Origin of the sequence: Streptomyces sp. NPDC048383 (genome assembly GCF_040651775.1) — a bacterium.
Lineage (GTDB): Bacteria > Actinomycetota > Actinomycetes > Streptomycetales > Streptomycetaceae > Streptomyces.
Genome location: NZ_JBEZKS010000011.1, coordinates 114,899 through 162,093 on the forward strand (window position 1 = coordinate 114,899; position 47,195 = coordinate 162,093).

A 47,195-nucleotide genomic window follows, 5' to 3' on the forward strand; every position below is an offset into this window, starting at 1 on the left:
GCGGCGATCCGCTTGACCTCGGGGGCGTTGTAAGCGGTGGTCAGCAGCCGGTCGGCCGTACGCCCGTAACCGTCGAACCCGGCGGCGCGGACGTGCAGCAGTGGTGGGAGCGCCAGTCGGCCCTTGGGCGCGGGGAGCAACAACGCGCGCTCCCGCAGTCGGGTGAGTGTGTGTTCCGCCCGCTGCCGCTTCTCCCCCGGCTCGAACCAGGACAGTACGTCCCCCTCGGGCACCAATCGGTCCGCGGGTTCCACCGGGGGAACGGGCTTCCGCTGTTGCCAGGGGTATCGGGGCCCATCCTCGTCCTCCCCACCGGCTGCGGGGCCGTGCCGCTCCAGAGCAAGGGCGGCGATGGAAGCGAGCAATTCCAGTTCTCCGGCGGTGCCCGCCAGCAGGCCCTGGCCCACCGACTCGTCGGTGAGCAAGTGTTCGGCGAGCTCGCGGACGGTGGTGATCCGTCGGTACCCGGCGGCGAGCGGCAGATCCCGCTCCTCCAGCAATGCGGTCAGCCGCTCGGGATCCAGGGTGCCCAGCCATTTCGCGAGGGCGGTACGCGCATTCACCCGGCCAGGCTAGCGCCGTCCGGTCACCCCGCGGGGGTGAACCGGCCGCGTCACCACCCTCGCGGTTTCCCTGACTACTGCCAGGCGCGAACAAGGTCCTCCGGACCCCAATGCGCCGCAAGGGGCAGATCGTCCTCAACACCACAGCGGGACACTGCCACCAGCGCCGTGTCCCGCTCGGCGCCGGGCACAGCGAGCACGTCTCGTACCAGGGCGTCGTACTCACGTCGGCCGAACGGCTGCGACTCCAGCCACTTCACCGAGCCGATGAAATGGACCTGACCTGCCACGGGTTCGCGGTCGGCTCCGATCAGGTCGATCTCCGGGTTGTTCTGCCGGTTCCACCAGCCCCCGACCGCCTCCGTCTGCGGCCACATCTCGTCGGGCAGCAGCCGCAGCAGCGACTCGCGGACGACCGGCTCCACGGCCCGGCCCCGCCATGTCGTCCACGACCGCTCGATGCGCTCCAGCGCCAGATCACCACGACCGCGCTCGATGAACGGGATCCCGCGTTGCAGGAAAGCAAGCCAGAACCGCAGGTACGGATCAGCGATGCGATAGCGCTTGTTCTTGCTGTCCGCCTTGATCGAGAGCGGCAGGTCAGCGGCCAGGACTCGCTTGGCAAGCAGCGTGTTCAGCAGCGGAGACAACGTGCCCGAGGGCAGTGCGCCGGCACCACCGGCTTGCGCGGCAATGGTGGAGAAGGTCCGCTCGCCACTGCCGACCGCTTCCAGGATCGCGCGCGAGTGGGACGCCTCGGGAAACTCCCCCAGCAGCGACAGCTCGCCCGCCACCAACAGCGGGGCAAGCGGGTTGGACACGGTCTCGCGCAGAAAGTCTCGGCGGCCCATCCCCGGCCGCCAGGACTGAACGATTTCCGGGAACCCTCCGGTGATCAGCAGCGCGTCCACCGCTTCCGCCGCGTCCAGACCGGTCATCGCCTGCACATCGGCCAGATGCAGCGGCCGTACGGTCATCTTGGACGCCCGGCCGAAGAACGGGCGGCCATAGGACTGCAGCGCCTCCATCACCGACATGTCACTGCCGACCAGGATCAGCAGGACGGGCTTGGCGGACAGGTGCCGGTCCCAGACCGTCTGCAGCGCCCCCTCGAACTCCCCGTCCTGCTCCACCAGCCACGGCACCTCGTCGAGCACCGCAATGCTCGGGACATCGTCCGGAATCGCGACCGCCAGGGAACGCAGCGCCTGGTTCCAGTCGGAGGCCTGCAGCCCGGCCACCAGCTCGGCCCCGGGAAGAGGGGAATGCGCCAGCGTCGAGGCGAAGTCCGCCCGCTCGGCCACCGCGTTGCGTCCCCGGGTCGCCTGGAAGACCACGTACGGAAGCCCGGAACGGTCGCAGAACTCCTGGACCAGACGAGACTTGCCCACCCGGCGCCGGCCCGTCACGGTCACGGCCTGACCACGCGTGGCGCCCGTACCGCTGACCACCAGGCCCAGCTGCCGAGCCAGCTGATCCAGGTCGGCAGACCTGCCCTTGAACTCCATCAGCGCCCATTCCTGGCATTCAGCAAACGTAGGTTCGATATTACGTAGATTGAATCTTACTTAGACCCTAGCTCGCTTCTGGCGCTCTCACCGGCAACCCCACCGAGGCGGAGGGGAAGGGATCGGCGCGCTCCGCGCCGGTCAGCGCGAAGGCCGGTGGCTCAGCCACAGGTGAGGGCGGTCGGGCGCCCGTGGTGGCCGGCCTGAAATCAGACGGACGAGGCCTCACCCTGGGTCTCCCGGTCAGTCGAATCCCTGCCGCAGCGCGCACGGTGGTAGCGGACGTGCGTTTCGCTGATGCGATGGGCGGGGTGCCGGCGGAGCTCACCGATGGGGCTGTCGTCCGAGGTCGTACGTACGGTTCCGTCGGGGTCGATGTAGATCGCGAATGTGTCGAACTGGACATGGTGGTTGGGGCACAGCACCAGCAAGTTGGAGAGTTCGTCGGGGCCGTCGTGAGGACGACCCAGGCCGCGGATGTGGGCGGCTTCGCTGTAGGTGCCGAAGCGCGTGGGCAGTTGCAGGCCGCAGACCTGACAACTGTCGCCGTGCAGCCCCTTTGCCTTGGCCGTCAGTGCAGTGTCCCGGACGATCCGGGAGTAGGAGCCTGTACGCCGTCCGGCGGGGCCTGTTCGCCCATCCGGGTTCTCTGCGAGATGCGTCGTGCCGCTCGCGGTTTCGTAGCCGCCCATGCCCAGTCGCGCCATCAGGGCATGCTGGTCGACATCGGCCAGGTGCATTTCGCACAGGACCGCAACCGCCTGAGACCGCACGAGGGGATCGCTCAATATCCGCGCGGCCCCATCGGTCAATCCCCCCTTGGGGTTGAGCCTGTCGAACACTGCTGCACGGGGCCCACCGGGCTCCTCGGCCGGGAGACCATGGACATCCCACAGGCGGCTTGTCCGAAGGTGCCAAAATGGATACTCAGGGGTCACGGAGGACTCGGGGAGACCGAACTCGGCGAGCAGTTCACTCGCCTCATCCCGGAACTGGTGCCACGGTGCCAGGTGATGCTGCCCCGTAGCCACCCTGGAAATTCCCCATAGGAGAGCCAAGGGCTTGTGCCTGCTCTGCCGGCCGTTTCTGCGGTGAACCTTGAGGCTGCGGAGCCTCGCCATGAGCATGTTCGCCGTCAGCTCTTCCAGGCGCCCTGATGCCGCCAGAGAGGCTGCGGCAGCCTTGTCCGCCTTACGGGGTGCGGGAAGGAGCGCCGACGGCGCGCGGACGTTCTCCGAAGCCGAACGCTCCGGGACCCCGGCGCCGGTGCACGGTACGGCCTGAAGCCGCATTTCGGGCAACACTGCATGTCCATGTTCCACCCACCTGCGCCAGGCGCGGGGAGCCAGCGCCAGTGCATCGGAGGCTGAGACCCCGGTGCTTCCCCGGGCTTCGATCCAGGACCAGTCGACCCGGTCATTCTCCGCACTCAGATCCAGGACGGAAAGGTCGTAGCGGTAGTTCGGGAAGGCTCTACCGTTTGCCTCTTGCTCGATCTGTTCGGCGTGCTCGATGACGGCCATGCCGCAGAACTTCACGTACCCCTTGCGTGACCCGTTGCGCGAGACGGCCTTGAATACCAACAAGGGCACGGCCAGCGCACGCCGCTCCGGAGTCGCTGCCCGGTGTTCCGCCAGCGCCTCCAGCAGAACGGTATTGCCCTGCGTGCTCCCCACCGGATCCGTGTGGTCGACCCTGTGGTCTCCGAAATAGCGCACTCGACCGTTGTCCAGGTCGAACACGTCGTGCCAGGGAGTATCGTCCGTCCCCGCCTTCCACGGGCTGGAACGGATGAGAACTGCCGGACGCCGCTGCCCGCCCAGCGCTTTGACCTTGGCCATCGGGTTGATGCCCTTGCTCAGCTGAATCTGGGCGAGAACCTGGGAGGCCGTGACGTGATGAATGTTCGGGTAGCCATCGATGAGTGGTGTGGAAGGATCTCGGTTCATACCGGACCGCAACACCTCGCCGAGACGCAACTGGCTCCCCATTGGCTCTCCCCCGATCCAAGTCGCTCTGCGCCTCCGATCTTGCCAGGTTCGAGTTCGAGGAGTCTTGCGTGCTCCCGGAGCGCTCCGGCGCGCCGGCAAGGGCAGTTGAAGACCGGCGCCACGCCGGCCTGCTCATCGCCGGACCGAGTCCGGGGGCAGGACCTCCACCGCCAGCAGGCAGGTGTCGTCCGCCAGTTGGTCTTCCTCGTACCAGGTCATCAGGGAGTCCAGGGTGGCGCGGGCGCCGAGGCCCGCGCAGGTGGACAGGCGGTGGCGGAGTTGCGCGATGCTGTCCGTGATGTCCTCGCCCCGGCGCTCGACGAGGCCGTCCGTGTAGAGGAGGACGAGGTCGCCCGTGGTCAGCGGCAGGTCGGCGGTCTCGTAGCGGCCCCCCGGCAGCATGCCCAGGAGCGGGCCGCGGTGCGAGGTGTCCAGCACGGTGGCTTCGGTGCCGCGGAGCAGGAGGGGCGGGGGGTGGCCGGCGCAGGCCCAGGTGAGGCGGCGCTCGGCGTCGATGTGTCCGATGACGGCGGTCGCCGTCTGCGCCGACGGGTCGGCGCAGAGCAGTTCGTTGAGCCAGGTGGTCAGGTCCGCGGCGTCCGTGCCCGGCGCGTGGGCGAGGCCCGCGAGGGCGTGGCGCTGCTGCGCCATCCGGGCGACGGCTCCCAGGCCGTGGCCGCAGGCGTCGCCGACGGCGAGCAGGATCCGGCCGTCCGGCAGGGCCCGGCACTTGTACCAGTCGCCGCCGATCGCGGCGTGCGGTTCCGCGGGCAGGTAGGCCGCGGCCACCGCGTACCCCAGGCCGGCGAGCTCCGTCGAGTGGGTCGGCAGGAGCGCCTCCCGCAAGGCGGAGGCCACGCGGCGTTCGGCGGCGACCTGCTGGCGGAGCCGTTCGCCTTCGCGGCGGGTCTGCGCGAGCCGGGTGCGGGAGCGGACCTGCGTGGTGAGGTCGCGCGCGATGAGGTGGAACGCCCAGGGCACGGAGTCCTCGTCGATCACCGGCCGGCCGAGGACGTGCAGCGTACGGATGTCGCCGCGCACGTTGAAGCGGATGTCCTGGCCCGGTGGCTCCTCGCCGTCGAACAGGGCCCGCAGCAGTCGTCCGAACGCGGGGACGTCACCGGGCGGCACGGTGTCGCACAGGTCGGTGAGCGTCATCGGGCGGCCGGGTTCGGTACGGAAGATCGCCGCGAGGCCGTCGGACCAGGTCGCGGCGCCGGACAGCAGGTCGAAGTAGGCCCAGCCCATGCCGGCGATGTGCTGCGCCTCCAGGGACAGCACTTCGGTGGGCTGGTGCGCGGGGCGCCACGTGGCGAGGACCTGGCCGCAGCAGGAGGCGGCGTCGTAGAGCAGCTTCGTGCGGTGGAGCCCGTCGGGGCGCCATTCGGTGTAGTCGACGGGGTGGGCCTTGAGGGCGCGACCCGTACGCAGGACCTCGCGCAGGGCGTCGAGCAGGCCCGCGCCCTCGGCGCCTGGTCGTACGTCGCCGAGGCGTTCGCCGACGAGCCGGTCGGGGGCGTCGAGCCAGGCGGAGGAACGGACGTGGTTGCCCGCGCGGACGCGGAAGTCGACGGTGCGGCCGCGGTCGTCGGTGACGGGCGCGAGCAGGGCGGCCGACACCGGGATCGCGGGCAGGGTGGCGCAGACGCAGGCCCAGGGGTCGTGCCCCTGCGCCGCGTCGCCGCAGCCGTGGCCGCGTGCGTCGCTGCCGCCGCACGGGCACTCCCGGTCGGCGGTCGGCGCCCGGGGGTCCGGGGCGGGGGGCTCGCGGCGTACTCCGGCGCGCCGGGCCGCCGCGGTCCGTAGGGATGCCACCTCGCCGGCGATGAGCTGCTTCAGTCCCTCAGGGTCCTGGGGAACGGCCGGGCCCATGGCTCGCCTGCTTTCTCGGTGCGCAGCGGCTCCCCGCCATCGGCCGGCGGTGAGCGTACGCCCATGCTGCGCACGCCTCGCGCGCCCGCGCACCTCGGGGGCGGGGGCCGGCAGGCCCGGCCGTCCGCCCCGCCGGGTCCGTACGCCGGGGGTGGCGGGGCCCCGGGTCAGGCGGCGAGCCAGGCCCTTCGGTGGCGGGCGACCGCGTACACGAGGTCGACCTGTTCAGGGGCGAGCCGTCCGGTGAGGGGACCGAGGGCGGCGACCTCCCTTTCCCGGTACACCCGGACCCGGGACCGGCCGGCCGCCCTCGGGATCTCCCGCGCCCCCACGAAGACGAGGACCGGCTCCACCTCCACGGGGAACGGGCAGTGCCGCTCCAGGACGCCACGGGCGAGCGCCGCCTCGGCCCGGCTCCGGGCCGGGTAGGGGTGCGCCGGCCCGTGGTCGACCTTGACCACGTCGTCGCCCACCCAGATCGACTTTCCGCCGAAGTTCTTGGTGTTGACGGTGAAGACCCCTCCCGGTCCGACGAGCAGGTGGTCGATGTCCCCGCCCCGGGTGAGGGGGATCGAGTGCAGGACCTTCCAGCCCTGGGACCTGAGGCGGTCGAGTTCGGCCCCGGCGATGCGCTCGCCGGCCAGTCCCTTGAACCAGGGGTCCCATTCGGTCTCGCGCCGCAGGAGCCGGTCCAGGGTGCGTCGGAAACGGCTCGGGCCCTTCGAGCGGAGCATCTCCTGTATGCCGGAGCCCGGCCGGTTGAGCGCGAGGTCGTCGGGCGCCCTCAGCGGCGGCAGGCTCCGGGTACCGGTGCGACCGCCGCGGGAGGCGGGCGCGGGTCGGGCGGGGGGCTGCGGGGCGGGGGCCGGCGGGGTGTGGGCCGGCGGGGCCAGGGGCGGCGGGGCGGGCTCGGGGCGGCGGGGATCGGCCGCGGGCTGCGGTGCGGGCGGCTCCGGGAGCTCCGCCAGGTGCCGTCCGAGCAGGGCGAGTGCCTCCTCGCGGTGTTCCTCGGCGAGGACCGTCACCCGGCCCGTCCGGCAGTCGGCCCAGGCGACGGCGGCGCCGTCCGGCAGGTTCACGTACAGCCGGTCATGACCGGACCTGCGCCACCGAGACACCTTCAGTCGCCCCACACCGCCCCCTGACCCGTCGCGCCGCCCCGTCCATGGGAACAGTCGGACCGCGCCCCCACAAGATGCCCTGCTCGCGGGCCGGACAACCCGGGACCGGCGGCGGCCCGTTCCGTAGGAGACGTGCGGGCGTGGCCGCCGTGTTCCCGAAGTGCCCTGCGCGTGTGCGTGTTTCGTCGCCGCCGTTCAAGCGGTACGGGCCGGGGGCGGGGTTCCGGTGGTCCGTACGAGGGGGTGGGGTGGGGTCTGTGGGATTCGGGGGGTGGGGTGCGGGTGGGGGCGTGCGTAGGGTGGTCGGCGAGGCCGCCTTGTGTCGTTGACCTGGCACTTTGCGGGTACGGAGCGCGTAGAGGATGGGGCGACGAGCATGCGTGAGCTGGCGGAGACGGCGCGGCAGTGGGTGTCCGAGGGGCGGGCCGGGTTCCTGGCGCGGCCGGTGACCGAGCAGGGGTTCGGGCCTCGGGATCCGTCCGGGGCGGTGCTCGTGGACGCGCGCGGGGAGTGCGTCGGGGCGCTGTACCGCGGGGTGTTCGACGCCGAACTCGTCGCCGAGGCGGGGGCGATGGCGCCGGGGCGCAGCGCCCGGGTGTGCGAGGTGTCGGTGGGCGCGGGCGAGGCCGTGGAGGCCCGGTTGACGTGCGGCGGGCAGGCCGAGGTGCTGCTCCAGCCGCTGACGGAGATCCCGGCCGAGTGGTGGGAGCTGCTCGGGACGGGCGCCGGCGTGGCCCTCGTGACGCGGCTGGACGAGAGCGCGGAGAACGCGGTGAGCCGGGTCGTACGGGTGGGCGGGACGCCGGCCGACGATGCCGAGCGGCGGGCCGGGGAGCTGCTGGGGACCCGGCGGCCGGGGCGTGACGCGCTGTACGGGGGGTCGGGGCTGGTGCTCGTCGAGGCGTACCCGTCCGCGCCGCACGTGGTGATCGGCGGGGGCGGGGAGCTCGCCGAGGTCATCGGGAAGCAGGCGGCGCTGCTGGGCTGGGAGTCGGTGACCGTGCACGCCGCCGCCGAGGCGGCGAAGGTGCTCGGCGACCACCGGGACGCCGCCTGTCTGGTGCTGCTCAGTCACGAGCCGGACTTCGACGTGCCGACCCTGAAGACGGCCCTGACGCTCGGGATCCCGTACGTGGGCGCCCTCGGCTCGCGGCGGACGACCGCCCGGCGGCGGGAGGGGCTGATCGCGGCGGGGGTCGGTGAGGAGGGGCTGGCGCTGGTGCACGGCCCGATCGGTCTGGACCTCGGCGCCAAGACCCCGGCCGAGACGGCCCTGGCCATCTGTGCCGAGATCCTCGGCGTGCTGGGTGGGCGCGGCGCGCGGGGGCTGCGGGACTCCGACGGCCCGCTGCGCTGACCGGCCGCCGGGGCCTGCCGGCGGGTGGCGGTGGGGGTTGCCGGGCGCCTGCCGCGGGCGTGCGGGGCGGGGGCTGCGGGTGGGCGGGACGGGGCTGCTCCGCTCGGCGGGGTTGGTTGGCCTGGGGGCGGAGCCTGCCCGCCGCGGGGGCCTGGGGTGTGGGCGGCGGGGGACGCGTCACCCGTACGGCCCATGCTGCCCGCGCGGGCGGGGCGGGGGGTCCGGCGGGGCGGTCCGTACGCCGTCGGGGGTGTTGCGGGGCGTCGGGTCGGCGGAGACGTTCGCGGATTGCTCGCACCACCCGCGTGAATTCGTAACAAATGCGGGGAAAATAGGATGTATGAACACGAGCCTGAACACCCTCGCGCTGAACACGGCGCTGAGCGACATCGCATGGTTCCTGCTCGTCGGGATCATCGTGGTCGGCTTCCTGCTCGGCGGTTTCATCCTGGGCAAGCGGGTCCGGAACCAGGAACCGGCACCCCCCAGCGCCGAGAGCCAGCCGCACCTGCCCGAGGGCGGGGCGGTCTACGAGGTCCGTGAGGAACGGGAGTCCGTGGAGATCCCGGAAGGCGGCCTGCGACCGCACGAAATGCAGGGCTACGGCAACTTCGGCTCCACCACCCACAGCCATCAGGACGAGGCCCGCGCCGAGCGGGAGTCCGGGTACGGGCACGTCGAGGGTCCCCACCCGCACGTCCAGCCCGGCGCCCCGCCGGACTCCGGACGCGGCGCACACGCCTGACGTCCGCACGCCCGATCTCGCACGCCTGACGTCACACGCCTGACGTCGCAAGTCCGACGTCCCGCGCCCGACGTCCCGACCCCGCCCCGTCCTCCCCGTCCGTTCCGACCCCCGACGCCCCGCCCTCTGACCCGCGCCTTCCGCGCGGGTCAGAGGTCCGTCCGGAGCCGGAGCACCTCGGGGGGCGGGTGGCGGGCCGAGCTGTGGCGGACCTCGGCGGCCAGCGGTGGGTCGAGCGGGCGGTACGGCACCTCGCCGAGCCCGATGGCGGTGACCGTGCCCCCGGCCGGCGCGGTCCGGGCGCGGGCGGCGATCGCGGCCGCCAGTTCCGTACGCGGCCCGGCCGACAGCGGGCTCGACACCAGCGGCGCCCCGTCCTCCTCCCCCGGCAGGACCAGTACCAGGGCCACCGGGCGGGCCGGGGTGCCGGTGTAGCCGACGGCCGCCGCGTCCCGTACGTCGGTGTGACGGAGCTTGCGCCAGGCGCGTCGGCCGGCCGGGTACGCCTGGTCCAGCCGTTTGACGACCAGGCCCTCGATGCCGCTGGCCGGCAGGGTTTCGTACCAGGTCTGGGCCAGCTCCGGATCGGTGGTCATCGGCACCGGTTGGAGCGGCGGCCCGAGCGGGAGCAGCAGGTCGACGAGGAGGGCTCGACGGCGTTCGTACGGGCGGCCGCGCACGTCGAGCCCGGCCAGTTCCAGTACGTCGAAGGCCGCGTACGAGGCGGGCAGGCTCTGCGCGAGCACCGCGGCCCGGGCGGCCGTGGGGGCCGCCGCGCGGCGCTGGACGAGCGCGAAGTCGGTGCGGCCCGCGTGCCAGACGACGACCTCCCCGTCCAGGACGGTTCCGGCGGGCAGCAGGCGGGCGGCGGCCGCCAGATCGGGGAAGGCCGCGGTCACGTTCCGGCCGGATCGGGCCTGGAGCAGCACGCCCGCGGCCGTGCGCACGACGACCATGCGGTGCCCGTCGAACTTCGGCTCGTACGCGAGGCCCGCCCCGCGCGGCAGGGTCCGTACGGCGGCGGCGAGCGCGACCCGTACGGGTCCGGCGGGCGCCGTCACGGCAGCCTCCCGGCCTGCGCGGGATCGAGCAGTGGGGCGAGGAGGTCTCCGTCGAGGGCGAGCCGGGGCGGGATGTCGTCGGCGAGGAACACCAGGTCGGAGCCGGTCCGGCAGGCGGCGACCTCCTCCCAGGAGACGGGCGCCGAGACGGTCGGCAGCTCCCGGGCGCGCAGCGTGTAGGGGGCCGCCGTGGTCTTGGCGGCGGCGTTCTGGCTGTGGTCGACGAAGACCTTGCCGGGGCGCAGCGCCTTGGCCATCCGGTGCACCACCAGGTCGGGGAGGGCCCGTTCGGCCTCCTGCGCGAGGCCCTTGGCGTACGCGGACACCTGCTCGGAGGGGGTCGGCTCCAGGGCGACGGCCAGGTGGAGGCCCTTGGAGCCCGAGGTCTTGGCATAGGCGTGCAGGCCGTCGGCGGCGAGGCGTTCGCGCAGCCAGAGGGCGGCGGCGCAGCACGCGACGACGTCGGCGGGGGGTCCGGGGTCCAGGTCGAGGACGATCCGGTCGGCGACGGCGGGCCGGTCGGCGCGCCACTGGGGGGTGTGGAGCTCGACGACCAGGTTGGCCGCCCACATGAGTGTGGGCAGGTCGTCGACGATCACCTGTTCGGCGGATTCGTCCTCGGAGCGCGGGACGCGGGCGGTGCGCACCCAGTCGGGTGTGCCGGGCGGCGGGTTCTTCGTGAAGAACCGCTGTCCGTCGGGACCGTCGGGATAGCGCAGGAAGGAGACGGGACGGTCGCGGACGTGCGGAAGGAGGGAGTTCGCGACGGTGGCGTAGTAGTGCAGCACCTCGCCCTTGGTGAACCCGGTCCGCGGGTACAGGACCTTGTCCAGGTTGCTGAGCGCGATGCGACGCCCCTCCACCATGGTGATCGGCGTCATACGATGAGATTGCCACGAATCTGGAGGAACCGTGCGATCCATTTGGAACGGGGCCATCTCCTTCGGCCTGGTCAGCATCCCGATCAAGCTCGTGAACGCGACCGAGAGCCATTCGATCTCCTTCCGTCAGATCCACCTCGCCGACGGCGGGCGGATCCGCTACCGCAAGGTGTGCGAGCTGGACGGCGAGGAGGTGTCGGGCGGCGACATCGGCAAGGGGTACGAGGAGGCGGACGGGGCGATCATCCCGATCACCGACGAGGACCTGGCGCAGTTGCCGATCGCGACCGCGCGGACGATCGAGATCATGTCGTTCGTCCCGGCGGAGGAGATCGATCCGTTGCAGATGGACGCCGCGTACTACCTCGCGGCGAACGGGCCGACGGCCGCGAAGCCGTACACGCTGCTGCGGGAGGCGCTGAAGCGGAGCCGGAAGGTGGCGATCGCCAAGTACGCGCTGCGGGGGCGGGAGCGGCTCGGCATGCTGCGGGTCGTCGACGACGTGATCGCGATGCACGGTCTGCTGTGGCCGGACGAGATCCGGGTCCCGGAGGGGGTTGCTCCGGAGGCGGACGTCTCGGTACGGGAGGCCGAACTCGACCTGGCGGACGCGTTGATGGCGACGCTCGGGGAGGTGGAGATGGCCTCGCTGCACGACGACTACCGGGAGGCCGTCGAGGCGATGATCGCGGCGAAGGCGGGCGGGGCGTTCGAGCCGTCGGAGGCGAGGGCGGAGCCGGCCGGAGGCCAGGTGATCGACCTGATGGCGGCGCTGGAGAAGAGCGTACGGGCGGCCAAGGCCTCGCGCGGCGAGGGGGGCTCCGCCGGTACGGGCGCGGGGTCGGAGTCGAGGTCGGAGTCGGACGACGGGGCCGGCGTCGGGCAGGTCCCGGCCGAGGTGACGCCGATCCGGCGGCGGGCGGCCGCGGCGCCGAAGGCGGTCGGCGGGAAGAAGTCGGCGGCGGGGGCGGGTGGGGCCGCCCGGAGCACGAAGACGGCGAGGTCGGTGAAGACGACCTCGGGAGCCGCCAAGACAGCCGGGTCCGCGAAGGCTTCGGGGACGGGCGGGGGGTCCAAGTCGACGGCGAAGAAGGCCACTTCGGCGGCGGGGAAGAAGACGGCGGCGAAGAAGACCACCGCCGCCACGACCGCGAAGGCCTCGTCCCGGACGGCCGCCAAGGCCACCACGAAGAGCGGCGGAACCGCGAAGGCCGGCACGCAGCAGGCTTCCCCCGCCCGCAAGAAGGCCTCGGCCTGACGCGGGTGGGCGGGGGCGGGCGGGGCCGCCCGGCGGGCCTCGGCCGGGTCGGGCGGTCGGCCGGTCCGCGTACGTCACCCGCGGCGGGGGCCGCGAGCCTGAAGGCTGCCGCGCGGGTTTCGGCCGGGTCGGGCGGTCGGCCGGTCCGCGTACGTCACCCGCGGCGGGGGCCGCGACGCTGAAGGCTGCCGCGCGGGTTTCGGCCGGGTCGGGCGGTCGGCCGGTCCGCGTACGTCACCGGCGGCGGGGGCCGCGCCAGGTGCTGAGGTCGCGGCCGAGGGTGAAGAGGGCTTCGACGTCCGGGAGTTTGAGGGTGACGGGGGCCGCCGCGAGGGCGCCGGCGGCGGTCGGGAGTTGGAGGACGCGGATGTCGCGCGGCGTCGGGGCCACCTCCAGGCGGGAGGCGTCCGCCACGACGAGGGCCGGGACGACCGGCACGGACAGGACCCGGGCCGCGCGGCCGGCCGCGTCGCGTAGCCACCGGGGATCCGGGCGGGGTTCGGAGCGGCCCACCGCGAGCAGCAGGTCACCGATGTGCACGCGCTGTCGGCGCCCCGCGACCGACAGGATCGCGAACACCCCCGGCGGGCCGATGAGCAGGTGGTCCAGCAGGCCGAGCCCCGGTATCGGAACGTCGTGCACGGCCCGCCAGTCCGCCGCCTCCAGCGCCTCCAGCTCCGCGCCGGTCCGTTGCCGCAGCTGGAGGTCCTGACGCACCCGGTGCCGGGCTCGGCTGCCCGGCGAGCCGTACGTCAGCTCGCCGATCAGGGTCTCCCCCGGGCGGTTCGGGGCCAGGTCCTCGTCCGGGGCGAGCACCAGGCGGCGCAGCTCGGCGGTGGTGGGTACCGGGGGCGGGCCCAGTGTCCAGTCGCCGGTCAGGTACGGGCCCAACGCCGCCAGTACCGCCTCGCGTTGGTCGTCCGACAGCAGGCTGACCCGGTTGGGTTGGCGGTCGTACCAGGCCACCGCCCGGCCGTCCGGCCCGTTGACGTACAGCCGGCCGCGGCCGGGCCGGCCGCTCGGCAGCACTCGCAGTCCCCGCATCGTCCTCACCCCCGCCTTCCATGGGAGCAGGCGACGGGCCGCGGGGCAATCCCTCGACTGTGTAACGACTCCGTCGGGACGCTGCAGCCTCGCTGTTACAAGAACACCGGCGTACCGCAACGGCCGCCGGCTACTTTGAGGTTCCCCGGACCCGCCGTACCGGCTGGATCCGATCTGCCCCGAAGGAATTCCGTGAACTCCGCCCGCCGCCGCACCCTCGTCCGCGTCGCCGTCGGGACCGCGTGCGCCGTCGGCCTGCCGGCCCTGACCTGCGTCGCCGCGGCCGCGGACCCGTTCGCCGACGCGGCGCCGGCCGCGTCCTCGACGCAGGGGACGCCGGTCAAGAGCGTCGCCCTGGCGGACGGCCGGTCGATCGCCCGGGTGTACCGGCTGGGGCCGGACGCGTACCAGGCGGACATCCTGCGCGCCGGGGTCACCGTCGCCACCTTGACCAGCCGGGACGGATTCACCGGCTTCGGCAGCACCGGCGAACTGCACGCCTCGCTGCGGCCCGACGGCGGGCTCACCACCTGGGTCGGCGATACCCGTCCCGGCGACGACGCCCGCGCGGTGGACGCCGCCGGGCACAAGACCGGGACCCGTAGCGGGCACGTGGTCCCCGCGTCGTCGCAGCGCGCGGGCGGGGCGGACGGGGCCGGTACGGGCGGGGCCGCCGGTACGGCCGAGGCGCTGCGGCTGAACACCCTGGCCGACGGGCCCGGCGAGGGCATGCTGCTGCTGGCCGCGGGCGGCGGGATCGCGGCCGTCGGCGCGGCGGGGCTGGGTTTCGCGATGCTGCGGCGGGGGCGGTCGGGGGGCTGACGGCCCGGGGAGGCTCCCGAGGCGGGTGCCGGGTCGCGTTCCGGCTTCCGTCCCGGTTCCGGGCCGGCTCCCCGGTGGGGCGTCGGTCGGGGGGTCGGGGGTCGATCCGGGGGTCGGGACGATCGACAAATGGGGCGTACCTCTGCATAAGGTGGCGGGGCATCGTCCGCCGTCGCCTTGTGAGAGGAGCCCCTGCCGCCGTGGCCGTTCCCGAGACCCCGGGCCGCTCGCGCACGCCGCGCACGCCGCTTCGCGGGGGCCGTTCGCTGCTCCTGTCGGCGCTCCTGCTGCCGTTGGCGGCGGGGTGCGGTGACACCGGCGGGCTGGTGCAGGCCGGGCCGACCCCGACGGCGAGCGGGCCCGTACACCTGTGGCCGGAGCGCAAGGGGGCCGACGTACCGCCCGCCGATCCGGGGGGCGCGCCGCCGGAGTACGTACCGGGGCTGGCGCCGGTCGCCGACCAGGACGTCCACGCCGTCGATCCGGTGGCCCTCGTCCAGGCCGAGCTGCGGGCGTACCCGAACAAGTCCGTCGGCCCCGACGGCATGTACCCGCAGACCGCCGCCGCGGTGCTGGCCTGCGGGACGGCGGGGGCGGACCCGGCGAAGTGCCCGGTGCTGGCGCCGTACTACCGGGACCTGACGGGGAACGGCAAGGACGAGCTCGTGATCGGCATCGAGTTCCCCGACCGGATGATGTCCGTACGGGTGTACACCGCCGATCCGGACGGCCGGCTCAACCGGATCATGGCGACCACGGAGACCGTCGTGGCCGTGGAACTGGCCGGTCGGGACGTCATCCTGCGGGTGCCCAGCGGGAACCCCGGGTACGAGCTGATCACCGCGTGGTCGTGGGACGAGAGGCAGCGGTCGATGCTGCCGACGCGGGAGCAGATCGTACGGGTGCCGGCGAAGCCGTCGGGGTCGGCCGGGCCGGCCGGCCCTTCGCGGGCGGGGGCGGGGGGTCGGTGAGGGTGCGGCTGCCCGCGTGGACGGCCACGCTGACCTGGAAGTCGGCGTGCTTCATCGTGGTGATGTGCTGCTCGCTGGCGGCGGTGCTGGGCGTGCTGGTGCACGTCGAGGTGACGCGCCAGACGGTGGCGACGGCGCGGGACAAGGCCCTCGGCAAGCTGCACGACGCCTCGCGGGCGTACGAGGCCGGCGAGGTCCTGCCGCCGGAGTCCGGGCTGGATCCGGTGGGGCTGCCGCCGGAGCTGCGGGAGCTCGCGCTGAGCGGCCGTCGGGGGACGCTGGTTGCCGACTACGAGGGGCGGGCCGTGATGTGGGCCGCCGCCCCGGCCGACGGGCGGGCGTTGGCCGCCGCGGTCGACTACAGCCAGAGCGCGCGGACGATCAGCGGGCTGGACAACGCGATCATCGGCTCGTCGGCGCTGGCGCTCGGGGGGACGCTGCTGGTGGGGGCGTTCGCGGTGACGCGGGTGACGCGGCGGCTGCACCAGACGGCGACGGTCGCGCGGCGCATCAGCCACGGTGACCTGGACGCGCGGGTCGACGACCCGCGCACGAAGGATCCCGGGCGGCGGCAGGACGAGGTGTCGACGGTGGCCGGGGCGTTGGACACGATGGCGGGCACGCTGCAGGACAAGTTGCTGCGGGAGCAGCGGTTCACGGCGGACGTCGCGCACGAGTTGCGGACGCCGTTGACGGGGTTGCAGGCGGCGTCCGAGTTGCTGCCGGAGGGGCGGCCGACGGAGTTGGTGCGGGAGCGGGTGCGGACGATGCGGCAGCTGACGGAGGACTTGCTGGAGATCTCGCGGCTGGACTCGCGGAGCGAGGTCGTGGAGACGGACCTGCACCAGTTGGAGCGGTTGGTACGGAGGGTGGTTCGGGGGGCGGTGGGGGTGGGGGTGACGGAGGTGGTGGTGCGGTGTGATGTGCACGTCGAGACGGATCGGCGGCGGTTGGAGCGGGTGCTCGGGAATCTGGTCGTGAACGCGCACAAGCACGGGCGGGGGCCCGTGGTGGTGACGGTGGACGGGCCGGTGGTGACGGTACGGGACCACGGGGACGGGTACCCGCAGTACCTGCTTGACGGGGGGCCGCAGCGGTTCCGGAGCGGGGGGCGGGGGCACGGGCTGGGGCTGACGATCGCGGCGGGGCAGGCGGAGGCGATCGGGGCGCGGTTGGTGTTCCGGCGGGCGGAGGGGGGTGGGGCGGAGGCGGTGCTGACGTTGCCGTTGCCCTGACCGGGCGGGGGGGGTGGGGGGGTGGGGGCTGCGGGTGGGGGCTGCGGGTGGGGTCGGGGCCGGTGCCGGGGTGGGGTGTCGTCCGGGACGGGCATGATTTATGGCGCCCTGTCCGGGGCTGCGTTGGCCGGGGGTACCGCGCGCCAACAAATCACGTTTTAGTCCCGGACGACACCCCACCCCGTCCCCGTCCCCGACCTGCGGGCCTGTTCCGTACCCGGCCTGCGGCCGGACGTCGTTCTGTGGCCCCGTTCCCGTCCTGCCCGGGCCTCGCGGCCCGCACCGGATCCGGGCCCCGCCCACTTCAGCCTCGCCGGCGGTCGTCCGTCCGTGCGGCCTCGCCGGCGGCCCGCCGATCCAGCCTCGCCGGCGTTTGAGGCGCGGGGGTCGGGGCGGAGCCCCCGGGGCGTCGCGAAACCCCGGTGCCGTCCATCGTGCTGCCCGTTCCAGCCTCGCCGGCGTTTGAGGCGCGGGGGTCGGGGCGGAGCCCCGGGGGCGTCGCGAAACCCCGGTGCCGTCCATCGTGCCGCCCCACTTCAGCCTCGCCGGCGTTTGAGGCGCGGGGTTCGGGGCGGAGCCCCGGGGGTTGCATCGGGACCCGGAGTGGGGGGCGCGTAAACGACCGGCCAGGTCAGGGGCGGGGGGGCTTGGTCCAGGGCCAGCGGGGTTTGGGTTTCGTGCCCGTCGGGGTGAAGGCGTACTTCCAGCCCTTCTGGAGGCCCAGGCGCTTCGAGTAGCCCGCCGGGACGCGTTCGTAGAGGAGGACCGTCGGGGGGCCGCCGGCCGCGTCGGGGACGGGGATCTCGTACCACTTCGGCGGGTGGCCGGTCGGGCCGACGAGGATCGGGAGGACCCGGCCGTCCATCGGGCCGCCCTCGAACGGGGTGGGTTCGCTTCTCACCCCTCCAGTGTCACAGCAGGTGGGCGGCCTCGGAGACCACGGGGATCACGCGGCGGGCGAGGAGCCCGACCGGGCCGTCCGCCGATTCGAGGGCGAGCGCGGCCCGCGCGGCGGCGGCGGTCTCCGGGTCGGTGGCGGCGGTGGCGGTGAGCAGGGCGATGAACTGGTCGACGAGCCAGTCGCGGAGGGTGTCGACCTCCGGCTGCTTGCCCTCGTCGATCCAGATGAGGGACGCGGCCTCGACGGCGGTGATCCAGGTGCGGACCATCATGCGCAGGCGCGGCCCGGGGTTCGGGACGGCGAGGTGGAGGAGGATCTGTTCGGCGGCGGCGCGCCGGATGCCGTCGACGGTGGCGGTGGTGCGGGAGGTTTCGACGACGCTGCCGCCCTGGAGGAGGGCGGCGAAGCCGGCGTCGTGTTCGTCGACGAAGGCGAGGTAGCGGTCCAGGGCGCGGGACAGGCGTTGGGTGAGCGGGCCGGCCTGGGGTTCGGCGAAGCAGAGTTGGAGGAGGTCGGCCGCCGAGCGCAGGGCGGCTTCGTAGAGCTGTTGCTTGCCGCCGGGGAAGTAGCGGTAGACGAGCGGGCGGGAGACCCCGGCGGCCTCGGCGACATCGTCGAGGGAGATCTCCTCCGGTGCCCGGTGCGCGAACAACGACAGGGCGGCGTCGAGGAGCTGGGCACGCCGCTCCTCGACGCTCAGTCTGCGGTAGGCGCGTACGGTCATGTCCGCAGCGTAGACGACACCCCTCAGGCCAGGAGGCCGGAGCTCTTCCACAGTTTCCGGCCGACTCCGCGCATCATGCCGATGTCGTCGAGGAAGTCGGTGAGCCGCTTGGCGCCGCTCTGCATGACCTCCCGGCGGTGTCCGCTGGCCTTGACCTGGGCGATGGCTTCGCGCCGGTCGAGGCCGATGTTGTCGTAGACGGCCGGGTTGACGAACGCGAGGGCGAAGGCGCGGGCGGCCTCGCCGCAGCTGATCCGGGTGAGTTCCTGTTCCCAGCGCGGGGCCGTGAGCATCTGGCGGCGCAGTTCCTCGCGGGCGTAACGGACGTGCCGGGCCTCCTCGATGACGTGGATGCGGGTCACGCCGCGCACGAGGGGCTGGATGCGCTCGTCCGGGAAGGTCAGGCGCTGCATCCAGTCGAGGATCTCCTCGCCGAGGAGGGTGCAGGCGAAGGAACCGGGGGTGGTGGAGACCGTCTTGAGGATCCGCGCCAGGTTGTGGTGGGTGCGGGACACCGGGTAGGCGGGGGCTCCGCCCGTCTGGATCATGCGGGCGAACATCATCGAGTGCCGGCATTCGTCGGCGATCTCGGTGAGGGCGTAGCGGACGTGGTTGCTGGTCAGCGACTTGTCGTAGATGTGTCGGACCAGCAGCTGCATGAGGATGATCTCGAACCAGATGCCGAGGGAGGCGAGCGCGGCGGCCTCGTGGCGGGAGAGTTCGATGCGCTGCTCCTCGCCCATCCGCTTCCACAGCGGGGTGTCGTAGAGGGAGAGCAGTTCGGGCGGCCAGTAGTACTTGCCGTCGACCATCGGGGCGTCCCAGTCGAGTTCCTTGTCGGGGTCGAAGGAGTGCTTGGCCGAGGATTCGAGCAGGCGCTCGGCGATCTGCTCACGGTCCTTCAGCTCGCCGAGGGCGTCCCTCAGCACGGCTCGCTGCGTCACGGTGGTCATGGCTTCGGGCACCTCGTGGTCGGGGGTTACCGGCGGTCTCCTCTTATGAGACTGCCTGTCAGCAAGGTCGTCAATCCCTCGCGCGCGACTTGTTGACCCCGCGTCTACCAACGTGTGACGCTGCCAACTGTCCGGTCCGGTACGGAAGTACGCGAGACGAGGAGGCGTCGTGTCGACGCACGAGCTCTACACGAAGGACCCGGGCGAGGGCGTCTGGCAGATCCCCGCCTCCGGTTCGGCCCGCTTCAGCTGGGAGTACGACAGCGGCCGGGAGCGGCTGCTCGCGCTCTACCAGAAGGGCAAGGACAAGCAGTGGGACGGCGCCAAGCGCATCGACTGGGACATCGAGGTGGACCCGTACGATCCGCTCGGCACCCCGGACGAGGTCCTCACCCTGTACGGCACCCGGCACTGGGCGAAGATGACCGACCGGGACAAGGGCGAACTGCGCCGGCACTACAGCGCCTGGAACTTCAGCCAGTTCCTGCACGGCGAGCAGGGCGCGATGGTGTGCGCGGCCCGCATCGTGGAATCGGTGCCGGACCTGGACGCGAAGTTCTACTCCGCCACCCAGACCATGGACGAGGCGCGGCACGCGGAGGTCTTCGGGCGCTTCCTCCACGAGAAGGTCGGGATGCTCTACCCGATCAACGACAGCCTTCAGGGGCTGCTCGGCGACACCCTGCGCGACTCCCGCTGGGACATGCCCTACCTGGGCATGCAGGTGCTCATCGAGGGGCTGGCGCTGGCCGCCTTCGGGATGATCCGCGACACGACGGACAAGCCGCTGCCCAAGCAGATCCTCGCGTACGTGATGCAGGACGAGGCCCGCCACGTCGCCTTCGGACGGATGGCCCTGCGCGACTACTACAAGCAGCTGACCGACGCCGAACTGCGCGAGCGCGAGGAGTTCGTGATCGAGGGCTGCTACCTGATGCGGGACCGGCTGCGCGGGGTGGAGGTGCTGGAGAACTTCGGCATACCGAGGCGCGAGGCGGAGGAGTTCAGCGAGCAGTCCGAGTTCCTGCACCTGTTCCGCAAGCTGCTGTTCAGCCGGATCGTGCCCTGCGTCAAGGACATCGGGCTGTGGGGCGAACGCCTCCAGAAAGCCTACCTCGACATGGGCGTCTTCGACATGGGCGACTCCAACCTCGACCTGCTGATGACCCAGGACGAGGAGATCGCCGAGGCCCTCGACCGCGAGCGCTTCGCCACCGAGGAACGCGAGCGGGTGGCGGAGGTCGAGGAGACCGTCCGGGAGGGCGCGGCGGAATAGGACGCGGGCGTACCGGCGCCCACGGCGACGGCCGGTGCCTCAGTTCGCCGCCGGCGCCGACAGGGCCGCCTCCATCACGGCCCGCGCGATCGGCGCCGCCGCGCCGTTGCCGCTGATGCCGCCGCGGTCCGCCGCCGCGTCCTCGACGACCACCGCGACCGCCACCGCCGGCTGCGGTGCCCCCTCGGCGCGGGCCCAGGCGATGAACCAGGCGTACGGGGTACCGGCGTTGCCGACGCCGTGCTGCGCCGTACCCGTCTTCCCGCCGACCCGCGCGCCGCGGATCGCCGCGTTGCGTCCGGTGCCGTCCTCCACCACCTTGACCATCAGCTCCTGCATCCGCAGCGCCGTGGACGGGCTCATCGCCCGGCCCAGCGAACGCGGATCACCGCGCCGGACCTGCGAGCCGTCGTCCTGCGTCGTGCGGTCCACCAGGTACGGGGACCTCAGCTCGCCCCCGTTGGCGACGGCCGCCGCCACCATCGCCATCTGCAACGGCGTCGCCCTCGTGTTGAACTGCCCGATCGAGGACAGCGCCAACTGGTCCTGGCTCATGTCCGTGTCGAAGTTCGACCGCGACACCCACGACGGCACCCGCAGCCCCGCGTCGTTGAACCCGAACCGGTCCGCCGCCCCGGCCATCCGCCGCAGCCCCACCTGCACCCCGATCTTGGCCATCACCGTGTTGCAGGACCACTGCACCGCCTCCGCCATCGACGCGTCCTCGCACCCCGTGCCCGCGTTCGGCAGCAGGGTGTGCGTCCCGGGCAGCGGGTACGGGTCCGGCGTCCGGGTCGGCGCGTCCACGTCGGTCACCACGCCCGCGTCCAGTGCGGCGGCCGCCGTCACGATCTTGAAGGTGGACCCGGGCGGGTACGTCTCGCGCAGCGCACGGTTGAGCATCGGCCGGGCCGGATCGGCGTTCAGCCGCGCCCAGGCCGCCTCCACCCTGCCGCCGGTGCCGGAGAGCAGGCCGGGATCGTACGAGGGGCTGCTGACCAGGGCGAGGATCTTGCCGGTCCCCGGTTCCAGCGCGGCCACCGCACCCCGCTTGCCCGCGAGGCCCCGGTACGCCGCCCGCTGGAGGGCGGCCCGGATGGTGGTGACCGCGTTGCCGCCGCCGGGGCGCCCGCGCGAGAGGTCGTACCAGAGCGGGAAGGCGGAGAGCCCCGGGTCGGTGCCCGACAGGAGCGGGTCCTCGGCGCGTTCGACGAAGCTCGTCCCGTACGTCTGGGAGGAGAAGCCCGTGACGGGCGCGAACAGCGGGCCTTCGGTGTAGGTCCGCTCGTAACGCAGCACCTGACCGCTGTCGCGGGAGCCGGTGACGGGCCGGCCGTCGACGATGATGTCCCCGCGCGGTTCGGCGTACCGGTCGATGGCGGGGCGCTTGTTGGCCGGGTTCGCGCCGTAGGCGGCGGCCTCCCAGACCTGCACCCGGCCGACGTTCACCAGCAGGGCGAGCAACAGCAGGGCGCAGAAGTACGCGCACCAGCGGATGTAGCGGATCACGCGAGGGCCTCCTGCGGCTCGGGCCTGCGGGCGCTGTCGCTGAGCCGGACCAGCAGGGCGACGATGATCCAGTTGGTGACGACGGAGGAGCCGCCCTGGGCGAGGAACGGCATGGCCATGCCGGTGAGCGGGATCAGCCCGGTGACCCCGCCCGCGATGACGAACACCTGGAGGGCGACGATCGAGGCGAGCCCGGTGGCGAGCAGCCGGCCGAACGGGTCACGCAGCGCCAGCCCGGCCCGGAAGCCCCGGGCGACGAGGAGCCCGTACAGGAGCAGGATCGCGGTCAGGCCGACGAACCCTAGCTCCTCCCCCGCCGTGGCGAGGACGAAGTCCGACTTGGCGGCGAAGCCGATGAGGAACGACTGCCCGTGCCCGAGGCCCGCCCCGAGCAGGCCGCCGGCGCCGAAGGCGAAGAGGGACTGGGCGAGCTGACCGGGGCCCTCGCCGCGCTCGATGGAGGCGAAAGGATTCAGCCAGTCCTCCACGCGGCTGTGCACGTGCGGTTCGAACGCGCCGACGGCGTAGGCGCCGAGCGCGGCCAGGAGCAGCCCGATGGCGATCCAGCCGATCCGCCCGGTCGCGGTGAACAGCATGATCACGAAAAGGCCGAAGAAGAGCAGCGAGGTACCGAGGTCCCGCTCCAGGACCAGCAGCCCCACGCTGAGCAGCCAGATCGTCAGGATCGGCCCCAACACCCGCCCCGGCAGCAGGCGCAGCTTCCAGAACAGGAGCCGACCGGTCAGCGCGAGGGCGGTGCGGTTGGCGGCGAGGTAGGCCGCGAAGAACACGGCGAGCAGGATCTTCGCGAACTCCCCGGGCTGGAAGGACAGCCCGGCGAACCGGATCCAGATGTGGGCGCCGTTGACGGCCGGGAAGAACACCGGGACGAGCATCAGCGCGAGGGCCGCGGTGACGGAGAGGTAGGCGTACCGCTGGAGCACCCGGTGGTCCCGGAGCACGAACACCACCAGGACGAAGAGCACCACCCCGAGCGCGGACCAGCGCAGCTGGTCGCCCGCGGCGGGCTCGCCGGGGGTGCTGAGGTCCAGCCGCTGGATCAGGACCAGCCCGAGGCCGTTGAGCAGCGCCGCGATCGGCAGCAGCAGCGGATCCGCGTACGGGGCCCTGAGCCGGACGGCGAGGTGCGCGAGCAGCGCGCCCCCGGCGAGGCCGGCCGCGTGGTGCCCGGCCGGCCGGGGGATCCGGCCGGTGGCCGCGAGCCCGACGGAGAGGTAGCCCAGCACCGAGATCAGGACCGCGCCGACGAGGAGGGTGAGCTCGATCCCCCTGCGCTTGGGGGCTCGGGCGTCGGGGGGCGGGGGCGGAACGGGTTCCGTCACCTTCGCCGTCAGGGCGGTCATACCAGGAAACGTAGCAAGGGAGCGGAGGGTATGTCCGCTTATGTCATAGTGTGCCGAAGAGTCGTCAGAAACGGTCAGGACGGCGTCAGTCAGGGAAGAGGGCCGCGACGCAATGGGACCAGTCGAATTCATCGTCCTCGCCTTCCCGGAGGAACAACTGCGGGTGAACGCCGTGGAGGCCGTCATGGGCCTGCGCAAGACCGGGGTGGTCCGACTGATCGACGGCCTCGTCGCCACCCGGACGGCCGCGGGCGAGGTCCTGGCCGCCGAGTTCGACGAGTACGTCGAACTCCGCGGCCTGCTGGCCGGCCGCGACGTGGCCCGACTGATCGGCCCGGAGGACGTACGGGAGGCCGCGGAACTCCTGGACCGGGGCAGCTGCGCGCTGCTCCTCGTGGTCGAGCACGTATGGGCCCAGGACGCCGCCGTCGCCGTACGGGCCGCCGGCGGCCGCATCGTGGGCTCGGTCCGCATCCCGGCGGAGCGGGTGGGGGCACCGGTGGCGGGGCGGACGGAGGGTCGGGCCGAGGGGCAGCCGGAGGGGCGGGCCGACGGACAGGTGGAGGTCGCGTGATGTTCATCCGTCCGGTGGGCCCCACGGTCACGGCGGCCACCCGCCCGCCGGGCCACCCCCTCCTACGAGGCCTCCTCCGCCGAGCGGCGGGCGCGGCGGAGTGGACGCAGGGCGAGGAACGGGAACGCGAGCGGGAGCGGGAGGAGTGGGAGCGCACGGGGTGGGGTGAGGAAGTGGCGTCGGGGGGCGCGGGGGCCGGTGGCGCCGGGGAAACCGGGCGAGCCGCCGACGCGCTTGCGGACCTGGAGGGGGACACGGAGGTCCGGGGAGCGGACGCACGGGAGAACGCGCCGGAGGGAGCTGCGGAGGGTCGGCCGCCGGAGGCGGCCGCCCACCCGGAAGCCGCCCGCCCAGCCGGACCGAACACCCCGGGGACCCCCGAACGGGCGCCGACCCCCCAGACGGGCCTCGCAGCCGAACTCACCCAACTGGCGGCCCTGGCAAGGGAAGGCCTACTGACCCCGCACGAGTTCACGACGGCCAAGTCGAAGCTGCTGAGGGGGTAACGGCCGGTCGGGGCCCGAGGGCGGGGTCCCGTCGATCCGGACCAGGGAGGGTTTGGGGGGTTCCGCCACCCTCCGACCCCGCCCCCAGAACCGACCCCGGCGCCCCGCCCCTCCCCCACCCCCGAACGGATGGCGCCCGCGACTCGGCCGACTCCGTTGGGGGATTCGTCATACCGGGCGTGGCAGCATCCGGGGAGTGGAGGTGATTTTGTGACAAAACGACTGGTTCGTCTCGGGTGCATCGCTGCGGTGTTGGTCGCCGTCGGGTCCCCGCCCAGCGCGCAGGCCGAGCCCGTCGGGGAGCTGCTCGTCCGGCTGCAGGGGCTGTACCAGAAGGCGGAAGAGGCCAGCGAGGCCTACAACGCCGCCGAGGTCGCCCTCAAGGCGCGGCAGGACGACGAGCGGCGGCTCGGCGTCGAGTTGGGGCGGACCCGGACCGCGCTCGGTGCCGAGAAGGCGGCCGCCGGGCGGCTGGCCCGGGAGCAGTACCAGGGCTCGCGGGAGTTCTCCCCGTACCTGCGGTTGCTGCTCTCCGGTGACCCCCAGCAGGCCGTCGACCAGCGGCGGCTGACCGCCCGTGAGGGGGCCAGGCGCGCCGGGGTCGTGGCGCGGCTGGAGCAGGGCGAGAAGCGGGCCGGGGCGCTGGCCGCCGAGGCGCGCAAGGCGTTGGAGGCGCAGCGGGTCCTGTCCGGGGAGCAGAAGCGGCACCGGGAGGACGTCGCGGCCCGCCTGAAGGAGGTCGAGCGGCTGCTGGCGGCGCTCACGCCCGAGGAGTTGGCCCGGCTGGGGGAGCGCGAGGAGGCGGTGACGGCCGGGGCGCAGCGGGACCTGGTCGGTTCGGGCCGGCTGCCCGACCGTACGGGTACGCCTACGGCGGCGGGTGGCGCCGCCCTGGGGTTCGCGACGGCACAGATCGGCAAGCCGTACGTGTGGGGTGCCGAGGGGCCGGGGTCGTTCGACTGTTCCGGGTTGACGTCGAAGGCCTGGGAGCACGCCGGGCGGTCGATCCCCCGTACCAGTCAGGAGCAGTGGGCGCGGCTGCCGAAGGTGCCGTTGGACCGGCTGCGGCCGGGGGACCTGGTGGTGTACTTCCCGAAGGCGACGCACGTGGCGCTGTACGTCGGTGACGGCAAGGTGATCCAGGCGCCGCGTCCGGGGGCAGCCGTGAAGGTGTCGCCGATCGCGGCGAACCCGCTGCTGGGGGCGGTGCGGCCGGATCCGGAGGGGACTCCGTTGGCGGAGTTCACCCCGCCGCCGCTGCCGGCGGCCGCGACGGCGGGGGGCGATGCCGGTTACTCGGCGGAGGAGGCTCCGGACGCGGTGGAGGAAGCCGAACCGGCGGCGGAGCCGGCGGCCGCGCCGACCTCGGCGAGGTAGTCGGCCGCGTCCTCGGGGTCGTAGAAGTAGCCGTCGAAGTCGGCCGGGTTGTCGAAGCCGTTGGCGAAGCGGTCCGCCACCGGCTGGAGCTGCCCGGCCGCACCGATCAGGTTCAGCACGTGCTCCGGGGGGACGCCCAGCATGGCGTTCGTCCACTGGGTCACCGGCTTGCCGGTGGTGAACCAGTACTTGTCGAACGTCGCCTTCATCCATGCCTCGTCGAACGGGTCGTCCCCGTGCATGAGGATCGAGGAGAGGTACGAGGCGGCGCACTTGGCGGCGGAGTTCGAGCCCTGTCCGGTGATCGGGTCGTTCGCGACGACCACGTCGGCGACGCCGAGGACGAGGCCGCCGCCGGGGAGCCGGCCGATCGGATTGCGGACCACCGGGGCGTACCGGCCGGCGAGGGTGCCGCCCGCGTCGGTCAGTTCGACCTCGGTCGCACGGGCGTGCTCCCAGGGCGTGTACGTCTTCATGAGGTCCAGCGTCAGCGCGAGGTGCTCCGAGGGGTCGTTCACGCCCTTGAAGACGTCGAGCGGGCCGCCGGGGACGCCCTCCCAGAAGAGGATGTCGGCGCGGCCGGAGGTGGTGAGGGTCGGCATGACGAAGAGTTCGCCGACGCCGGGCACCAGGTTGCAGCGGACCGCTTCGGTGTCCGGGTGTTCGGGGCGCGGGCCGAGTCCGTGCACGTAGGCGACGGCCAGGGCGCGCTGCGGGGCGTCGTAGGGGGAACGCGCCGGGTTGCGTCCGAACATCGAGACGAGTTCGCCCTTGCCGGCGGCGACGAGGACGAGGTCGTACGTGCGGGAGAAGTAGTCGAGGTCGGCGACGGACGCGCCGTGGATGACCAGCTGGCCGCCGCGCTGCGTGAACGTGTCGAGCCAGCCGGCCATCTTCACGCGCTGGTCGACGGACTGGGCGTGGCCCTTGAGGCGGCCGAGCCAGTCGATGGGGCGGGAGCCGTCGGGAGCGGCGACCGAGACGCCGAGCCCCTGGATCCTCGGGGCCTGCCGCTCCCAGAAGTTGATCCCGAGGTCCCGCTCGTGCTGCAGCGCGGTGTCGAACATGCACTGCGTGGACATGACCCGTCCGGTACGGATCTCGTCCGCCGTCCGGTTGGACATGAGGGTGACCTCGTAGTCCTTCGCCTGGAGGCCGAGGGCGAGCTGGAGGCCGGACTGGCCGGCTCCTACGACAAGTATCTTGCGCATCTCACGTTCTCAATTCGGGCTGTGGGGACCGTGCGGACGGGGACGGTATAGCACCGGACCGGCGGGGCCGTAAGGGCGTACGGGCCCGGCGTGGAACCGGACGGACGAACGGATCGGACGAACGGATCGGACGGGCGGCCGGACCGTACGAACGGACGGGACGGACCGGCCCCGCCCGACGACCCTATTCGGGCGTCTCGTCCAACGCGTGGCCCACCAGGGTCAGCAGGGACTCGACGACCGACTCCCGGCGCCGCGCGTCCATGATCAGAACGGGCACCCCGGGCGGGAGCGACAGCGCCTCGCGCACGTCCTCGGGCGCGTACGCGTGGGAGCCCTCGAAGTGGTTGACGGCGACGGCGTACGGCAGGCCGCAGCTCTCGAAGTAGTCGAGGGCCGGGAAGCAGTCGCGCAGGCGGCGCGTGTCGGCCAGCACGAGGCCGCCGATGGCGCCGCGCACCAGGTCGTCCCACATGAACCAGAAGCGTTCCTGGCCCGGCGTCCCGTACACGTACAGCACGAGGTCGTCGGCGAGGGTGACGCGGCCGAAGTCCATGGCGACGGTCGTGGTGCGCTTGTCCGGGGTTCCGGTCAGGTCGTCGGTGGGGCTGCCCGCCTCGGTCATGACCGCTTCGGTGCGCAGCGGGGTGATCTCGGAGAGGGAGGACACGAAGGTCGTCTTGCCGACGCCGAAGCCGCCGGCGACGAGCACCTTGACGGCGACGGGCGCGCGCGAGCGGTCGTACTGCCAGGGCCGTACGGGCTCGTCGTCCACGAGGGCGGCCGGGTCAGAGACGGCGAAGACCACTGAGCACCCTTTCGAGCAGTGCGCGTTCGGGACGGCCGGTGCCGTGCCCCGTGCCGTAGACGCGTACGCGACCCTGGTCGGCGAGGTCGCTGACCAGGACGCGGACGACGCCCAGCGGAAGTCCGAGCAGGGCGGATATCTCGGCGATGGTGCGCATGCGGCGGCACACCTCGACGATGGCGCGCATCTCCGGCGTGCGGTCGGTCGTCGCGGCCGTGTCGGTGTCCAGCGCGGCGACGAACGTCTCCACGAGCAGGACCTGCGTGAAGCGGGTGCGACCGCCCGTGAGGGAGTACGGGCGGACGCGGGCGGGGCGGCGGTCGGCGCCGCGTATCGGAAGCCGGTCGGAGGCCGTACTCCTCACGGTGTGTTCTCCATCGACTGGCGCAGCTCACTGCGGACTTCGGGGGTCAGGACGTGGCCGGCGCGGCCGACGAACAGGGCCATGTGGTAGGCGACGACGCTCATGTCGCAGTCGGGCGTGGCGTGCACGCCCAGCAGGGAGCCGTCGCTGATGGCCATGACGAAGACGGAGCCGTTCTCCATGGCCACCATGGTCTGCTTGACGGCGCCGAGCTCCATCAGGGCCGCGGCGCCGGTGGTGAGGCTGCCGAGTCCGGAGACGATGGTGGCGAGGTCGGCCGAGGCGCCGCGGGGGCCCCTGGGCCGGTCCTGCGGGGCCTCCGCGGGCTCGGAGGAGAGCAGCAGGAGGCCGTCGGAGGAGACGACGGCGACGGAGTTGACGCCGGGCACCTCCTCGACGAGGTCGGTCAGCAGCCACTGCAGGTTGCGGGCCTGGGTGCTCAGTCCGTACGTACTGGGCGCGGTCATGTGCGTGCCTCCTGTGCGGTGTCCCCCTGGTCGGTGCGCCCCTGCCCCTGGTCCTGCGTACCGTCCTGGTCCTGGTCCTGGTCCTGATCCTGATACTGGTCCTGGGCGAGTTCGGCGGCGACGACGCGCCGCCCGTCCTGGGCGCCCTGGTAGAAACCGCCGAGTCGGCGGCGCAGTTCCTCGGCGTCCACCCGGTGGGGTTCGGTGCGGGTCTCGGCGGTCCGGGTCTCGGCGGGGCGTGCCGGGCCGGCGGAGGCGCGCGGGGTGCGCTTGGGCAGTCCCTTGTCGGTGACGGCCTCGGTGACGGGGCGCCTGGGGGCGCTCTCGTGCCCGGGGTGGCTGCCTTGACGCGGGACGAAGTGCTCCTCGGCGTCGGCCCGCCGGTGCGCGCCCTGTTCGGCGTCGGGGGCGGGGACGGTGTAGGGCTGTGCGAGGAGCGACAGTCCTTCGTCCGGTACGGAGACCCGCGCGGCGGCGTCGGCGTCCGGACCGGGGCCCTGCGGGTCGGGGTCCGCCACCGTGAAGGCGTCCGCGTCGGCGTCGGCGACGACCCGCGCGAGGAGTTCCTCGCCCGCTCCGGGCGCGTCCGGCGCCTCGGCGGCCGGGGCGGGCACCGTGAAGACCTGCTCGGCGGGCGGCAGCTCCGCGGGCTCGTCGGCGTCGAAGGCCTCGGCCAGCGGGACCACCCGTACGGGGGTGTCCGCGTCGGCCCGCTCGCCCGGCGCGGGCTGCGGGGCGGAGGCCGTGAAGACCTGCTCGGCGGGGGGCAGTTCCCCGGCGTCGAAGCCCGCGAAGCCCTCACCGGCGTCGGTGGCGTGGCCGGCGTCCGCGTCGGTCAGGGCCCGGGCGGTCGGCTCCGTGTCGGCGAACACCGGCTCGGCGAACGCGGCGTCGAAAGCCGTGGTGTCGAAGGCCGTGGTGTCGAAGGCGCCGCTCTCGGCGGCCTCCGTACCGCCGGTCTCCGCTTCGACCGTCTCCGTACCGGTGCTCTCCGTAGCGGTGCTCTCCGTACCGGCGGGCTCCGTGTCGAAGGCCTCGGCGAGCGGGACCACCCGGGCGGGCGCCTCCACGGCGCCCGCCGGGTCGGGGTCGGTCAGTTGGGCGGGCGCGGCGGTCTCCGCGCCGTCGTGCCGGGGCCGCAGCCGCGGCCGCAGGGTGTTCTCGTTGGCTTCGGCGACCACTCCGGGCAGCTGGAACGCGGGCAGGCCCGGTTCGGCCAGGCTGTGGACGGCGGTGGCCGGGGCGCCGGCGGGCAGCAGCCCCCGCGGCACGACGACCAGGGCCTCGGTGCCGCCGTGGCGGGCGGCGCGCAGCTCGGCCGTGACGCCGTGGCGGGCGGCGAGTCGGCCGGCGACGTACAGTCCGAGGCCGAGGCCGTGTTCGGCCTCCGGTTCCTCGTCGTAGGCCTCGGGGCTGGCCAGCCGGGCGTTGAGGGACTCCAGGCGGTCCTCGGTGACCCCGATGCCGCAGTCCACGACGGACAGGACCACTTCGCCGGAGTCCTGGAGCCGGCCGGAGACCTTCACCTTGGCGTCCGGAGGCGAGAACGTCGTCGCGTTCTCCAGGAGTTCGGCCAGGACGTGCGAGATGTCGTCGGCGGCGTGCCCGGCGACCTGCGTGTACGAGGGCAGGGCGGCCAACTCGACGCGTTCGTAGCGTTCGATCTCGCTGACGGCCGCCCGCATGACGTCGACGAGTGGCACGGGCAGGCTCTGGCCGTGGCCGTGTTCCTGTCCGGCGAGGACCAGCAGGTTCTCGTTGTGGCGGCGCATCACCGTCGCGAGGTGGTCCAGCTTGAAGAGGGTGGCGAGCCGGTCCGGGTCGCCCTCCTTGGACTCCAGCTCCTCGATGACGGCGAGCTGCCGCTCCACCAGGCCCAGGGTCCGCAGCGACAGGGAGACCGAGGTGGTCGACATGTTGCGGCGGTGCTCTTCGAGGCCGGCGCGCAGCTCGGCGAGTTCCTTCTCCACTGCCTCGCGGCCCGAGGCGAGGGCCTCGTTGCGGCCGATGAGGCGGCGGCGGTCGGCGTCGAGTCCGGCGATCCGGGTGTGCAGGGAGACCGTCTGGTCGCGCACCGCGTTGAGGTGGCGGACGACCTCGGCGAACTCGTCGTTGCGGCCGGTGAAGCGCACCGGCTCCACCGAGCCCTCCGCGGTCGCCAGCCGTTCCGCGCCGCGGCGCAGGACGGACAGCGGCCGGGTGAGGGAGCGGGCGATGGCGGTGGAGAAGCCGATGACGAAGAGGAACAGCACGCCGAGTACGGCGACGACGAGTTCCAGGCGGGTCACGTCGTCGTCGCGCTGGGTGGCGAGGGCGGTGGCGCGGGTGCCCGCGAGGGTGGATTCCACGGACCGCATGCGGTCGATGCGGGCGGTGAGCGCGGCGCCGACGGCGCCTGCGTCGACCTTGCGGTCGGCGGGGGTCAGCGTGGGCCGGTCGGTGAGCCGCTTGAGGAAGTCGTCGGCGGTCTTGACCTCGGGGCCGGTGACGGTGACGGCGAGCGTCTCCCGTACGTCGGGCCGGGCCGTGCGCGCGAAGTCGTCGAGGGCGGCCTGTTCCCGGACGCGGGAGCGCTGCGCGGAGGTGGTGAGTTCGTCCACGACCGCGGCGTTGGGGGGCTGCTCGCCGCGGGGGACGGCCAGCGCGGCGAGCAGCAGTCCACGGGTGGCCGAGGCCTGTTCCACGGCGCGGCCGAGGGGGACCAGGGGGCGCGTGGTGGCCAGGGCGGCCTCGGCGCGCGGCGGGGTGAGTTCGACGAGCCGGTCGCCGGGGGCGAGGAGTTCGGCGAGGACGGCCGCGTAGGCCTGGTGGGCGGCGAGGGCGGTGCCCTTGCCGTCGACGGCCTCGGCGCGGACGGCCCGGACCTTGCCGAGGGCGCGCGCGAGTTCCTCGTCGGCCTCGGTCCGGACCTCGGCGAGTTGCCGGTCGGTGCGGGCGGTGCGCTCGTCGACGGAACCCTTGCCGGCGCCGGGCCGGCCCTTGGCCACGTACTCGACGACGGCGTCGCGCTCGTCGCCCAGGAGGTGGGTGAGGGTGAGGGTGTGCCCGGTCTGCTCCGCGAGGGTGACCAGGCGTTGTGAGTCGTTCAGTTCCCTCGTGGCGGAGACGACGGCGGGTGCGCCGGCCGCGAGGACGGTGAGTCCGGCGACTGCCACACCGATGACCAGCCTGCGGCGGACGCGTACGCGCCGTCCTGCCTTGGCGGGTCCGTCGGCGCTGGCGGTGCCGTTCTTCCGAGACCGCTTCTTCTGCACCGGTGCTCGCAATCCTGTACGTGTGCTCGTGCTCGTCTACTCGTGTGGCCGAGGTAACGGCCGGTCAACAAGTAAACGCCCCCTGCCTCCTCGTACCGCCTCAGACCTTTGCAGTGTGATGCGAAGAGAGCCGCACATCGCCCACCCGGCCACTCGAAGGAGTGAACATCAAGGAGGACTGGCCGACCAACTCGGGCACCCCGTGCCAGGGGACGCCCGTGGACAGGTGGTTGAAAGATCGAGCCGGGCTTTGGCACTATGCCCGCCCACATCGCGCGGACCCGCCGACGGGTGGGCCGTCGATGGCGGGCGCCCCTCCCTCGCATTGGTACGGACCTCTTGGCGCACGGGGGCTCACGCCGGGGTCCCGCGGCGGCCCCGGCGGGCAGAATGCCCCCATGCGCATCGACCTCGCCACGGCCCCCGGCGACCCGGAACGCCCCAATGAGGACTGGCTGTCGGCCTCGGCGCCCGCTTCGGGCGGCGGCGTCCTGGTGGTGCTGGACGGGGTCACCCCGCCGGGCGGCGGCGACGGGTGCGTGCACGGCGTGCCGTGGTTCTCGGCGCGACTCGGCGGCCGATTGACCGAACTGTCCGGATCGCGGCGGGACATGCCGCTGGACCGGATCCTGGCGCGGGCCATCGCCGACACCGCCGACGCCCACCGGGAATCCTGTGACCTTTCTCACGTACGGACCCCCCAGGCGACGGTCGTGATGGCCCGCTGGGACGGGTCCTGGGTGGAACACCTCGTGCTGTCGGACTCGGTGCTCCTGCTCCGCGGGGCGGACGGCGGGGTCGCGGCGGTGCTCGACGACCGGCTGGACCGGATCCCGCGCGAGGTCCTGGCGTCGGTCGCGGCGACGGACGCGCTGCGCAACGCCGAGGGCGGCTTCTGGACGGCGGCCGCGGACCCGGCGGCCGCCGGCCGGGCCGTCACCGGGCGCACCCCGCGCGAGGAGGTCGTGGCGGTGGCCGCGCTCACGGACGGGGCGAGCCGCTGGACGGACACGTTCGGGGAGGGCGATTGGGCGGCCTGCCTGGACGTGCTGCGCAAGGAGGGCGCCGAAGGACTGATCGGGCGGGTACGGGAGATCGAGTCCGATCCGCTGCGCCCGACAGCCCGGTACAAGCGGCACGACGACGCCTCGGCGGTCTACGCGGAGCTGTAGCGGGGCGGGGCCGGCCGGGCGGGCGCGCCGTCCGTCGGGGTCGGGTGCGGGGGGTGCGCGGGGTGCACGGCGTGCGCGGGGTGCACGGCGTGCGCGAGGGTGGACGGCCTGCGCGGGGGTGCGCGGCGGGCGGGGCTACTCCTCACCGGAGTTGAGCTGGCGCAGGAGTCGGGCCAGCTCCGCGACCTCGCCCCGGTCCCAGTCCGCCAGCTTGCGCATGTACTGCTCGCGGCGGGCGCCGCGGACCCGCAGGAAGCGCTCCCGGCCCTCCTCGGTGAGTCCGACGAGGAAGGCGCGGCCGTCGGCGGGGTCCGGCTCGCGGGCGACCAGGCCCAGGACCTCCAGGGCGCGCAGCTGGCGGCTCATGGTGGCCTTGCCGACCCCGAAGTAGGCGGCGAGTTCGGTGGCCCGCTGCCGGCCGGCCGCCTCCAGCCGGACGAGGAGTCCGTAGGCGGCCGGCTCCAGCTCCGGGTGCAGGGCGCGGGCCATCTCCCCGGAGGAGGATCGGGCGCGCCGGAGGAAGACGGACAGCTCCCGCTCCAGGGCGAGGAACTCCTGGTCTTCGCTTCCGTGCACGTCCGCTCCCATCGGTGGTGTGTGGCATTTCTGTAGCTGGGCCCGTGGGCGCCGCCGGGGCGCCGCCGACCCCTTGTTCGAGACCCGCGGCGCGGGGCCCCAGTATTTCGTAGCGGACGCGGCGAGGGCCCGGGGCCCCGCCGGAGCGGTTCCCGGGCCCTCGGTCGGGCGGCCGGCAGAAGGGTCGGTCGGGCCCTCGGTCGGGCGGCCGGTCAGGCGGCCTTGGTGAAGGAGACCTCCGCGGGCGCGAGGGCCAGTTCCAGGACCTGGCGTACGTCCGTCACCGGGTGCACCTCCAGCCCCTCCAGTACCTCGGCCGGGACGTCGTCCAGGTCGGCCTCGTTCCGCTTCGGGATGATCACCGTGGTCAATCCGGCCCGGTGCGCGGCCAGCAGCTTCTGCTTGACCCCGCCGATGGGCAGGACCCGTCCGGTCAGGGAGACCTCGCCGGTCATCGCCACGTCGGTGCGGACCTGCCGGCCGGACAGCAGCGAGGCGAGGGCCGTCGTCATGGTGATGCCGGCGCTGGGGCCGTCCTTGGGCACCGCGCCCGCCGGGAAGTGGATGTGGACGCCCCGGTCCTTCAGGTCGGCGACGGGCAGTTCCAGTTCGGCGCCGTGCGAGCGCAGGAAGCTGAGCGCGATCTGCGCCGATTCCTTCATGACGTCGCCGAGCTGGCCGGTCAGGGTGAGCCCGGCGGCCCCGGTCTCGGGGTCGGCGAGCGAGGCCTCGACGAACAGCACGTCCCCGCCGGCCCCGGTCACGGCGAGGCCGGTGGCCACGCCGGGTACGGCGGTGCGCCGCTCGGCCGGGTCCTGCGCGGACTCGGGGACGTGGTGCGGCCGGCCGATGAGCCCCCGCAGGTCGTCGGGGCCCACGGTGAGCGGCAGGTCCCGCTCCCCCAGTTCGTTCTGGGCGGCCACCTTGCGCAGCAGCCGGGCCAGGGACCGCTCCAGGGTGCGCACGCCGGCCTCGCGGGTGTACTCGCCGGCGAGCCGGCGCAGCGCCGCGTCCTCCAGGGCGACCTCGTCGGCGGCGAGTCCGGCCCGCTCCAGCTGGCGGGGCAGGAGGTGGTCGCGGGCGATGACGACCTTCTCGTCCTCGGTGTACCCGTCGAGGCGGACGATTTCCATCCGGTCGGCCAGCGCCTCCGGGACGGCCTCCAGGACGTTGGCGGTGGCCAGGAAGACCACGTCGCTCAGGTCCAGTTCCACCTCCAGGTAGTGGTCGCGGAAGGTGTGGTTCTGCGCCGGGTCGAGGACTTCGAGGAGGGCCGCGGCCGGGTCGCCGCGGAAGTCGGAGCCGACCTTGTCGATCTCGTCGAGGAGGACGACGGGGTTCATCGACCCGGCCTCCTTGATGGCGCGGACGATCCGGCCGGGCAGCGCGCCGACGTAGGTCCGGCGGTGGCCGCGGATCTCGGCCTCGTCCCGTACGCCGCCGAGGGCGACGCGGACGAACTCGCGGCCCATGGCGTGCGCGACGCTCTGGCCGAGCGAGGTCTTTCCGACACCGGGCGGCCCGACGAGGGCCAGTACGGCCCCGCCGCGGCGGCCGCCGATGACGCCCAGGCCGCGCTCGCCGCGGCGCTTGCGCACGGCGAGGTACTCGGTGATGCGGTCCTTCACGTCGCTCAGCCCGGCGTGCTCGGCGTCGAGGACCGCGCGGGCGCCGCGGATGTCGTAGGCGTCCTCGGTGCGCTCGTTCCAGGGCAGTTCGAGGACGGTGTCGAGCCAGGTCCGGATCCAGGAGCCCTCCGGGCTCTGGTCGCTGGACCGTTCGAGCTTCTCGACCTCCTTGAGCGCGGCCTCGCGGACCTTCTCGGGCAGGTCGGCGGCCTCGACGCGGGCCCGGTAGTCGTCGGTCTCCTCGCCGTCCTTCCCGCCGTTCTCCCCGTTGAGTTCGCGCAGTTCCTTGCGGACCGCGTCCAGCTGGCGGCGCAGGAGGAACTCGCGCTGCTGCTTGTCGACCCCGTCCTGCACGTCCTTGGCGATGGACTCGGCGACGTCCTGTTCGGCGAGGTGGTCGCTGAGCCGGCGGACGGCGAGGCGGAGCCGGGCGACCGGGTCGACGGTCTCCAACAGCTCGACCTTCTGGGCCACGGTCAGGAACGGCGAGTAGCCGGAGTTGTCGGCGAGCGCGGAGACGCCCTCGATCTGCTGCACCCGGTCGACGACCTGCCAGGCGCCGCGCTTCTTGAGCCAACTGGTGGCGAGCGCCTTGTACTCGGTGACCAGTTCGGCGACGGCGCCGGGCAGCGGCTCGGGCTCCTGCTCGTCGACGCTCTCGCCCTCGACCCACAGGGCGGCGCCCGGCCCGGTGGTCCCGGCGCCGATGCGGACGCGGCCCCGGCCCCGGATCAGGGCGCCGGGGTCCCCGTCGGAGAGCCGACCGACCTGCTCGACGGTGCCGAGCACGCCGGTGCCCGCGTACGTCCCGTCGATCCTGGGCACCAGCAGCACCCGGGGCTTGCCGCTCCCCGACCCGGCCGCGGCCTGCGCGGCCTCCACGGCGGCGCGCACCTCGGCGTCGGACAGGTCCAGCGGAACGACCATCCCGGGCAGCACGACTTCGTCGTCCAGCGGCAGCACGGGCAGGGTGAGCGATACGGACGTCGAAGCCATGATGTTCCCTCCGGCAGTGAACTTGAGCTATGCCGACTCAATGCACGTGAGCCCCCCAATGTTCCCCACCCCCCGTTCGCCGGGGGCGAACGGACGTCCGGGTGTCGGGTCCGGGCGCTGCCCCGCTCGGTGGGTCGGCCCCGGAGCCTCAGGTCAGGGCGGAGGCCTCGATGTCGCCCGATGTCGTTTCGAGGCGCAGCCGGGAGGGCGCGGCGGGGGCGTGGGGCAGGGTGATGTCGCGGTCGCCGGAGGTGCTGGAGCCGGAGAGTTGGTACGGGGCACGCGGGACGCGCAGCGTGACGTCGCCCGAGGTGGTGACGGCGCTCACCGAGACCGGGACGGCCCTGAAGCCCAGACGGGCGTCGCCGGATTCGGAGCGGACGTCGGCCTCCGGGCCGGCCAGGTCGGCGGCGTTGATCGAGCCGGAGGACGTACGGACCTTCAACGGGCCCGCGATCCGATCGGCCCGCACGTCCCCGGAATCCGAGGTCAGCTCCGCGGCCGCGACGCCCGTCACCGTGATGCGGCCGCTGCTGCTGCCGACCTTGACCTTCGCGGCGGCGGGAACCTCCAGGCGGTAGTCGACCCAGCAGGTCTCCGAACAACCGGTGGTGAAGGTGAGGACCCCGTCCGTCACCCGCTGCCCCGGCACGGGCGCGGTGTCCCCGCGGTAGTGCACGGTCCGGTGGACGACGACCCCGGGCCCGGCGCCGGCCGTCACCTCGACGGAACCGCTCCGCCCGTCGGCGACCTCGACGGCCGTGACCGCCTCGGTGACGGTGGCGTCGGCGGCGACGGACTTGGTGGACGTCTTCACCCCGATGTCGTCGAGGGAGCACCCCGCGAGCAGGAGCAGCACGGCGGCGGCCGTGGCGCCGACCGTCTTACGGGCGAGCAGGGCTGATGCGGTGTCGGATGCCATGCGCCAAGTCTGTCGACCGCCCCCGCCCACCACGCTGGTGCCGGTACCCGGGCCGGGGGTGGGGCTATCCCCCCGGGGGGCGGACGGGACCGTGGCGGGCCGCTTCGGCAGCGGGCCCGGGACCGGGAGCCGGGGTCCCCGAGGCAGGGCCGGCCCCGCCGCCGGACACCCGGCAGCGGGCGCACCGCCTCCCATCCTCGGAGCCCGGACGCTCCCCCGCATCCGCCGGCGGGCGCGTCCCCGAGGGGCGGGGCCACCGCCGGTGCGCACGGCTTCGGGGCGGTGGGGGCGGGTTCGGGTGCGGGGGCGGGGTGCACGTTCGCGGGCTCGGTCAGCCGGTCGGTGGGGTGGCGGGTGCCACCGGACGGCCACCGGCGGGGTCGCCCCACTCGCTCCACGAGCCGTCGTACACCGCCAGGTCCCGGTACCCGGCCAGCGAGGCGCCGAGGGCGAGGACGCAGGCCGTGACCCCGGATCCGCAGCTGAAGTAGAGCCGCTCGGCGCTCCCGGTCAGCGGCGCGAAGGCGGCGCGGAGTTCGGCCTCGGGGAGCATCAGCCCGTCGGGGCGCTGGAGTTCCCCGAAGGGGAGGTTCACCGCTCCCGGCATGTGGCCGCCGCGCAGGCCCGCGCGCGGCTCGGGGGCGGTTCCGGCGAAGCGGCCCCGGGTGCGGGCGTCGAACACCGTCGCGGCGGGGTCGGTCAGGGCCTTCGCGACGGTGTCGGCGTCCACCACCAGCCCGGGGCGCGGCCGGGGGGTGAAGGAGCCGGGCGGGCCGTCGTACGCGGGCGCCGTCTCCTCGACGGGCAGGCCGGCGGCCGTCCAGGCGGGTAGGCCGCCGTCCAGGACGGCGACCCGGTCGAAGCCCATCGCGCGCAGCATCCACCAGGCGCGGGCGCTGGAGTAGATCCCGGCGCCGTCGTAGACGACCACGGTGTCGGTGTCGTCCACGCCGAGGCCGCGCATCGCCGCGGCGAACTCCTCGGGGCCGGGCATCGTGTGCGGGGCGGCGCCGGTGTGGTCGGACAGGGCACCGTCGAGGTCGAAGGGCCGCGCTCCCGGAATCCGACGCTCCGCTCCCCGGTGGGCCCCGACGGAGGCGTCGAGGAGCACCAGCCCGCTCCCACCGAGCCGCTCCTCGACCCATCCCGCCCCGACGAGGGGCCCGGGCAACGCGTCGACGCCGGTCCGGGCGGCGGGAGGGGTGGGCACGGGTTCCGCTGACGGCGGCATGGGCAACTCCGAAGGCTCGGCGGGACACGGCGACGGAACAGGGCCGCCGCACGGCATGACCGGGTCATCCTCGCGCCCAACGCCCGCCCGGTCGCGCAGTTTTCCGCCGTCTCCGCACCCTCTCCCCCTCCCCCCACCCACACCACCCCACCCCGGCGCCACCACCGCCGACCGCACCGGCCGGCGGCAACCCCGAGCACCGGTGCTCCGCGCCCCCACCCCGCCCGGACGGGCCCCCGCCTTCGAACCGGGCCCCGACCGCCCGGAGTCGGCCCGACCGCCCGGAGTCGGCCCGGGCGGCCGGCGCCGTACCGCCGCCCCGCGGCGCGGGCCCGGGGACGCACGGGTGGCGCCGCCCCGGGTTCCGCCGGGCCGAGTCGGGGGTGGCCTCCTCGGCCCGGCCCGGGACGCGCGCGCCCCCCGCAGACACCCTCCCCGGCCCGGACGGCCACCCCACGGAGCCGCCCCGACTCCGCACGGGTGGCGCCGCCCGGGGCGCCCGCCCCCGCCGGCACGGCCCGGCTGCCGCGGCCACCCGCCCCCCTCCGGCGCGCCCCGCGCCCCCGCGCCCCTGGTTCAGTCGCAGCTGCCCGGGTGGGCGTACACCGCGATGCGGGCGCCGCGGACCGGGGTCATCGAGCACAGGGTGAAGGAGGACGCCAGGGTTTCGCGCTTGGCGGCTTCGTGCGGGTAGGGGTCCAGGGGCTGGCCGGCCGGGTCCAGCAAGGCGATCACCCGGGGGGAGGCGGCCAGCGCGGCGCGGACGGCGGCCGCGGTGCGCTCGGTGCCCTGGAGGCTGCGCGAGTCGGCCGGGCCGCGGTCCAGGGCCACGTCGCGCAGGCCCTCGTACGCGTCGGGCGAGGACAGCAGCCACTCCCGCCGCCGGGACGGCATGAACAGGACGGCGTCCCCCGGCCGGGCCCGCTCCCGGACGGCGGCGGCAACCGCGAGGACGTCGTCCTTGCGGCTGTCCGGGGTCCGCAGCCACGCCGACCACGTCCCGAACGGCACGGCCAGCACGGCCACCAGCAGCCACGGCACCACCCCCCGCGGCCGCGCGAGCCGCGCCCCGGCGAGCAGGGCGAGGCCGGTCAGGGAGTAGAGGACGTACCGGTCGACGTACCAGGGGTGGACGAGCGAGACGGCCATCAGCAGCCCGGGCGGGAGCAGCGCGAGCGGCACGGCGACCCGTACGAGGTCCCGTTCGCCCGCCGGGGCCTTCCGCGCGAGCAGCAGCACGGCGGCCGTGAGGACCCCGTACGCCGCCCAGTCCTGCCACGACGGCCGGCCGAGCCAGCCCAGTTGCTGCTGCGCCTGCCGGGCGCTGACCACCGCGAGCGGCAGCAGGCCGGCGAGGACGGCGGCGGCGCTCCACCGCCAGCCGCGCGCGTGCCGGGCGACCGGGGCGTGGGCGAGCAGCGCGAGGACGGCGAACTCGTGCAGCCAGCAGCCGAGGAGCAGCACGACCGCGTACGCGGTCCACCGCCCGCGCAGCATCAGGTGGGTCGCCCAGATCACGGCGGCCGCGACGAGCGCGTACGAGCGCCCCTCCTGCGCGTACATCTGCACGGGCGGCAGAACGGCGTAGGCGGTTCCGGCCCACAGCGCGGCCCGCTCGCCCGCCGCCCGGTGAGCGACCGCGGCCACTCCGGCGGCGGCGAGGGCCGTGCCGGCGACCGAGGGCAGCCGCAGCGCCCACGGGCCGCCGTCCCCGAGGGCGAACACCCCGTGCATCAGCAGGTAGTACAGGCCGTGGACGGCGTCGACCTGCCCGAGGAGTTCCCACAGGCCGGTCAGGGGCCGGTGGGCCACCTGCCAGGTGACGGATTCGTCGCGCCACATGCTGCCGCCGCCGGGGCCGCGCCGCAGTCCCCACAGGCCGAGGAGCAGGGCCACGGTCGCGGGGACCACGCGCCAGGGGGCGATGCGGCGGATGACGGCCTCCGGATGCTTTCGGACGGGGCGGTGGGCACTCCATACTCGGGGTCGGGGCCGAGACCCGCGGAGGTGGGTGTGCGAGCGTTCCGAAGGACGAGGCCACCGGCACGACCGGCGCGCACCGCGTCGCCGTCGCCGGCGCCGCTGGTGCGGGTGCGGGTGCTGGTGCTGGTGCTGGGAGCAGCGGCCCTCGCCGGCTGTGCCTCGGGCGCGGACCCGGATCCGGGCGCCGTCCCCGACCCGAAGCCCGCCGCGAGCGCCCCGGCCGCCCCCACCGCCGGCCGGGCACCTTCCCCGAGCAGCGTCCCGCCCCCCGCCACCGCGACCCTGCTGCGGGTCTCCCGTACCGGCGGCTACGCCGGCCGGACCCACACGCTGGTCGTCGAGGGCGACGGCTCCTGGGCCCGCCAGGACGGGCAGGGCCGCCCCGAGGGAGCCGGGAAGCTGGCGCCGGCCGCGCTGGAGGCGTTGCGCGGCGCGCTCCGGGAGGCCGATCTGCCGCGGCTGCCCCGGGTCGCGACGGCCGACCGGCCCGTCTACGACGGCTTCGTGTACGCCTTCGTCCACGGTCGCACGGAGGTCAGCTCCGACCAGTCCTCGCTGACCCCGGGCCTGACGACGGTCCTGGACCGACTGCCGCCCTTCGAGCCGTCACCCTGACGCACGGCCCCGCCCGGTGAGAGGTACGTCACCGGCGGCCGGCCGCCGGGCGGGACCCCCGGGGCCCGGGAAGGGCCGCGCGCACGGCCCCCGCCTCCCCCGCGACGGGCCGCGGCGGTGGTCGCGTCCCGGTGCTCCCTGTCCGAACCGTGCATAGCCGCAGGCCGGTGGCTCCTCTACGCTGCACCCCATCACGCGGGATCTTCAGGGGCGGGACATGGAACAGACACACACCACCCACACGGGCGCCGCGGCCACCCCGGGCGCCCAACGGCGCGTGCTCGTGGTCGAGGACGACCGCACCATCGCCGACGCCATCTCGGCCCGGCTGCGCGCCGAGGGCTTCCAGGTGCAGACGGCGTACGACGGTCCGGCGGCGGTCGCCGCGGCCGAGAGCTGGCTGCCCGAGCTGCTGGTCCTGGACGTCATGCTGCCCGGCTTCGACGGGCTGGAGGTGTGCCGCCGGGTCCAGGCGCAGCGGCCGGTTCCGGTGCTGATGCTGACCGCCCGGGACGACGAGACCGACATGTTGGTGGGCCTCGGGGTCGGGGCCGACGACTACATGACGAAGCCGTTCTCCATGCGGGAGCTGGCGGCGCGGGTCCACGTACTGCTGCGGCGGGTGGAGCGGGCCACGCTGGCCGCGCACGCCCCGCGCGGGGCGACCCTGCGCCTGGGCGACCTGGAGATCGACCACGCGCAGCGCCGGGTCCGGGTGCAGGCGGAGGACGTGCACCTGACGCCGACGGAGTTCGACCTGCTGGTGTGCCTGGCGGGGACCCCGCGGGCGGTGCTGTCCCGGGAGCAGTTGCTGGCCGAGGTGTGGGACTGGGCCGACGCGTCCGGGACCCGTACGGTCGACAGTCACATCAAGGCGCTGCGCCGCAAGATCGGGGCGGAGCGGATCCGTACGGTCCACGGCGTCGGGTACGCCCTGGAGACCCCGGCCCAGGCATGAGCGGCGGCACCTCGCAGCGTCGGCCGGGCGGCCGCCGGCCCGGTACGCGGGCTCCGGCCGGGCGGTCGGCGGGCGGGCTGCGGCCGTACTCGCCGTTCTCCATCAAGACGAAGCTGGGCACGCTCGTCGTGGTCTCGGTGTTCATCACGACGGGGCTGCTGCTGGTGGCGCTGCGCACCGACACCGAGCTGCGGTTCATCACGGTGTTCTCGGTGATCGCCTCGATGCTGATCACGCAGTTCGTGGCGCACGGCCTGACGGCGCCGCTGGACGACATGACGCGGGTGGCGCGGGCGATCTCCCAGGGGGACTACACGCGCCGGGTGCGCGGGGCGGGCCGCCGGGACGAGCTGGGCGACCTGGCCACCACGATCAACCTGATGGCCGACGACCTGGAGGCGGTGGACCGGCACCGCAAGGAGCTGGTCGCGAACGTCTCGCACGAGCTGCGGACGCCGATCGCGGCGCTGCGGGCGGTGCTGGAGAACGTGGTGGACGGGGTTTCGGCCGCCGATCCGGAGACCATGCGGACGATGCTGAAGCAGACGGAGCGCCTGGGCCGGTTGGTGGAGACGCTGCTGGACCTGTCCCGGGTCGACAACGGGGTGGTGCCGTTGCGGGCGCGCCGTTTCGAGGTGTGGCCGTACCTGTCGGGGGTGTTGAAGGAGTCGGGGTTGGCGGCCGCCGGGCGGCCGGGGCTGACGACCGGGTCGGGCGGGCACACCCGTAATGACGTGCACCTGCACCTGGACGTGTTCCCGCCGGTGCTGACGGCGTACGCGGACGCGGAGCGGCTGCACCAGGTGGTGGCGAACCTGATCGACAACGCGGTCAAGCACAGTCCGCCGCACGGCCGGGTCACGGTGCGGGCGCGGGCCGGGGAGGAGCCGGGGAGCCTGGAGCTGGAGGTCGTGGACGAGGGTCCGGGCATACCGGAGGCCGAGCGGCACCGGGTCTTCGAGCGCTTCAACCGGGGGGCCGCCCGGAGCGGCGACGGCGGCACCGGGTTGGGGCTGGCGATCGCCCAGTGGGCCGTGGGCCTGCACGGCGGCGCGATCGGCGTGGCCGAATCGTCACGAGGTTGCCGAATCCTTGTCACTCTTCCGGGCAGCTCACCGGCGGCGTCTTGACGTAGGGTTCGAGTGGGAAGGACATGATCTCGGCCACATGTGCCCGGGGTCGTCAGGGGTGCGAAGCCACGGAGGCCGCAACCTGGTTGTCGGCTACCCGAACCGCGCTTGTTTCCCGCCATTCCAAGCGGCGAAACCCGCCGTTCGATGTGACCTGCACGACGGAAGTCCCGCCCGGCCTGCATTGGGTGGCCGGGGAGGCGTAGCCTTTATCACCGCTGTCCATACCTTGTGAAGCGGAAGAGGGCGGTTGCCGCCGTGTCGCCACAGTCCCCCAGTAACCCGAGCACCACGACCGAAACAGCAGAGCGTGGGAAGACCCCTGCCTCAGGCTTCGGTGCGAATGAGTGGCTCGTCGACGAGATCTATCAGCAGTACCTCCAGGACCCGAACTCTGTCGACCGGGCCTGGTGGGACTTCTTCGCCGACTACAAGCCCGGGGGCGCAGTCGCTCCGGTGAAGTCGGACAGTCCCGAGAAGCCCACGACGACGGACGGCGCCTCCGCACAGGCCGCCGCTCCCGCCGCCCGGGGCCCGCAGGCCGCCGACGCCGCCACGGGGGCGGCGGGCGCCGCCGCCCCGGTCTCCGCCGCGCCCACGCCCGCGTCAGCTCCTGCCCCTGCTCCTGCCACCCCCTCTGGTGCCCCTGCTGTGACTGTCACCTCCCAGGCCCCGGCCGCCGCACCGGCCGCGCCCTCCCCTCAGGCCCCGGCAGCTCCGGCTGCCGCTCCCGCCGCCCAGAAGGCCGCGCCCTCCGCCGAGGCCCCCACGGGCCCCGAGCTGGTGACGCTCCGCGGCCCGGCCGCGGCCGTCGCCAAGAACATGAACGCCTCCCTCGACGTGCCGACGGCCACTTCCGTCCGCGCCGTCCCGGTGAAGCTGCTGTTCGACAACCGCATCGTCATCAACAACCACCTCAAGCGCGCCCGGGGCGGGAAGATCTCCTTCACGCACCTCATCGGCTACGCGATGGTGCAGGCGATCAAGGCCATGCCGGTCATGAACCACTCCTTCGCGGAGAAGGACGGCAAGCCGACCCTGGTCAAGCCGGAGCACATCAACTTCGGTCTCGCGATCGACCTGGTGAAGCCCAACGGCGACCGCCAGCTCGTCGTCGCCGGCATCAAGAAGGCCGAAACCCTCAACTTCTTCGAGTTCTGGATGGCCTACGAGGACATCGTCCGTCGGGCCCGCATCGGCAAGCTGACGATGGACGACTTCACGGGCGTCACCGTCTCGCTGACCAACCCCGGCGGCCTGGGCACCGTGCACTCCGTGCCCCGCCTGATGCCCGGACAGTCGGTCATCATGGGCGTCGGCTCCATGGACTACCCCGCCGAGTTCCAGGGCACCTCGCAGGACACCCTGAACAAGCTGGGCATCTCCAAGGTCATGACCCTGACCTCGACCTACGACCACCGGGTCATCCAGGGCGCGGCCTCCGGCGAGTTCCTGCGCATCGTCGCGAACCTGCTGCTGGGCGAGAGCGGCTTCTACGACGACGTCTTCGAGGCGCTGCGGATCCCGTACGAGCCGGTCCGCTGGAACCGGGACATCGACGCCTCGCACGACGACGACGTCACGAAGGCCGCCCGCGTCTTCGAGCTGATCCACTCCTACCGGGTCCGCGGCCACGTCATGGCCGACACCGACCCGCTGGAGTACAAGCAGCGCAAGCACCCCGACCTCGACATCACCGAGCACGGCCTCACCCTGTGGGACCTGGAGCGCGAGTTCGCGGTCGGCGGCTTCTCCGGCAAGTCGATGATGAAGCTCCGCGACATCCTCGGTGTGCTGCGCGACTCGTACTGCCGCACCACCGGCGTCGAGTTCATGCACATCCAGGACCCGAAGCAGCGTCGCTGGATCCAGGACCGCATCGAGCGTCCGCACTCCAAGCCGGAGCGCGAGGAGCAGCTGCGGATCCTGCGCCGGCTGAACGCGGCGGAGGCCTTCGAGACCTTCCTGCAGACGAAGTACGTCGGCCAGAAGCGGTTCTCGCTGGAGGGCGGCGAGTCCGTCATCCCGCTGCTCGACGCCGTCATCGACTCGGCCGCCGAGGCCCGCCTCGAAGAGGTCGTCATCGGCATGGCCCACCGCGGCCGGCTGAACGTGCTCGCGAACATCGTCGGCAAGTCGTACGCGCAGATCTTCCGCGAGTTCGAGGGCAACCTCGACCCGAAGTCGATGCACGGCTCCGGCGACGTCAAGTACCACCTGGGCGCCGAGGGCACCTTCACGGGCCTGGACGGGGAGCAGATCAAGGTCTCGCTCGTCGCGAACCCCTCGCACCTGGAGGCGGTGGACCCGGTCCTGGAGGGTGTCGCCCGCGCCAAGCAGGACGTCATCAACAAGGGCGGTACGGACTTCACCGTCCTGCCGCTGGCGCTGCACGGCGACGCGGCCTTCGCGGGCCAGGGCGTGGTCGCCGAGACGCTGAACATGTCGCAGCTGCGCGGCTACCGCACCGGCGGCACCGTCCACGTCGTGATCAACAACCAGGTCGGTTTCACCGCCGCCCCGGAGTCCTCGCGTTCGTCGATGTACGCGACCGACGTGGCCCGCATGATCGAGGCGCCGATCTTCCACGTGAACGGTGACGACCCGGAGGCCGTGGTCCGCATCGCGCGGCTCGCCTTCGAGTTCCGTCAGGCGTTCAACAAGGACGTCGTCATCGACCTCATCTGCTACCGCCGTCGCGGTCACAACGAGTCGGACAACCCGGCGTTCACGCAGCCGCTGATGTACGACCTGATCGACAAGAAGCGCTCGGTGCGCAAGCTGTACACCGAGTCCCTCATCGGTCGCGGCGACATCACGCTGGAAGAGGCGGAGCAGGCGCTCCAGGACTTCCAGGGCCAGCTGGAGAAGGTCTTCGCGGAGGTCCGCGAGGCCGCCACGGCTCCGGCCGTCGGCGCCCCGGTGACGCCGGCGCAGACCGCGCAGGAGTTCCCGGTCGAGGTGAACACCGCGATCTCGCAGGACGTGGTGAAGCGGATCGCCGAGTCCCAGGTCAACATCCCGGACAACGTCACCGTCCACCCGCGTCTGCTGCCGCAGCTGCAGCGCCGCGCGTCGATGATCGACGAGGGCACCATCGACTGGGGCATGGGCGAGACCCTCGCCTTCGGTTCGCTGCTGATGGAGGGCACCCCGGTCCGCCTGTCGGGCCAGGACTCCCGCCGCGGCACGTTCGGCCAGCGCCACGCGGTCCTCATCGACCGGGAGACCGGCGAGGACTACACCCCGCTGCTCTACCTGTCGGACGACCAGGCCCGCTACAACGTCTACGACTCGCTGCTCTCCGAGTACGCGGCGATGGGCTTCGAGTACGGCTACTCGCTGGCCCGTCCGGACGCGCTGGTCCTCTGGGAGGCCCAGTTCGGTGACTTCGTCAACGGCGCGCAGACCGTCGTCGACGAGTTCATCTCCTCGGCCGAGCAGAAGTGGGGCCAGACCTCCGGCGTCACGCTGCTGCTGCCGCACGGCTACGAGGGCCAGGGCCCGGACCACTCGTCCGCGCGTCCCGAGCGCTTCCTCCAGATGTGCGCGCAGGACAACATGACGGTCGCGATGCCGACCCTGCCGTCGAACTACTTCCACCTGCTGCGCTGGCAGGTCCACAACCCGCACCACAAGCCGCTCATCATCTTCACGCCGAAGTCGATGCTGCGTCTGAAGGCGGCGGCGTCGAAGGCGGAGGAGTTCACGACCGGTTCGTTCCGTCCGGTCATCGGTGACGCCACCGTGGACCCGAACGCGGTCCGCAAGGTCGTCTTCTGCGCGGGCAAGGTCTACTACGACCTGGAGGCCGAGCGGGAGAAGCGCGGCATCACCGACACGGCGATCATCCGCATCGAGCGGCTGTACCCGCTGGCGGGCGCGGAGCTCCAGGCGGAGATCGCCAAGTTCCCGAACGCGGCGAAGTACATCTGGGCGCAGGAGGAGCCGGCGAACCAGGGTGCGTGGCCGTTCATCGCGCTGAACCTGATCGACCACCTCGACCTGGCGGTCGGCGCGGAGGTCCCGGCGGGCGAGCGGCTGCGGCGGATCTCCCGTCCGCACGGTTCGTCCCCGGCGGTCGGTTCCGCGAAGCGTCACCAGGCGGAGCAGCAGCTCCTGCTGAACGAGGTCTTCGAGGCGTAGTCGGCCCGGAGCGTCGAAGCGTGGAAGGCCCGGCCGAGGAGCGGTCCGGCCGCGCCGAGCACGCCGAAGCCGGCGCTGACGACACCCATCCGGCGGGCGGTCCCCGCGAGGGCGACGGCGG

At 73.4% G+C, this 47,195-nt stretch carries 38 protein-coding genes (1 of these 38 cut by a window edge); 15 read left to right on the forward strand and 23 right to left on the reverse strand.

The window, feature by feature from the left end:
* The 5 genes from AB0D46_RS10890 to AB0D46_RS10910 form a co-directional block, all read right to left on the reverse strand.
* Positions 1-563: the start of a helicase-associated domain-containing protein gene (locus tag AB0D46_RS10890; RefSeq protein WP_362876968.1), read on the reverse strand. Its footprint begins 1,915 nt before the window's first position; only the first 563 of its 2,478 coding nucleotides appear in the window; it begins with the start codon at positions 561-563; its stop codon lies beyond the left edge, outside the window.
* 74 nt (positions 564-637) lie between these two features.
* Complete coding sequence (locus AB0D46_RS10895; protein WP_362876969.1) at positions 638-2,071, reverse strand: DUF234 domain-containing protein; 1,434 nt, start codon at positions 2,069-2,071, stop codon at positions 638-640.
* 209 nt (positions 2,072-2,280) lie between these two features.
* The gene (locus AB0D46_RS10900) at positions 2,281-4,062 is read right to left on the reverse strand and encodes an HNH endonuclease (protein ID WP_362876970.1); all 1,782 of its coding nucleotides are present in this window, start codon (positions 4,060-4,062) and stop codon (positions 2,281-2,283) included.
* Positions 4,063-4,194: 132 nt separating this feature from the next.
* Positions 4,195-5,934, reverse strand: coding sequence for a PP2C family protein-serine/threonine phosphatase (locus AB0D46_RS10905; protein ID WP_362876971.1), 1,740 nt, complete (start codon positions 5,932-5,934; stop codon positions 4,195-4,197).
* Between the two features lie 167 nt (positions 5,935-6,101).
* Entirely contained in the window at positions 6,102-7,013 is a 912-nt protein-coding gene (locus tag AB0D46_RS10910; RefSeq protein WP_362876972.1) for a nuclease-related domain-containing protein, read from the reverse strand.
* Between the two features lie 418 nt (positions 7,014-7,431).
* Between AB0D46_RS10910 and AB0D46_RS10915 the strand changes: the two genes are divergently transcribed.
* Together AB0D46_RS10915 and AB0D46_RS10920 are read left to right on the forward strand one after the other, a co-directional pair.
* Complete coding sequence (locus tag AB0D46_RS10915; RefSeq protein WP_362876973.1) at positions 7,432-8,412, forward strand: XdhC family protein; 981 nt, start codon at positions 7,432-7,434, stop codon at positions 8,410-8,412.
* A 340-nt stretch (positions 8,413-8,752) separates the two neighbouring features.
* Positions 8,753-9,157: a DUF6479 family protein gene (locus AB0D46_RS10920; protein ID WP_362876974.1), complete on the forward strand. Its 405-nt coding sequence runs from the start codon at positions 8,753-8,755 to the stop codon at positions 9,155-9,157.
* Between the two features lie 149 nt (positions 9,158-9,306).
* Here the strand turns inward: AB0D46_RS10920 and AB0D46_RS10925 are convergent, their stop codons facing one another.
* Both AB0D46_RS10925 and ligD read right to left on the reverse strand, forming a co-directional pair.
* Positions 9,307-10,218: an ATP-dependent DNA ligase gene (locus AB0D46_RS10925; RefSeq protein WP_362876975.1), complete on the reverse strand. Its 912-nt coding sequence runs from the start codon at positions 10,216-10,218 to the stop codon at positions 9,307-9,309.
* Complete coding sequence (gene ligD / locus AB0D46_RS10930) at positions 10,215-11,099, reverse strand: non-homologous end-joining DNA ligase (protein WP_362876976.1); 885 nt, start codon at positions 11,097-11,099, stop codon at positions 10,215-10,217. The genes AB0D46_RS10925 and ligD overlap by 4 nt, the downstream gene beginning before the upstream one ends.
* A 31-nt stretch (positions 11,100-11,130) precedes the next feature.
* Between ligD and AB0D46_RS10935 the strand changes: the two genes are divergently transcribed.
* A complete protein-coding gene (locus tag AB0D46_RS10935) occupies positions 11,131-12,357 on the forward strand; it encodes a Ku protein (RefSeq protein WP_362876977.1) in 1,227 nt (408 codons plus the stop codon).
* A gap of 234 nt (positions 12,358-12,591) precedes the next feature.
* Here the strand turns inward: AB0D46_RS10935 and AB0D46_RS10940 are convergent, their stop codons facing one another.
* Entirely contained in the window at positions 12,592-13,401 is an 810-nt protein-coding gene (locus AB0D46_RS10940; RefSeq protein WP_362876978.1) for a nuclease-related domain-containing protein, read from the reverse strand.
* Positions 13,402-13,593: 192 nt separating this feature from the next.
* Between AB0D46_RS10940 and AB0D46_RS10945 the strand changes: the two genes are divergently transcribed.
* The 3 genes from AB0D46_RS10945 to AB0D46_RS10955 all read left to right on the forward strand — a co-directional run bounded on the left by AB0D46_RS10945 (position 13,594) and on the right by AB0D46_RS10955 (position 16,429).
* Complete coding sequence (locus tag AB0D46_RS10945) at positions 13,594-14,223, forward strand: hypothetical protein (protein WP_362876979.1); 630 nt, start codon at positions 13,594-13,596, stop codon at positions 14,221-14,223.
* Between the two features lie 200 nt (positions 14,224-14,423).
* A complete protein-coding gene (locus AB0D46_RS10950) occupies positions 14,424-15,194 on the forward strand; it encodes a hypothetical protein (protein WP_362876980.1) in 771 nt (256 codons plus the stop codon).
* A complete protein-coding gene (locus AB0D46_RS10955; RefSeq protein WP_362876981.1) occupies positions 15,191-16,429 on the forward strand; it encodes a HAMP domain-containing sensor histidine kinase in 1,239 nt (412 codons plus the stop codon). The genes AB0D46_RS10950 and AB0D46_RS10955 overlap by 4 nt, the downstream gene beginning before the upstream one ends.
* Before the next feature lie 631 nt (positions 16,430-17,060).
* On the opposite strand, the gene AB0D46_RS10960 is transcribed toward AB0D46_RS10955, so the two are convergent.
* Genes AB0D46_RS10960 through AB0D46_RS10970 form a run of 3 tightly spaced genes read right to left on the reverse strand, consistent with a single transcriptional unit; the run spans position 17,061 to position 19,007 of the window.
* On the reverse strand, positions 17,061-17,330 hold the full coding sequence (locus AB0D46_RS10960; protein WP_362876982.1) for a hypothetical protein: 270 nt from the start codon (positions 17,328-17,330) through the stop codon (positions 17,061-17,063).
* 10 nt (positions 17,331-17,340) lie between these two features.
* The gene (locus tag AB0D46_RS10965; RefSeq protein WP_362876983.1) at positions 17,341-18,054 is read right to left on the reverse strand and encodes a helix-turn-helix domain-containing protein; all 714 of its coding nucleotides are present in this window, start codon (positions 18,052-18,054) and stop codon (positions 17,341-17,343) included.
* A gap of 23 nt (positions 18,055-18,077) precedes the next feature.
* On the reverse strand, positions 18,078-19,007 hold the full coding sequence (locus AB0D46_RS10970; protein WP_362876984.1) for a diiron oxygenase: 930 nt from the start codon (positions 19,005-19,007) through the stop codon (positions 18,078-18,080).
* 169 nt (positions 19,008-19,176) lie between these two features.
* On the opposite strand from AB0D46_RS10970, the gene AB0D46_RS10975 reads away from it, so the two are divergent.
* Positions 19,177-20,283: a ferritin-like domain-containing protein gene (locus tag AB0D46_RS10975; RefSeq protein WP_362876985.1), complete on the forward strand. Its 1,107-nt coding sequence runs from the start codon at positions 19,177-19,179 to the stop codon at positions 20,281-20,283.
* Positions 20,284-20,322: 39 nt separating this feature from the next.
* Here the strand turns inward: AB0D46_RS10975 and AB0D46_RS10980 are convergent, their stop codons facing one another.
* Together AB0D46_RS10980 and AB0D46_RS10985 are read right to left on the reverse strand one after the other, a co-directional pair.
* A complete protein-coding gene (locus AB0D46_RS10980; RefSeq protein ID WP_362876986.1) occupies positions 20,323-21,792 on the reverse strand; it encodes a penicillin-binding transpeptidase domain-containing protein in 1,470 nt (489 codons plus the stop codon).
* On the reverse strand, positions 21,789-23,156 hold the full coding sequence (locus AB0D46_RS10985) for an FtsW/RodA/SpoVE family cell cycle protein (RefSeq protein WP_362876987.1): 1,368 nt from the start codon (positions 23,154-23,156) through the stop codon (positions 21,789-21,791). The genes AB0D46_RS10980 and AB0D46_RS10985 overlap by 4 nt, the downstream gene beginning before the upstream one ends.
* 112 nt (positions 23,157-23,268) lie before the next feature.
* Between AB0D46_RS10985 and AB0D46_RS10990 the strand changes: the two genes are divergently transcribed.
* The 3 genes from AB0D46_RS10990 (at position 23,269) to AB0D46_RS11000 (ending at position 25,613) form a co-directional block, all read left to right on the forward strand.
* Positions 23,269-23,730: a DUF6325 family protein gene (locus AB0D46_RS10990; RefSeq protein WP_362876988.1), complete on the forward strand. Its 462-nt coding sequence runs from the start codon at positions 23,269-23,271 to the stop codon at positions 23,728-23,730.
* On the forward strand, positions 23,727-24,236 hold the full coding sequence (locus AB0D46_RS10995) for a hypothetical protein (protein WP_362876989.1): 510 nt from the start codon (positions 23,727-23,729) through the stop codon (positions 24,234-24,236). Before AB0D46_RS10990 ends, AB0D46_RS10995 begins: the two co-directional genes overlap by 4 nt.
* Before the next feature lie 210 nt (positions 24,237-24,446).
* A complete protein-coding gene (locus AB0D46_RS11000) occupies positions 24,447-25,613 on the forward strand; it encodes an NlpC/P60 family protein (protein WP_362876990.1) in 1,167 nt (388 codons plus the stop codon).
* Here the strand turns inward: AB0D46_RS11000 and AB0D46_RS11005 are convergent.
* The 5 genes from AB0D46_RS11005 to AB0D46_RS11025 all read right to left on the reverse strand — a co-directional run bounded on the left by AB0D46_RS11005 (position 25,529) and on the right by AB0D46_RS11025 (position 31,717).
* Positions 25,529-26,824: a styrene monooxygenase/indole monooxygenase family protein gene (locus AB0D46_RS11005; RefSeq protein WP_362876991.1), complete on the reverse strand. Its 1,296-nt coding sequence runs from the start codon at positions 26,822-26,824 to the stop codon at positions 25,529-25,531. The genes AB0D46_RS11000 and AB0D46_RS11005 overlap by 85 nt on opposite strands.
* 184 nt (positions 26,825-27,008) lie before the next feature.
* Entirely contained in the window at positions 27,009-27,632 is a 624-nt protein-coding gene (locus tag AB0D46_RS11010; protein ID WP_362876992.1) for an ATP/GTP-binding protein, read from the reverse strand.
* A complete protein-coding gene (locus AB0D46_RS11015) occupies positions 27,613-27,996 on the reverse strand; it encodes a DUF742 domain-containing protein (RefSeq protein ID WP_362876993.1) in 384 nt (127 codons plus the stop codon). The genes AB0D46_RS11010 and AB0D46_RS11015 overlap by 20 nt, the downstream gene beginning before the upstream one ends.
* Positions 27,993-28,463 (reverse strand): roadblock/LC7 domain-containing protein, encoded by a 471-nt coding sequence (locus AB0D46_RS11020; RefSeq protein WP_362876994.1) that lies wholly within the window; start codon positions 28,461-28,463, stop codon positions 27,993-27,995. Before AB0D46_RS11020 ends, AB0D46_RS11015 begins: the two co-directional genes overlap by 4 nt.
* Positions 28,460-31,717: a nitrate- and nitrite sensing domain-containing protein gene (locus tag AB0D46_RS11025; protein ID WP_362876995.1), complete on the reverse strand. Its 3,258-nt coding sequence runs from the start codon at positions 31,715-31,717 to the stop codon at positions 28,460-28,462. Before AB0D46_RS11025 ends, AB0D46_RS11020 begins: the two co-directional genes overlap by 4 nt.
* Before the next feature lie 398 nt (positions 31,718-32,115).
* Here AB0D46_RS11025 and AB0D46_RS11030 point away from each other — a divergent pair, with 398 nt between their 5' ends.
* Positions 32,116-32,889, forward strand: coding sequence for a protein phosphatase 2C domain-containing protein (locus AB0D46_RS11030; RefSeq protein ID WP_362876996.1), 774 nt, complete (start codon positions 32,116-32,118; stop codon positions 32,887-32,889).
* A 135-nt stretch (positions 32,890-33,024) separates the two neighbouring features.
* Here AB0D46_RS11030 and AB0D46_RS11035 read toward each other — a convergent pair whose 3' ends face one another.
* The 5 genes from AB0D46_RS11035 to AB0D46_RS11055 all read right to left on the reverse strand — a co-directional run bounded on the left by AB0D46_RS11035 (position 33,025) and on the right by AB0D46_RS11055 (position 40,153).
* Positions 33,025-33,465: a MarR family transcriptional regulator gene (locus AB0D46_RS11035; RefSeq protein WP_362876997.1), complete on the reverse strand. Its 441-nt coding sequence runs from the start codon at positions 33,463-33,465 to the stop codon at positions 33,025-33,027.
* Positions 33,466-33,677: 212 nt separating this feature from the next.
* Positions 33,678-36,089 carry an endopeptidase La gene (lon, locus tag AB0D46_RS11040; RefSeq protein ID WP_362876998.1) on the reverse strand — a complete coding sequence of 804 codons (2,412 nt, stop codon included), beginning with the start codon at positions 36,087-36,089 and terminating at the stop codon, positions 33,678-33,680.
* 148 nt (positions 36,090-36,237) lie between these two features.
* Positions 36,238-37,011, reverse strand: a complete 774-nt coding sequence (locus AB0D46_RS11045; RefSeq protein ID WP_362876999.1) for a DUF4097 family beta strand repeat-containing protein — start codon at positions 37,009-37,011, stop codon at positions 36,238-36,240.
* A gap of 331 nt (positions 37,012-37,342) precedes the next feature.
* Positions 37,343-38,242 carry a sulfurtransferase gene (locus AB0D46_RS11050; RefSeq protein WP_362877000.1) on the reverse strand — a complete coding sequence of 300 codons (900 nt, stop codon included), beginning with the start codon at positions 38,240-38,242 and terminating at the stop codon, positions 37,343-37,345.
* Positions 38,243-38,818: 576 nt separating this feature from the next.
* On the reverse strand, positions 38,819-40,153 hold the full coding sequence (locus tag AB0D46_RS11055; protein WP_362877001.1) for a hypothetical protein: 1,335 nt from the start codon (positions 40,151-40,153) through the stop codon (positions 38,819-38,821).
* A gap of 180 nt (positions 40,154-40,333) precedes the next feature.
* Between AB0D46_RS11055 and AB0D46_RS11060 the strand changes: the two genes are divergently transcribed.
* The 4 genes from AB0D46_RS11060 to AB0D46_RS11075 all read left to right on the forward strand — a co-directional run bounded on the left by AB0D46_RS11060 (position 40,334) and on the right by AB0D46_RS11075 (position 47,074).
* Positions 40,334-40,840, forward strand: a complete 507-nt coding sequence (locus AB0D46_RS11060) for a hypothetical protein (RefSeq protein WP_362877002.1) — start codon at positions 40,334-40,336, stop codon at positions 40,838-40,840.
* A gap of 217 nt (positions 40,841-41,057) precedes the next feature.
* Positions 41,058-41,798: a response regulator transcription factor gene (locus AB0D46_RS11065; RefSeq protein WP_362877003.1), complete on the forward strand. Its 741-nt coding sequence runs from the start codon at positions 41,058-41,060 to the stop codon at positions 41,796-41,798.
* Positions 41,795-42,928, forward strand: coding sequence for a HAMP domain-containing sensor histidine kinase (locus AB0D46_RS11070; protein ID WP_362877004.1), 1,134 nt, complete (start codon positions 41,795-41,797; stop codon positions 42,926-42,928). The genes AB0D46_RS11065 and AB0D46_RS11070 overlap by 4 nt, the downstream gene beginning before the upstream one ends.
* A 258-nt stretch (positions 42,929-43,186) precedes the next feature.
* Entirely contained in the window at positions 43,187-47,074 is a 3,888-nt protein-coding gene (locus AB0D46_RS11075) for a multifunctional oxoglutarate decarboxylase/oxoglutarate dehydrogenase thiamine pyrophosphate-binding subunit/dihydrolipoyllysine-residue succinyltransferase subunit (RefSeq protein WP_362877005.1), read from the forward strand.
* Positions 47,075-47,195 lie beyond the last annotated feature (121 nt).

Excerpts from the sequence above, each read along its gene's own strand:
- AB0D46_RS10985 (WP_362876987.1), bottom strand. The coding sequence starts at position 23,156 with ATGACCGCCCTGACGGCGAAGGTGACGGAACCCGTTCCGCCCCCGCCC.
- AB0D46_RS10965 (WP_362876983.1), bottom strand. The coding sequence starts at position 18,054 with ATGACCGTACGCGCCTACCGCAGACTGAGCGTCGAGGAGCGGCGTGCC.
- AB0D46_RS10970 (WP_362876984.1), bottom strand. The coding sequence starts at position 19,007 with ATGACCACCGTGACGCAGCGAGCCGTGCTGAGGGACGCCCTCGGCGAG.
- AB0D46_RS10905 (WP_362876971.1), bottom strand. The coding sequence starts at position 5,934 with ATGGGCCCGGCCGTTCCCCAGGACCCTGAGGGACTGAAGCAGCTCATC.
- lon (WP_362876998.1), bottom strand. The coding sequence starts at position 36,089 with ATGGCTTCGACGTCCGTATCGCTCACCCTGCCCGTGCTGCCGCTGGAC.
- AB0D46_RS10900 (WP_362876970.1), bottom strand. The coding sequence starts at position 4,062 with ATGGGGAGCCAGTTGCGTCTCGGCGAGGTGTTGCGGTCCGGTATGAAC.
- AB0D46_RS10920 (WP_362876974.1), top strand. The coding sequence starts at position 8,753 with ATGAACACGAGCCTGAACACCCTCGCGCTGAACACGGCGCTGAGCGAC.
- AB0D46_RS10940 (WP_362876978.1), bottom strand. The coding sequence starts at position 13,401 with ATGCGGGGACTGCGAGTGCTGCCGAGCGGCCGGCCCGGCCGCGGCCGG.
- ligD (WP_362876976.1), bottom strand. The coding sequence starts at position 11,099 with ATGACGCCGATCACCATGGTGGAGGGGCGTCGCATCGCGCTCAGCAAC.
- AB0D46_RS11030 (WP_362876996.1), top strand. The coding sequence starts at position 32,116 with ATGCGCATCGACCTCGCCACGGCCCCCGGCGACCCGGAACGCCCCAAT.
- AB0D46_RS10915 (WP_362876973.1), top strand. The coding sequence starts at position 7,432 with ATGCGTGAGCTGGCGGAGACGGCGCGGCAGTGGGTGTCCGAGGGGCGG.
- AB0D46_RS10990 (WP_362876988.1), top strand. The coding sequence starts at position 23,269 with ATGGGACCAGTCGAATTCATCGTCCTCGCCTTCCCGGAGGAACAACTG.
- AB0D46_RS10895 (WP_362876969.1), bottom strand. The coding sequence starts at position 2,071 with ATGGAGTTCAAGGGCAGGTCTGCCGACCTGGATCAGCTGGCTCGGCAG.
- AB0D46_RS11065 (WP_362877003.1), top strand. The coding sequence starts at position 41,058 with ATGGAACAGACACACACCACCCACACGGGCGCCGCGGCCACCCCGGGC.
- AB0D46_RS11005 (WP_362876991.1), bottom strand. The coding sequence starts at position 26,824 with ATGCGCAAGATACTTGTCGTAGGAGCCGGCCAGTCCGGCCTCCAGCTC.
- AB0D46_RS11070 (WP_362877004.1), top strand. The coding sequence starts at position 41,795 with ATGAGCGGCGGCACCTCGCAGCGTCGGCCGGGCGGCCGCCGGCCCGGT.
- AB0D46_RS11045 (WP_362876999.1), bottom strand. The coding sequence starts at position 37,011 with ATGGCATCCGACACCGCATCAGCCCTGCTCGCCCGTAAGACGGTCGGC.
- AB0D46_RS11020 (WP_362876994.1), bottom strand. The coding sequence starts at position 28,463 with ATGACCGCGCCCAGTACGTACGGACTGAGCACCCAGGCCCGCAACCTG.
- AB0D46_RS11050 (WP_362877000.1), bottom strand. The coding sequence starts at position 38,242 with ATGCCGCCGTCAGCGGAACCCGTGCCCACCCCTCCCGCCGCCCGGACC.